General features: G+C 64.7%; 55 protein-coding genes (2 of these 55 only partly in view). 19 read left to right on the top strand and 36 right to left on the bottom strand.

The genetic code is table 11. The features are described 5' to 3' along the window. Nucleotides 1–249: the beginning of a CoA transferase subunit A gene (locus JSO19_RS08635; protein ID WP_270911125.1), read on the bottom strand. 474 nt of this gene lie to the left of the window's left edge; the window shows 249 of its 723 coding nt (coding positions 1–249); its start codon is at nt 247–249; its stop codon lies beyond the left edge, outside the window. Between the two features lie 139 nt (nt 250–388). On the opposite strand from JSO19_RS08635, the gene JSO19_RS08630 reads away from it, so the two are divergent. Genes JSO19_RS08630 through JSO19_RS08620 form a run of 3 tightly spaced genes read left to right on the top strand, consistent with a single transcriptional unit; the run spans nt 389 to nt 3,855 of the window. Further along, nucleotides 389–1,198, top strand: a complete 810-nt coding sequence (locus JSO19_RS08630; RefSeq protein WP_333735186.1) for an IclR family transcriptional regulator — start codon at nt 389–391, stop codon at nt 1,196–1,198. Between the two features lie 9 nt (nt 1,199–1,207). Further along, nucleotides 1,208–2,932 (top strand): phospho-sugar mutase, encoded by a 1,725-nt coding sequence (locus tag JSO19_RS08625; RefSeq protein ID WP_270911123.1) that lies wholly within the window; start codon nt 1,208–1,210, stop codon nt 2,930–2,932. Next, the gene (locus tag JSO19_RS08620; RefSeq protein ID WP_270911122.1) at nt 2,932–3,855 is read left to right on the top strand and encodes an AEC family transporter; all 924 of its coding nucleotides are present in this window, start codon (nt 2,932–2,934) and stop codon (nt 3,853–3,855) included. The genes JSO19_RS08625 and JSO19_RS08620 overlap by 1 nt, the downstream gene beginning before the upstream one ends. 9 nt (nt 3,856–3,864) lie before the next feature. Here the strand turns inward: JSO19_RS08620 and JSO19_RS08615 are convergent, their stop codons facing one another. The 7 genes from JSO19_RS08615 to JSO19_RS08585 all read right to left on the bottom strand — a co-directional run bounded on the left by JSO19_RS08615 (nt 3,865) and on the right by JSO19_RS08585 (nt 12,919). After that, nucleotides 3,865–4,953, bottom strand: coding sequence for an adenosine deaminase (locus JSO19_RS08615; protein WP_270911121.1), 1,089 nt, complete (start codon nt 4,951–4,953; stop codon nt 3,865–3,867). A gap of 107 nt (nt 4,954–5,060) precedes the next feature. After that, nucleotides 5,061–6,374 carry a thymidine phosphorylase gene (locus JSO19_RS08610; RefSeq protein ID WP_270911120.1) on the bottom strand — a complete coding sequence of 438 codons (1,314 nt, stop codon included), beginning with the start codon at nt 6,372–6,374 and terminating at the stop codon, nt 5,061–5,063. 190 nt (nt 6,375–6,564) lie between these two features. Beyond that, nucleotides 6,565–7,362 (bottom strand): putative hydro-lyase, encoded by a 798-nt coding sequence (locus JSO19_RS08605; protein WP_270911119.1) that lies wholly within the window; start codon nt 7,360–7,362, stop codon nt 6,565–6,567. A gap of 7 nt (nt 7,363–7,369) precedes the next feature. Continuing rightward, nucleotides 7,370–9,163 carry an acetyl/propionyl/methylcrotonyl-CoA carboxylase subunit alpha gene (locus tag JSO19_RS08600; protein ID WP_270911117.1) on the bottom strand — a complete coding sequence of 598 codons (1,794 nt, stop codon included), beginning with the start codon at nt 9,161–9,163 and terminating at the stop codon, nt 7,370–7,372. Further along, a complete protein-coding gene (locus JSO19_RS08595; RefSeq protein WP_270911115.1) occupies nt 9,160–10,839 on the bottom strand; it encodes an urea amidolyase family protein in 1,680 nt (559 codons plus the stop codon). Before JSO19_RS08595 ends, JSO19_RS08600 begins: the two co-directional genes overlap by 4 nt. Beyond that, nucleotides 10,836–11,603 carry a LamB/YcsF family protein gene (locus JSO19_RS08590; RefSeq protein WP_270911114.1) on the bottom strand — a complete coding sequence of 256 codons (768 nt, stop codon included), beginning with the start codon at nt 11,601–11,603 and terminating at the stop codon, nt 10,836–10,838. Before JSO19_RS08590 ends, JSO19_RS08595 begins: the two co-directional genes overlap by 4 nt. A 32-nt stretch (nt 11,604–11,635) precedes the next feature. Further along, nucleotides 11,636–12,919, bottom strand: a complete 1,284-nt coding sequence (locus JSO19_RS08585; RefSeq protein WP_442915684.1) for an NRAMP family divalent metal transporter — start codon at nt 12,917–12,919, stop codon at nt 11,636–11,638. A 165-nt stretch (nt 12,920–13,084) separates the two neighbouring features. On the opposite strand from JSO19_RS08585, the gene JSO19_RS08580 reads away from it, so the two are divergent. Next, the gene (locus JSO19_RS08580) at nt 13,085–13,801 is read left to right on the top strand and encodes a GntR family transcriptional regulator (RefSeq protein ID WP_270911112.1); all 717 of its coding nucleotides are present in this window, start codon (nt 13,085–13,087) and stop codon (nt 13,799–13,801) included. Here the strand turns inward: JSO19_RS08580 and JSO19_RS08575 are convergent. Genes JSO19_RS08575 through sdhC form a run of 5 tightly spaced genes read right to left on the bottom strand, consistent with a single transcriptional unit; the run spans nt 13,747 to nt 18,209 of the window. After that, nucleotides 13,747–14,673: a YihY/virulence factor BrkB family protein gene (locus JSO19_RS08575; protein ID WP_270911111.1), complete on the bottom strand. Its 927-nt coding sequence runs from the start codon at nt 14,671–14,673 to the stop codon at nt 13,747–13,749. The genes JSO19_RS08580 and JSO19_RS08575 overlap by 55 nt on opposite strands. A gap of 41 nt (nt 14,674–14,714) precedes the next feature. Then, nucleotides 14,715–15,500, bottom strand: coding sequence for a succinate dehydrogenase iron-sulfur subunit (locus tag JSO19_RS08570; protein WP_217133738.1), 786 nt, complete (start codon nt 15,498–15,500; stop codon nt 14,715–14,717). A gap of 3 nt (nt 15,501–15,503) precedes the next feature. Then, on the bottom strand, nt 15,504–17,315 hold the full coding sequence (gene sdhA / locus JSO19_RS08565) for a succinate dehydrogenase flavoprotein subunit (protein ID WP_217133736.1): 1,812 nt from the start codon (nt 17,313–17,315) through the stop codon (nt 15,504–15,506). A 25-nt stretch (nt 17,316–17,340) separates the two neighbouring features. Continuing rightward, the gene (locus tag JSO19_RS08560) at nt 17,341–17,766 is read right to left on the bottom strand and encodes a succinate dehydrogenase hydrophobic membrane anchor subunit (RefSeq protein ID WP_217133734.1); all 426 of its coding nucleotides are present in this window, start codon (nt 17,764–17,766) and stop codon (nt 17,341–17,343) included. Nucleotides 17,767–17,789: 23 nt separating this feature from the next. Next, nucleotides 17,790–18,209 (bottom strand): succinate dehydrogenase, cytochrome b556 subunit, encoded by a 420-nt coding sequence (gene sdhC, locus JSO19_RS08555; RefSeq protein WP_270911110.1) that lies wholly within the window; start codon nt 18,207–18,209, stop codon nt 17,790–17,792. 175 nt (nt 18,210–18,384) lie between these two features. Between sdhC and JSO19_RS08550 the strand changes: the two genes are divergently transcribed. Then, nucleotides 18,385–19,506, top strand: a complete 1,122-nt coding sequence (locus JSO19_RS08550) for a mannose-1-phosphate guanylyltransferase (RefSeq protein WP_270911108.1) — start codon at nt 18,385–18,387, stop codon at nt 19,504–19,506. A 379-nt stretch (nt 19,507–19,885) separates the two neighbouring features. On the opposite strand, the gene ccsB is transcribed toward JSO19_RS08550, so the two are convergent. The 3 genes from ccsB to JSO19_RS08535 form a co-directional block, all read right to left on the bottom strand. Continuing rightward, nucleotides 19,886–20,743, bottom strand: coding sequence for a c-type cytochrome biogenesis protein CcsB (gene ccsB, locus JSO19_RS08545; RefSeq protein WP_270912123.1), 858 nt, complete (start codon nt 20,741–20,743; stop codon nt 19,886–19,888). A gap of 182 nt (nt 20,744–20,925) precedes the next feature. After that, nucleotides 20,926–21,651 (bottom strand): cache domain-containing protein, encoded by a 726-nt coding sequence (locus tag JSO19_RS08540; protein ID WP_270911106.1) that lies wholly within the window; start codon nt 21,649–21,651, stop codon nt 20,926–20,928. A gap of 17 nt (nt 21,652–21,668) precedes the next feature. After that, a complete protein-coding gene (locus tag JSO19_RS08535; protein WP_270911105.1) occupies nt 21,669–22,472 on the bottom strand; it encodes a FadR/GntR family transcriptional regulator in 804 nt (267 codons plus the stop codon). Between the two features lie 192 nt (nt 22,473–22,664). Here JSO19_RS08535 and JSO19_RS08530 point away from each other — a divergent pair, with 192 nt between their 5' ends. The 4 genes from JSO19_RS08530 to JSO19_RS08515 all read left to right on the top strand — a co-directional run bounded on the left by JSO19_RS08530 (nt 22,665) and on the right by JSO19_RS08515 (nt 26,791). Then, complete coding sequence (locus JSO19_RS08530; protein ID WP_270911102.1) at nt 22,665–23,717, top strand: ABC transporter ATP-binding protein; 1,053 nt, start codon at nt 22,665–22,667, stop codon at nt 23,715–23,717. 62 nt (nt 23,718–23,779) lie between these two features. After that, complete coding sequence (locus tag JSO19_RS08525) at nt 23,780–24,967, top strand: extracellular solute-binding protein (protein ID WP_270911100.1); 1,188 nt, start codon at nt 23,780–23,782, stop codon at nt 24,965–24,967. A gap of 120 nt (nt 24,968–25,087) precedes the next feature. Beyond that, nucleotides 25,088–25,972: an ABC transporter permease gene (locus JSO19_RS08520; protein WP_270911099.1), complete on the top strand. Its 885-nt coding sequence runs from the start codon at nt 25,088–25,090 to the stop codon at nt 25,970–25,972. A 9-nt stretch (nt 25,973–25,981) separates the two neighbouring features. Beyond that, complete coding sequence (locus JSO19_RS08515; protein ID WP_270911097.1) at nt 25,982–26,791, top strand: ABC transporter permease; 810 nt, start codon at nt 25,982–25,984, stop codon at nt 26,789–26,791. A 94-nt stretch (nt 26,792–26,885) separates the two neighbouring features. On the opposite strand, the gene resB is transcribed toward JSO19_RS08515, so the two are convergent. Genes resB through JSO19_RS08495 form a run of 4 tightly spaced genes read right to left on the bottom strand, consistent with a single transcriptional unit; the run spans nt 26,886 to nt 30,532 of the window. Next, complete coding sequence (resB, locus tag JSO19_RS08510; RefSeq protein WP_270911095.1) at nt 26,886–28,544, bottom strand: cytochrome c biogenesis protein ResB; 1,659 nt, start codon at nt 28,542–28,544, stop codon at nt 26,886–26,888. Then, nucleotides 28,522–29,262: a cytochrome c biogenesis CcdA family protein gene (locus JSO19_RS08505; protein ID WP_270911093.1), complete on the bottom strand. Its 741-nt coding sequence runs from the start codon at nt 29,260–29,262 to the stop codon at nt 28,522–28,524. Before JSO19_RS08505 ends, resB begins: the two co-directional genes overlap by 23 nt. Before the next feature lie 8 nt (nt 29,263–29,270). Beyond that, the gene (locus tag JSO19_RS08500) at nt 29,271–29,888 is read right to left on the bottom strand and encodes a TlpA family protein disulfide reductase (protein WP_270911091.1); all 618 of its coding nucleotides are present in this window, start codon (nt 29,886–29,888) and stop codon (nt 29,271–29,273) included. After that, complete coding sequence (locus JSO19_RS08495; RefSeq protein ID WP_270911089.1) at nt 29,888–30,532, bottom strand: histidine phosphatase family protein; 645 nt, start codon at nt 30,530–30,532, stop codon at nt 29,888–29,890. The genes JSO19_RS08500 and JSO19_RS08495 overlap by 1 nt, the downstream gene beginning before the upstream one ends. A gap of 62 nt (nt 30,533–30,594) precedes the next feature. On the opposite strand from JSO19_RS08495, the gene aspS reads away from it, so the two are divergent. Continuing rightward, complete coding sequence (gene aspS / locus JSO19_RS08490) at nt 30,595–31,938, top strand: aspartate--tRNA(Asn) ligase (protein ID WP_270911087.1); 1,344 nt, start codon at nt 30,595–30,597, stop codon at nt 31,936–31,938. Nucleotides 31,939–32,388: 450 nt separating this feature from the next. Here the strand turns inward: aspS and JSO19_RS08485 are convergent, their stop codons facing one another. From JSO19_RS08485 to JSO19_RS08455, 7 genes are all read right to left on the bottom strand, one after another. Further along, on the bottom strand, nt 32,389–33,567 hold the full coding sequence (locus JSO19_RS08485; protein ID WP_270911085.1) for a M20 metallopeptidase family protein: 1,179 nt from the start codon (nt 33,565–33,567) through the stop codon (nt 32,389–32,391). Further along, on the bottom strand, nt 33,564–35,033 hold the full coding sequence (locus JSO19_RS08480) for an MFS transporter (protein ID WP_270911083.1): 1,470 nt from the start codon (nt 35,031–35,033) through the stop codon (nt 33,564–33,566). The genes JSO19_RS08485 and JSO19_RS08480 overlap by 4 nt, the downstream gene beginning before the upstream one ends. Before the next feature lie 44 nt (nt 35,034–35,077). After that, on the bottom strand, nt 35,078–35,647 hold the full coding sequence (locus JSO19_RS08475; RefSeq protein ID WP_270911082.1) for a TetR/AcrR family transcriptional regulator: 570 nt from the start codon (nt 35,645–35,647) through the stop codon (nt 35,078–35,080). Nucleotides 35,648–35,844: 197 nt separating this feature from the next. Further along, nucleotides 35,845–36,144, bottom strand: coding sequence for a Dabb family protein (locus tag JSO19_RS08470; RefSeq protein WP_270911081.1), 300 nt, complete (start codon nt 36,142–36,144; stop codon nt 35,845–35,847). A gap of 24 nt (nt 36,145–36,168) precedes the next feature. Then, nucleotides 36,169–36,468 (bottom strand): glutaredoxin family protein, encoded by a 300-nt coding sequence (locus JSO19_RS08465; protein WP_270911079.1) that lies wholly within the window; start codon nt 36,466–36,468, stop codon nt 36,169–36,171. Nucleotides 36,469–36,561: 93 nt separating this feature from the next. Next, nucleotides 36,562–36,660 (bottom strand): 30S ribosomal protein bS22, encoded by a 99-nt coding sequence (locus tag JSO19_RS08460; RefSeq protein WP_005504750.1) that lies wholly within the window; start codon nt 36,658–36,660, stop codon nt 36,562–36,564. Between the two features lie 86 nt (nt 36,661–36,746). Next, complete coding sequence (locus tag JSO19_RS08455) at nt 36,747–37,199, bottom strand: ArsR/SmtB family transcription factor (protein ID WP_270911011.1); 453 nt, start codon at nt 37,197–37,199, stop codon at nt 36,747–36,749. Between the two features lie 139 nt (nt 37,200–37,338). On the opposite strand from JSO19_RS08455, the gene JSO19_RS08450 reads away from it, so the two are divergent. After that, nucleotides 37,339–38,727, top strand: coding sequence for a TrkH family potassium uptake protein (locus JSO19_RS08450; RefSeq protein WP_442915714.1), 1,389 nt, complete (start codon nt 37,339–37,341; stop codon nt 38,725–38,727). Then, nucleotides 38,720–39,385, top strand: a complete 666-nt coding sequence (locus JSO19_RS08445; protein WP_270911008.1) for a potassium channel family protein — start codon at nt 38,720–38,722, stop codon at nt 39,383–39,385. Before JSO19_RS08450 ends, JSO19_RS08445 begins: the two co-directional genes overlap by 8 nt. On the opposite strand, the gene JSO19_RS08440 is transcribed toward JSO19_RS08445, so the two are convergent. Continuing rightward, nucleotides 39,382–40,539, bottom strand: coding sequence for a 3-isopropylmalate dehydrogenase (locus tag JSO19_RS08440; RefSeq protein ID WP_270911007.1), 1,158 nt, complete (start codon nt 40,537–40,539; stop codon nt 39,382–39,384). The genes JSO19_RS08445 and JSO19_RS08440 overlap by 4 nt on opposite strands. Before the next feature lie 160 nt (nt 40,540–40,699). On the opposite strand from JSO19_RS08440, the gene JSO19_RS08435 reads away from it, so the two are divergent. Both JSO19_RS08435 and JSO19_RS08430 read left to right on the top strand, forming a co-directional pair. Beyond that, entirely contained in the window at nt 40,700–42,175 is a 1,476-nt protein-coding gene (locus tag JSO19_RS08435) for an aldehyde dehydrogenase family protein (protein ID WP_270911005.1), read from the top strand. A gap of 46 nt (nt 42,176–42,221) precedes the next feature. After that, nucleotides 42,222–43,016 carry an SDR family NAD(P)-dependent oxidoreductase gene (locus JSO19_RS08430; protein ID WP_270911003.1) on the top strand — a complete coding sequence of 265 codons (795 nt, stop codon included), beginning with the start codon at nt 42,222–42,224 and terminating at the stop codon, nt 43,014–43,016. Between the two features lie 8 nt (nt 43,017–43,024). Here the strand turns inward: JSO19_RS08430 and JSO19_RS08425 are convergent, their stop codons facing one another. The 5 genes from JSO19_RS08425 to JSO19_RS08405 form a co-directional block, all read right to left on the bottom strand. Next, a complete protein-coding gene (locus tag JSO19_RS08425) occupies nt 43,025–44,431 on the bottom strand; it encodes an amidase (RefSeq protein ID WP_270911001.1) in 1,407 nt (468 codons plus the stop codon). Between the two features lie 39 nt (nt 44,432–44,470). Continuing rightward, nucleotides 44,471–46,234 carry a dipeptide ABC transporter ATP-binding protein gene (locus JSO19_RS08420; protein ID WP_270910999.1) on the bottom strand — a complete coding sequence of 588 codons (1,764 nt, stop codon included), beginning with the start codon at nt 46,232–46,234 and terminating at the stop codon, nt 44,471–44,473. Further along, nucleotides 46,234–47,154, bottom strand: coding sequence for an ABC transporter permease (locus JSO19_RS08415; protein ID WP_270910998.1), 921 nt, complete (start codon nt 47,152–47,154; stop codon nt 46,234–46,236). Before JSO19_RS08415 ends, JSO19_RS08420 begins: the two co-directional genes overlap by 1 nt. After that, nucleotides 47,151–48,104 (bottom strand): ABC transporter permease, encoded by a 954-nt coding sequence (locus JSO19_RS08410; RefSeq protein WP_270910997.1) that lies wholly within the window; start codon nt 48,102–48,104, stop codon nt 47,151–47,153. Before JSO19_RS08410 ends, JSO19_RS08415 begins: the two co-directional genes overlap by 4 nt. Before the next feature lie 81 nt (nt 48,105–48,185). After that, nucleotides 48,186–49,712, bottom strand: coding sequence for an ABC transporter substrate-binding protein (locus tag JSO19_RS08405; protein WP_442915713.1), 1,527 nt, complete (start codon nt 49,710–49,712; stop codon nt 48,186–48,188). A 296-nt stretch (nt 49,713–50,008) separates the two neighbouring features. On the opposite strand from JSO19_RS08405, the gene JSO19_RS08400 reads away from it, so the two are divergent. Beyond that, nucleotides 50,009–50,758, top strand: coding sequence for a FadR/GntR family transcriptional regulator (locus tag JSO19_RS08400; RefSeq protein ID WP_270910993.1), 750 nt, complete (start codon nt 50,009–50,011; stop codon nt 50,756–50,758). Nucleotides 50,759–50,776: 18 nt separating this feature from the next. Here JSO19_RS08400 and JSO19_RS08395 read toward each other — a convergent pair whose 3' ends face one another. Further along, nucleotides 50,777–51,697, bottom strand: coding sequence for a cation diffusion facilitator family transporter (locus tag JSO19_RS08395; RefSeq protein ID WP_442915712.1), 921 nt, complete (start codon nt 51,695–51,697; stop codon nt 50,777–50,779). A gap of 129 nt (nt 51,698–51,826) precedes the next feature. Between JSO19_RS08395 and proC the strand changes: the two genes are divergently transcribed. Next, the gene (gene proC, locus JSO19_RS08390) at nt 51,827–52,681 is read left to right on the top strand and encodes a pyrroline-5-carboxylate reductase (protein WP_270910989.1); all 855 of its coding nucleotides are present in this window, start codon (nt 51,827–51,829) and stop codon (nt 52,679–52,681) included. A 3-nt stretch (nt 52,682–52,684) separates the two neighbouring features. On the opposite strand, the gene JSO19_RS08385 is transcribed toward proC, so the two are convergent. Then, nucleotides 52,685–53,179: a nucleoside deaminase gene (locus JSO19_RS08385; RefSeq protein ID WP_270910988.1), complete on the bottom strand. Its 495-nt coding sequence runs from the start codon at nt 53,177–53,179 to the stop codon at nt 52,685–52,687. A gap of 44 nt (nt 53,180–53,223) precedes the next feature. On the opposite strand from JSO19_RS08385, the gene upp reads away from it, so the two are divergent. The 3 genes from upp (at nt 53,224) to JSO19_RS08370 (ending at nt 55,761) form a co-directional block, all read left to right on the top strand. Continuing rightward, the gene (gene upp / locus JSO19_RS08380) at nt 53,224–53,859 is read left to right on the top strand and encodes a uracil phosphoribosyltransferase (protein WP_270910987.1); all 636 of its coding nucleotides are present in this window, start codon (nt 53,224–53,226) and stop codon (nt 53,857–53,859) included. Between the two features lie 378 nt (nt 53,860–54,237). Next, a complete protein-coding gene (locus tag JSO19_RS08375) occupies nt 54,238–54,888 on the top strand; it encodes a winged helix-turn-helix domain-containing protein (protein ID WP_270910986.1) in 651 nt (216 codons plus the stop codon). 153 nt (nt 54,889–55,041) lie between these two features. Beyond that, nucleotides 55,042–55,761, top strand: a complete 720-nt coding sequence (locus JSO19_RS08370) for a DUF4870 domain-containing protein (RefSeq protein ID WP_270910985.1) — start codon at nt 55,042–55,044, stop codon at nt 55,759–55,761. A gap of 117 nt (nt 55,762–55,878) precedes the next feature. Here the strand turns inward: JSO19_RS08370 and JSO19_RS08365 are convergent, their stop codons facing one another. Next, nucleotides 55,879–55,997: the 3' end of an IS30 family transposase gene (locus tag JSO19_RS08365; protein WP_442915703.1), read on the bottom strand. It continues 1,033 nt past the right edge of the window; 119 of the gene's 1,152 nt are visible here — the last part of the coding sequence; its start codon lies off the right edge, out of view; it ends in the stop codon at nt 55,879–55,881.

Below are 55,997 nucleotides of genomic sequence, written 5' to 3'. Positions count from 1 at the left end.
GTTCTCGCCCACGTACGAGGCGAGCACCCGCGAGACCTGCTGGTTCTCGAGCAGCAGCCCGAGGCCCTTGCCGTCAACACCCATGTTATTTGAGACGATCGTGAGGTCTTTGGCACCGGTGTCGCGCAGCGCCCGAATGAGGTTTAAGGGAATGCCGCTCAGGCCAAACCCGCCAACGGCGACGATCATGCCGTCGTGTACGAGCCCCTCAAGCGCACTGCGAGCTCCGTCATACTGCTTTATCGCCATAGACTCGCCCTCTCGTTCACATTGTGGTCACACGCCACACGTAGCTTCAGGCTAGATATTCAGCCGAAATATCTCAAGCAGATGCGCCGGTGGCGACAAAAGCGATCATTTTATGGCTTCATTGTGTATCTTTGTCCACATGATGAACAGGTCGCAGCAGGTGCCGGGATCACCCGTCGCGGGGGCCCAGGTGGTGGGTCGCGTCGCAGAGGTATTGCGCGTCGTGAGCCAGAGCATGCCGGAGGGGTGCAGCACCTCGCAGGTCGCCGAGCGCACCGAGATCGCGCGAACGACCGTGCACCGCCTGCTTACCTCACTCACGCACGAGGGCTTCATCGACCGCGACCAGCAGACCGGCCGCTGGTTTCTTGGCCCAGAGATCTACCTCATGGGCAACGTTGCCGCCGAGCGCTACGACGTCTCTGACATCGCGAGGCACCACCTCACCGCACTCTCAGAGGCGACGGGCGAGAGCGCATTCCTCTCGATGCGGCGGGGCAACGAAACGGTGTGCATGCTGCGCTCTGACGGCAGTTTTCCGATCCGCTCATTCGTGCTCTTCGAGGGCAAACGATTTCCGCTCGGCGTCGCCTCGGCTGGCCTCGCGATTCTCTCGTTCATGCCCGAAGAGACCGTCGACCGCTACCTCGCGACCACCGACCTCGCGGGCCAGTACGGGCCAGAGCACAGCCAAGCGGCGATTCGGGATCGCATCGCCGAGACGAGGCTCAACGGTTACGCGGTCAACCCCGCGCTCATCGTCGAGGGCAGTTGGGGCATGGGCGCGGCGGTGTTCGGCCCCTCGGGTCAACCGTCGTGGGCGCTCAGCCTCACGGGCATCGAGAGCCGCTTCTCGCAAGACCGCAGGCCCGAGCTCGGAAACCTGCTGCTTGAGCACGCGCACCGCCTCTCTCAACACTTCTCAGAGCGCCACCTCGCAAACCGGTAGAATTCAGCCATGACGTTTTCGAACTCTGAACTCGCCCGCGCGATGAGCATTGCAGAGCGCTGGGCGGCGCAAGACCCCGACCGGGCGACGAAGGCCGAGGTCGAGGCAACCATCAACCTCATTCCCACGGGCGTTGAAGAGGCCGCGCAATCGATTGTCGACCAGTTCGGCACGCGCCTCAGCTTCGGCACCGCGGGGTTGCGCGGCGAGATTGGGCCGGGGCCCGCGCGCATGAACCGCCAGGTCATCATTCAGACGAGCGCCGGCTTCGCCAAGTTTCTCGCTGAGCGTGCCGCACGCGGCGAATCGGCCGAGACCCCGACCGTCGTCGTCGGCTTCGACGCGCGCACCCTCTCTGACGTCTTCGCGCGCGACGCCGCCGAGGTGTTTGCGGGCGCCGGGTTCCGCACCATTCTGCTGCCTGGCCCCTTGCCCACTCCCGTGACGGCGTTCGCCGTGCGCCACCTGGGCGCCTCGGCCGGCGTCATGATCACCGCGAGCCATAACCCGCCGCGCGACAACGGCTACAAGGTGTACCTCGGCGATGCCGACGGCGGATCGCAGCTCACCTCACCCGATGATGCGGCAATCGCAGCCCTCATTGACGAGGTCGCCGCGAAGCCCCTCAGCGATGTCGTGCGCCTACCGCAGTACGAGCGCGCGGGCCAGGAGGTCATCGACGCCTACGTGAGCGCCGCGACCGAGGGCATTGCGGCCCGCGACCGCCTTCCGAGCGACGACGCCTTCACGATCGTCTACACCGCCATGCACGGCGTCGGCTCGGCAACCGCCCGCGCCCTCTTCACCGCGCTCGGCTACCCCGAGGTGAAGGTCGTTGACGCGCAAGACCAGCCCGACGGCGCGTTCCCGACCGTCTCTTTCCCGAACCCCGAAGAGCCCGGCGCCCTCGACCTCGCCTACGAGCGGGCACGCGAGGTCGACGCCGACCTCATCATCGCGCACGACCCCGACGCCGACCGCCTCGCAATCGCACTGCCCTTCGAGGGCTCTGAGACCGGCTACCGCCGCCTCACCGGCAACCAGCTGGGCCTCGTGCTCGGCTGGCAGGCGGCCCAGCGCTTCGCTGCCGCTGGCGGCACCAAAGGCTCGCTCGCCTGCACGATCGTCTCGTCACCGGCCCTCATGAAGGTCGCCGAGCGCTACGGCCTCGACTACGCCGAGACGCTCTCTGGCTTCAAATGGGTGAGCCGCGTTCCCGATCTCGTGTTCGGGTTTGAAGAGGCGCTCGGCTACCTCACCCGCCCCGGCATGGTGCGCGATAAAGACGGCATCACCGCGAGCGCCGACCTCATCGCGCTCGCCCTCGACCTGCACGCCAAGGGCGAGACCGTGTGGCACGAGCTGGAGCGCGCAACCGCCGAGTTCGGCTGCTTCGCCTCAACGCAGGTGACGGTGCGGCTCGAGAGTGCGCAAGCGGTCGGCGCTCTCGCGGCACAGATTCGCAATGATCCGCCTCGGGCCTTCGGCGAAGCCGCGGTCGAGCGACTCACCGATCTGCTCGAGCCTGGCATGGCCGAGGTGCCCGCCGACGTGCTGCGCTTCGACCTCGCGGGCGGCTCGCGCGTCATGATTCGCCCGAGCGGCACCGAGCCCAAGCTCAAGCTCTACCTCGACACCTTTAGCGACGAGGGCGACACCGCCTCACGCACGGCCTCCGCCGAAGCGGCACTGCGGGCGCTCGAGCAGGCCGTCATCACGACCCTCGGCCTGTAATGCAGGGCGTCGCAACCGGCTTCGCGATCATCCTCGTGGTGATCGCGGCCGGGTTCATTGCGGCAAAAACCGGGGTGGTGAGCGGCGAAAACCGGCTCGTGCTCAACCGCGTCGCCTTCTACGTGGCCTCGCCCGCGCTGCTCTTCAGCATCGTTTCACACTCTGATCTCGCGATCATGGTGTCGCCCGTCATTCTCGTCTCGGCGATCACCGCGATCACGATGGCCGTGCTCTTTGTCATCGGGTCACGGCTGTTCTCCCGTGCCGACGTGGGCACGACGACACTCGGCGCGGCAGCGAGCGGCTACAGCAACGTCAACAACATCGGCCTGCCCGTCGGAATGTACGTCATCGGTGAGATCTCGTACGTTCCGCCGCTCATCATCATGCAGGTCGTCTTCTTTGCCCCCGTGATTCTCGCGGTGCTCGAGGCGACCCGCGGATCGAACCGTGGCGCCTGGGTCGCCCTCAGCCGCGCCCTCACGAACCCGATCATCATTGGCACCGGCGCGGGCGTCATCGTCTCGCTCGCCGGGTGGACCGTGCCAGAGGTCATCATGGCGCCCGTCGACATGATTGGCGGCGCCGCGATTCCGCTCGTACTGCTCTCGTTCGGAGCCTCGTTTCACGGCCAAAAGATGCTCGAACGGGGCACGGGGCTGCGCATCGTCGCCCTCGCGACCCTGCTCAAAACGCTCGTCGCCCCGCTGCTCGCCTGGGTGCTCGCTGGCCCCGTGCTCGGTCTCGACGCCCACTCGGTGTTCGCAGCGACCGTCATCTCGGCCCTGCCCACCGCGCAAAACATGTACAACTACGCCGCGACCTACGGCAAGTCTGAACTCATCGTGCGCAACATCGTGTTCATCACGACCTTCGCCTCGCTGCCCGTGATCTTCGCGATCGCGTTCATGCTACAGGCGTGACCCGCGCCGCTAATTCGATGCTTCGAACGCGTCAAAGCCCTCGGCGAGCTGTTCGACGAGTTCGAGGCGCTCCTCGCGGGTGATGAACGCGGCCATCGCGGCGTTCTTCTGAAACTCGTACAGGTCGTCGATCGTGTAGTCGAAGGCGTCGACGAGCAGGGCGAGCTCGGCGCTCAGCGTCGTGTCGCTCATGAGCCGGTTGTCGGTGTTCACCGTAACCTTCATGCCGAGCTGGTAAAACACGTCGAAGGGGTGGTCTTCAATCTCGTCGCCCCACGGTGACGAACTCGTCTGCAGGTTCGAGGTCGGGCAGCACTCGATCGCGATGCCCCGGTCGAGCACCCACTGGGCGGTGCTGCCGAGAATGACCGTGAGCGTGCCCTCGTGCTCTGTCTCAACCTCGATGTCGTTCGCGAGACGCGTGCCGTGCCCGAGGCGCAGAGCGCGATGAAACACCGCGTCCTTCACCGAGTCGAGCTCTCCCTCTTCGCCAGCGTGAATCGTGACCGGGAAGTGGTTCCGCGCGAGCAGCGCGAGTGCCTCGGCGTGACGCTCGGGGCTGAAACCAGCCTCGGGGCCAGCGAGGTCAAAGCCCACGACGCCCGCATCGCGGTACTGCAGCGCGAGCTCGGCAACCTCGAGGCTATGATCTTCGTGCCGCATGGCGCAGAGAATCTGCCCCACTCTGAGGCTTTCGCCCGCCTGGCGCAGCTCGGCCATCGCGTCGTCAAAGCCCGTTTGCACCGACTCGACCGCGGCGCGCAGCGTCAGCCCGCCCCGCGTGTGCTGCTCTGGCGCCCACCGCACCTCGGCGTAAATCACGCCGTCGCTCGCGAGATCGAGCGCGAACTCGTAGGCAACCCGCCGCAGGTCTTCGGGCGTCTGCATGACGCTCACCGTCAGCTCGAACGTCTTCAGATACTCGCTGAGGTCGCCGCCCGTGCAGCTCTCAAGAAACCAGTCGGCGAGCGCGTCGGGATCGCCCGCGGGCAGGGCAATGCCCTCCCTCGTCGCAATGTCAATGATGGTCTCGGGCCGCAGGCCGCCATCGAGATGATCGTGAAGGGAAACTTTCGGGAGGTCTTCAATGAAAGCCATACCCTCACTGTAGCCCTCACGAGCGCGCGGGGCTAGGCGACAGGCGAGAGTTCTCGTTTGCGTCTCAGCCTGGCCCGATCCGCCATGCTTTCTGGCGCGAGCCCGGCCTAGGAAGCGGTGACGCGCTCGAGCACGATCGGCCCCGCCTCGTGCGCCGCGTCGCCGATCTCGCACGCCTCGGCCAGCGAGTCAATGCCGCGCTGCATGCGTGAAGCGTTGTCGCAGGCGAGCGTGAAGAGCACGTCTCCCGCAGCCACGAGGTCGCCCGGCTTCGCGTGCACCGTGACCCCCGCCGCGTGATCGACCGGGTCTCCCGGCCGCGCACGCCCGGCACCCAGCCGCCATGCCGCGACGCCAACGGCTCGGGCGTCGACGCGCTGCACGGTTCCGCCGCGCGTGGCACGCACGACCTCACGTTCGTTCGCCTCGGGCAGTGGAGCGAGCGGATCGCCACCCTGCGAGCGGATCATCCGGTTCCACACGTCCATCGCGCTCCCGTCGGCGAGCGCCCGTCTCGGGTCAGCATCGGGCTTGCCGGCCATCGCGAGCATCTCGCTGGCGAGCGCAACCGTGAGCTCGACAACGTCGCTCGGGCCACCACCAGCGAGCACCTCGAGCGACTCGCGTACCTCGTTGGCATTGCCTACCTCGCGACCAAGCGGCTGATCCATGTCGGTGATGAGCGCGACCGTTTCGAGGCCCGAGTCAGCACCCAGGTTGACCATCGTTTGCGCGAGCTCGCGCGCCTCGTCAAGCTCGGGCAAAAACGCACCCGAGCCGACCTTCACGTCGAGCACGAGGCCACCCGCCCCCTCGGCAATCTTCTTCGACATGATCGACGAAGCGATGAGCGGAACCGCCGCAACCGTACCCGTCACATCGCGCAACGCATACATGCGCTTATCGGCTGGGGCGAGGCTCGTGCCCGCCGCGCAAATCACGCCGCCGATGTCATCGAGCGCCGCGTAAATCTCAGGGTTCGTCATGTCGGCCCGCCACCCAGCGATGCTCTCAAGCTTGTCGAGCGTGCCGCCCGTGTGCCCGAGCCCCCGGCCCGAAAGCTGCGGAACCGCGACGCCAAACGACGCGACGAGCGGAACGAGCGGCAGCGTAATCTTGTCGCCCACGCCGCCGGTCGAGTGCTTATCGATCGCGGGCTTACCGAGCACCCCAAAATCCATGGTCTCGCCCGACGCGATCATCGCCGCGGTCAGCTGCCTGATCTCGTCACGGTTCATGCCCTGAATGACAATCGCCATCATGAGCGCGCTCATCTGCTCGGGTGCCACCACCCCGCGCGTGAAGGCGTCGACCAGCCAGTCGATCTCGCCCTCGCCAAGCGCCCTCGCGTGGCGCTTCGCGGTGATGAGGTCAACGACATCGTAGGGCTCGGCCCGGTGCTGCGCGGCTGTTGCTTGCATGCCTCCATGGTACGGGAGCGGGGGTACTGCCGGTAGGGGTGGTGCGGGCCCGGCCTGTGATGCCCCCTGCCCGCGAAATTGTTTGCACTTTTCGCCCCAAAACGGGCCAAAACCGCCCAAAAGTGCAAACAATTTGCCCGCACAGCGAACCCCGGGCAGCAGTAGAGCCCTGGCAGCAGCAGGCCCCGGGTCAGACCATGTAGGCGAGGTCGGGCACGTCGGTCACGAACATGTAGCCCGGGGCGTGGGTCAGCGCGAAGGGCGGTTTCGACGCCATGATCGCGGCCTGCGGAGTCACGCCACACGCCCAGAACACGGGCACCTCGCCGTCGCGAATCTCGGGGGCGTCGCCAAACTCGGGCGCCATGATGTCGGCGATGCCGAGGCCAGCAGGGTCGCCCACGTGCACGGGCGCACCGTGCACCGCGGGGTAGCGGCCCGAGACCTGCACCGCGTCGGCTACACGGTCGGCCGCGATGGGGCGCATCGAGACGACCATCTCACCGTGCAGTCGGCCGGCGGGGTCGCAGGCCCGGTTCGTGCGGTACATGGGAACGTTGCGCCCAATGTCGGCGTGCCTCACCGGTATCCCTGCGTCGACGAGCCCCGCTTCGAAGGTGAAGCTGCAGCCAATGAGAAACGACACGAGGTCGGGGTGCTCGCGCCACGCAGCAGAGGCGTCGGTGACCTCTTCGGCGAGTTCGCCGTCGCGCCACACGCGGTAGCGGGGAATGTCGACCCGCAGGTCTGATCCCGGCGCGAGCTTCGACTCGGTGGCCCCGGCATCAAGCACCTCGAGCACGGGGCACGGCTTGGGGTTGCGCTGCGAGTACAGCAGCACGTCGTACGCCCAGTCAGCCGGAACCGAGATGAGGTTCGCCTGCACGAGCCCGTGCGCGACTCCGCTCGTGGGTCGCACCTCGCCCGCCCGGTACGCGGCACGCGCCGCCCTCGCCTCACGCAATTGGTGTTCACTCGCCTGCATCATCGCAGCCCTACCCTTCGTGCTCTTCGATCACGCCGATCGCAGCCTTGGCCGCAACCTGCTCGCCCGCGGCTACACCGTGGCTGAGAACACCGGCGCGGGGTGCGGCAACCGGCACCTCCATTTTCATTGCCTCGAGGATCGCGACCGTCTCACCCTCGCTCACCGTCTCACCGTCGGCGACCGACCATGAGCTCAGTGTTCCCGCGAAGGGAGCGACGAGCGCACCAGCGGCAGCGGCAGCGCCAGCACCGTACCCGTCGAGGCCACCAGAAGTAGCCCCGCCGCCGGCACCAGCGACGCCACCAGCCGCACCGGCCGCACGCCCCAGCCCCGCGAGCAGCGTGGTCGGGAGGCCGATCTCACGCATCCACCCGTTGATCTCGACGGGAAAGCGCGTCATGCCTCCGGCGGCGGGCTCGGGAACGGCATCGGCGGGAGTGAAGGTTTGGGTGCACTCGTCTTCGATCCACCGGGTGTGAACGGCGAAGCCGGCCTCGCCGGTCGCCGTGAATGCCGGCTCCGTCACGACGTAACGGCTGAAGGGCACGACCGTCGCGACGCCCGTGATGACGAGTTCGCCGAGGGCGCGGCGCGAGCGGGCCAGGGCCTCGTTGCGGTCCTTGCCCCACACGACGAGCTTCGCGATGAGCGAGTCGAAGGTTCCAGGAATCGTTTGCCCCTCGGTGAAGCCGGTGTCGAAGCGCACCCCGGGGCCGCCAGGAACCGTCATCGTCTCGATCGTGCCGGGGGTGGGCAGGTAGCCGAGACCCGGATCTTCGGCGTTGATGCGAAACTCGATCGCGTGGCCGAAGGTCGTGATCGCCTCGGGAACGTCCATCGGCAGCCCCTGCGCGACACGAAACTGCTGCTGCACGAGGTCGACGCCCGTGATCATCTCGGTCACGGGGTGCTCGACCTGCAGGCGCGTGTTTACCTCGAGAAAGGTGAGCGTGCCGTCGTTGCCGAGCAGAAACTCGACGGTTCCGGCGCCCACGTAGTTCGCGGCGCCGCAAATGTCGGCGGCGGCGGTCTCGATGCGGGCACGCAGTTCGTCGGTGAGGAACGGAGCTGGGGCCTCTTCGACGAGCTTCTGATTGCGGCGCTGCAGCGAGCAGTCGCGGGTTCCGAGCACCGCGATGCCCCCCGTGCGGTCGCCGAGCACCTGAGCCTCGATGTGGCGCGGCGCCTCGAGAAAGCGCTCGACGAGGCAGTCGCCCTGCCCGAAAGCGGTCTCGGCCTCGCGCACCGCCGAAGCGTAGGCCTCAGCGATCTCGTCGCGCGATCGCACGACCCGCATGCCGCGGCCGCCGCCGCCGTGCACCGCCTTGATCGCGACGGGCAGCCCGTGCGCATCGGCGAAGGCGACGATCTCGTCGGCGCCCTTGACGGGCTCGTTCGTGCCGGGAACGAGCGGGGCCCCGACCTCGGCCGCGAGCGCCCTGGCGCGCGCCTTATCGCCGAGCAGTTCGATCGAGGGTGCATCGGGGCCGATCCACGTTAATCCGGCCTCGTGCACCGCGGTCGCAAAGGCCGCACTCTCGGCGAGAAACCCGTACCCGGGGTGCACGGCTCCCGCGCCTGAGCGCTTCGCAATCTCGATGATCTTCGCGGCGTCGAGGTAGGTCTCGGCGGGGGTGCTGCCGCCCAGCGCGTAGGCCTCGTCAGCGAGGCGCACGTGCAGGCTCTCGGCGTCGATGTCGGCGTACACGGCGACCGAGTGCAGCCCGGCCTCCTTGGCCGCGCGGATGATGCGCACGGCGATCTCGCCACGGTTGGCGATGAGAACTTTGGTGAATGTCATTGTGACGACTCCTTCGTGGAGAGGGTTTGGGTGGGCCGCACGGGGCCCGACGTCTCGGCGGGGTCGACGAGGGCAAAACGCACCCTCGCGCCCGGGGGCAGCTGCGCGACGCTATCGAGGTCGCCAGCGCGCACGACGGCGATCACGGGGTACCCGCCCGTGAGCGGACGATCGGCGTGAAAGAGCACCGGCTGCCCGTCTGGCGGCACCTGGATCGCGCCGGTGACGAGCCCCTCGCTCGCAAGCTCGAGCCCCTCATGCTGGGGGCTGCGCTCGAGCGGATCGCCCTCAAGTCGCACGCCGACGCGGTCGCTGCGCGGGGTCACGAGCCATTCCTGCGTCGTGAGCCGCTCAAGCGAATCACGCGAGAACCAGTCGTCGCGCGGGCCAAGCACGATGCCGAGCGTGACGAGGTCGCCAGCGGCAGGCAATCGCGGATCATCGCCGAGCGATTCCCGCACCGCCTGAAGCCCGCGACTCACGCCCACCCTCACGACGTCGCCCGCGGCGAGTGCCTCGGGGCCGAGCCCCGCGAGTGTGTCACGTGAAACACTGCCGAGCACCTCGGGGGCGACGACGCCTCCGCGCAGGGCGAGGGTGGTGACGACTCCCCGTTCGGCGGCTGCGAGTTCGAGCGTTTCACCCTCGGTGAGTCTGAAGGGTGCGCCGAAGGGTAGCTCTCGGGTTCCGAGCGGGCCCCGGGCCGTGGCCTGACGTGGTGCGCCCGTGAGCGCGGCGACGAGCGTGGTCTCGGCGCGGGCCGAGAAGTCGCCGAAGCGAAGTTCGAGGGCGGCGGCACCCGCGGGGTTGCCCACGAGGCGGTTCGCACGGGCGAGCGCACCGCGATCGGCGGCGCCCGAGGCGCTCACGCCGAGGTGCCCCTGCCCCGGCCTTCCCTCGTCTTGCACGAGCGACTGCAGCCCCGGGTTCAGCACCGTGAGCGCGGGCTGGTTCGCTGCAAGCGGCTGTGGGTCGGCTTGCTGAGCGGCGGCCTCAGCCACTGCCTCAGAAGCAGGTGCCGCGGCCGTGCTCAGCTGCTCGCGCACCGCGCGGAATCGCACCTCGGCCCCTGGCACGAGCGCCGCGGGCTGCTCCCGGCTGAGATCCCACATGGGGTGCTCGGTGTGCCCGATGAGCTGCCAGCCGCCGGGGCTCTGCCGCGGGTACACGCCTGAGAACTCTCCCGCAAGGCCAACAGACCCTGCAGGGATGCGCGGCCTAGGCGTCGAACGCCTCGGCACCGTGAGGCGCTGATCGCCGCCCGAGAGGTAGGCGAAGCCCGGCGCGAAGCCCGTGAAGGCGACCGTGAAGCGCGAGGCGGTGTGCAGTTCGACCACGTCATCGATGCTGAGCCCCGTCAGTTCTGCGACGGCGGCGAGGTCTTGTCCCGTGTACACGACGTCGATGGTCGTGACCTCGGGGCTCACCTGCTGGGCGCTTCCCGCCGACCGCTCGGCGAGCAGAGCCGCAACGTACTCGCGAAACGCCCCCGGGTCGGTCTGCTCGAAGTCGCCGCGCACGAGCACCGTGCGGGCTGCCGGAATGAGCTCGGTCACGCTGAGCTGCCCCAGGCGCACGGCGTCACTCAGTGCGCCGAGCACCGCGAGCGCACCATCGAGGCTGCCCGCATCAACGAGCAGGGCGCCATCGCCCGCCCGACGCACCTCGAGGGTCACCGTTCGGCCCCCGCAAACGAGCGCAGCACTACCCCGGCCTCGTCGAGGGCACCACGCACCGCGCGCGCCATCTCGAGGGCTCCGGGACTGTCGCCGTGTACGCAGATCGAGTCGGCCTGCAGCGTCACCGTGCTACCGTCGCGCGCTTCAATGACGCCCTCGGTCACGAGCCGCACCATGCGCGCCGCGACCTCGGCTGCATCGTGCAGCACGGCGCCCTCCTCACGCCGCGAAACGAGCCGGCCGTCGGGCTCATAGCCGCGGTCGGCGAAGGCCTCGGTCACGACCGTGAGCCCAGCCGCCCGCGCCTGCTCGACGATGGGCGTGCCCGCGAGGCACATGAGTGCGATCTCGGGATTGAACGCGCGCATCGCCGCGATCACCGCTGCGGCCTGGCGCTCGTCGTGAGCGATGGTGTTGTACAGCGCACCGTGGGGTTTCACGTAGGCCACCGATGATCCGCACGATCTCGCGAGACCATCGAGCGCGCCAATCTGGTACATCACATCGGCCTCGAGCTCGGGGCTCGTCACGTTCATGGGGCGCCGGCCGAATCCGACGAGGTCTGGGTAGGCGACGTGCGCGCCGATGACGACGCCGCGCTCGGCGGCAGCCGACACCGTCTCGCGAATCGACAGCGGATCGCCCGCGTGAAACCCGCACGCGATATTCGCGCTCGTCACGATATCGAGCATCGCCGCGTCGTCGCCCATGCGCCACGCGCCGAAGTGCTCACCGAGGTCGCTATTCATATCAATACGCATGTGTTGCTCCTGTAACGTCATTGTTCGCTGCTCTACTTGCTGCCGAGGAAGGCGAAGATCGCTTCGATCGACATCACGCCCATGTACCAGGTGAGCACCGTCACCAGTGTTCCAGAAATGAGCAGCCACCTTGGCATCCGGTACCCGTTCAAGAGGTCTTCCCTGAACCAGCCGATGTACATGAACACGGTGAAGCCGAGCGGCAGAATGAGGCCGTTGAAGCCGCCCGCGAAGACGAGCAGGGCCGCGGGTGCCGTGCCGAGCACGAGGTATACCGTGAGCCCGATCGCAATGAACACGACCGTCACCCAGGCGCGCACCCGGCCTTCGACCTTGCGGTTGAACACGCTCATGAACGAGACCGAGGTGAAGGCGGCGCCAATGACGCTCGAGATACCGGCGGCCCAGAGCACGAGGCCGAAGGCGCGCAGACCGATCTCGCCGGCAGCGGCGAAGAAGGCGTCGGCGGCGGGGTTTCCAGCGACGTCGAGCGCCACACCGCTCGCGGTCACGCCGAGGAAGGCGAGAAAGAGCACGTAGCGCATGATGCCCGTGACAACGATGCCGGTAAAGGCCGACTTCGTGACCTGCTCGGCGTGCTCGACACCGGAGACTCCCGAGTCGAGCAGCTTGTGCGCGCCAGCGTAGGTAATGTAGCCGCCGACCGTGCCGCCAACGATCGTCGTGATGCTCGCGAAGTCAATGTGGTCGGGCAGCACCGTCTGCTTGAGCGCCTCACCAACGGGCGGGTGCGCAACGATCGCGACGATCACCGTGAGCACGATCATGAGCAGCCCGAGCACGATCATGACGCGATCCATCGCGACTCCAGCGCGCTTCACGAGGAAGATCGTGATCGCGAGGCAAGCGCTGATCGCGCCGCCGATCTTCGGGTCGAGACCGAGCATCGCGTTCAGACCGAGGCCCGCGCCCGCAATGTTGCCGATGTTGAACACGAGGCCGCCCGAGATGACGAGCACGCCGAGCACGAAGCCGCTGTACGGGATCGCCTCGTTGGCGAGCTCGGCCGCACGCTTGCCGCTCACCGTGATGATGCGCCAGATGTTCGCCTGCACCACGAAGTCGATGATGATCGACACGAGAATGCCAAACGCGAAGGCCGCACCCAGCATCTGCGTGAACATCGCCGTTTGCGTAATGAAGCCGGGGCCAATCGCCGAGGTGGCCATCATGAAGATCGCGCCGAGCAGCGATGCCCTGCGTGCCTTCACAAAGCCGACGGTGTTACTCGCGACGGTTGCCGGTCCTGGAACCTGGGCTTCGCGAGGAGCATTGGGAGCTTGGTTCTCGCTCATGGGTGTTTCCTTTCCGGCGCAACGCTGCGTGGTGGGTCGAAAGTCGTGGTGGTCATTCACCACTGGGATTATTGTAGAACAATACGTAGCAATTGTTCAACAATGCATGGCAGAACGCGCGCTTTCCGACTCCTCACCCACCGATCCCGCCGCTAAGATGGGGGCATGGCGAGCGAGCAACCCCGCGGCGAAAGAGCCGAGCGAACGGTGGCACTCTCGCGCGCAGAGGCCGTGGCCCACGCCCTGCGCTCACACATCAGCGCAGGCACCCTCGCGCCTGGCGACCGGCTCGTCGAGGCCGAGCTCACCCAGGAGCACGGGGTCTCACGCAACACGCTTCGCGAAGCGTTCAGGCTGCTCAGTCAAGAGGGCCTCGTCACGCACATTCCGAACCGCGGTGCGTTGGTCGCAACGCCATCGATCACCTCGATCATCGACCTCTACCGCGTGCGGCGCATGATCGAGTGTCAGGCCATCAGAGGCTCACTGCCCAAGCACCCCGCGATCACGGCCATGCGCCGAGCCGTCACGATGGCGGTGAAGGGACGCGACGAGAACGACTGGACCAGAGTCGGCACGGCCAACATCGCCTTTCACGCCGCCATCATCGAGCTCGCCGACAGCCCACGCCTGCGGCAGCTCTTCGACAATTACACGGCAGAGCTCAGGCTTGCCTTCGGGCTCATCGACGACCCCGAATACCTGCACGCACCGTTCATCGACCAGAACCTCGCGATCGTTGAACTCATCGAGGCGGTCAAAACCGCAGAGGCGGCAGACCTCCTCGACGACTATCTCGTGCGCGCCGAGCGCATCTTGCTCGCCGCCTACGAGCGCTTAGGCGAAACCTCGCCCTCGGGCAATCCCATCTCGGGGTCCTGACCCGTCGCGATCCACGCCGAGGTCATAAGAATCACGCGACAAATCAGGTTAAACCAGAGCAGCAGGGCCACGAAGAAGGCGAATGAGGCAAGCAGCGGGTTCGAGCCGACGCTCACGAAGCCGAGGCTCGCAAGCAGCTTCAGCCCAAAGAGCGCGAGCGAGCCGTAGGCGCTGCCCTCGATGAGACGCCACACCGAGGCGACCTTCACCTCGGCCAGCAGCATGTGAATGCCCATGATGATAAGCACGTCGAGCAGGAACATGAGCGTGTAACTCGCGACCCAGCCAAGGGTGCCCGCGAGCCAGCTATCGCCACTCACATCGAAGAAGTCGAGAACGTGCCGAAACACGCTCGAACTCACGACGGTCAGCGAGGCCGAGATGAGAATCGCGAGGAAGAAGCCGACCGCGCCGAAGAAGTCGCGCAGTTTGAGCAGCAACCAGTTGCGGTACTCCTTGACCTCGAGGCCAAAAATGATGCGCACCGAGCGCCGCGTGCTCGTGAACCAGGCCATCGAGACCCACACGAGCGAGACACCGGCGATCGCGCTACCCCAGGTGAGGGTGCGCTGGTTGAGCAGCTCATCGAGCTTGATCTGCCCCTTTTGCTCAGCCGTCTCAATGAGACCCGGAACGTACGAGTTCACGATCTCAGAGATCGAGTTAATGAGCTCGGTGTTGCCACGCGTCGAGAGGGCGAGAATGCCGAAGCCGACCCACAACGCCGCAAAGACGGCAAAGACCGCCTGGAAGCTCATGCCCGCGCTCAACACCGGACCGCCGACGTCGGTGAAGCGAGAGAACGCTCGGTACGGGTGCGAGAAGCGAATGCGCTTCCACACGTATGCAAAGAACCCTCGCCAGGCGCTCACCTTGGGCGGCGCCTGCCGAGGGCTCTTCGAAGTGCGTACTATTAGTTCACCTTGCCGGTACGAATGGCCTGCTTGACCTCGGCGATTGCCTGGGTCACCTGGATGCCACGGGGGCATGCCTCAGAGCAGTTGAAGGTGGTGCGGCAGCGCCACACGCCCTCTTTGTCGTTCAGGATGTCGAGGCGAACCTGCGCGTTGTCGTCACGCGAGTCGAAGATGAAGCGGTGTGCATTCACGATCGCCGCGGGGCCGAAGTACTGGCCGTCGGTCCAGAACACGGGGCATGACGAGGTGCACGCAGCGCAGAGAATGCACTTGGTGGTGTCGTCGAAACGCGCTCGATCCTCGATCGACTGCACGCGCTCCTTGCCAGGCTCCGGCTTCGAGCCAGCGACGAGGAACGGCTGCACCTCGCGGAATGCCGCGAAGAAAGGCTCCATGTCGACGATGAGGTCCTTCTCGAGGGGCAGGCCCTTGATCGGCTCAACGTAAATCGGCTTCGAGATATCGAGGTCTTTCACGAGCGTCTTGCACGCGAGACGGTTGCGACCATTGATGCGCATCGCGTCTGATCCGCAAATGCCGTGCGCGCACGAGCGGCGGAACGTCAGCGAGCCATCCATGTCCCACTTGATCTTGTGCAGGGCATCGAGAATACGGTCGGTCGGGTACATGGGCACATCGAAGTCTTCCCAGTACGCCTCCTGGCCCGATTCGGGGTCGTAGCGGCGAATGAGCAGCGTGACGTTAAACGGCTGCGGTGCATCTTCGTTCACGGTCGCGGTCGCAGTGTCGTTTGCGGTAGCGGTTGCGGTTGTGGCACTCATGCTCTAGTACTTCCTCTCCATGGGCTGGTACCTCGTCATAACCACGGGCTTCCAATCGAGCGTGATGTGGTCTTCGGGATCTGCCGAGTGCGGGTCACCGGTCAGGTACGCCATCGTGTGCTTCATGTAGTTCTCGTCGTCGCGCTTCGGGTAGTCGTCGCGCATGTGACCGCCACGGCTCTCCTTACGGTTACGAGCCGTGTATGCCAGAACCTCTGCGAGGTCGAGCAGGAAGCCGAGCTCGATTGCCTCGAGCAGGTCGGTGTTGAAGCGCTGGCCGCGGTCGTGAATGGCCACGTTCATGTAGCGCAGGCGCAGGTCGTGGATCACACCGAGTACCTCGGTGAGCGAGTCTTCGGTGCGGAACACCTGAGCGCCGCGATCCATCGCCTCCTGCAGTTCCTGGCGGATCTTGCCGACGCTCTCGGTGCCGGTCGAGCTGCGAATCGTCTCGACCATCTCGAGCACGTGCGATGCCGCGCCCTTTGGCAGCGGAGCGAACTCGGCCTCGTTTGCGTAGTCGGCTGCGTTGTTGCCAGCGCGCTTGCCGAACACGTTGATGTCGAGCAGTGAGTTCGTGCCAAGACGGTTCGAGCCGTGCACCGAAACGCAGGCGCATTCGCCCGCGGCGTAGAGGCCAGGAACAACGGTCGTGTTGTCCATGAGCACCTCGGCGTCGTTGTTCGTCGGGATGCCGCCCATCGCGTAGTGCGCGGTCGGGAACACGGGAACGGGCTCAACGACAGGGTCTACGCCCAGGTAGGTGCGCGCGAACTCGGTAATGTCGGGCAGCTTCGTCTCGAGCACCTCGGCGCCCAAGTGGGTGCAGTCAAGGTAGACGTAGTCTTTGTGCGGGCCAGCGCCGCGACCGTCGAGCACCTCTTGCACCATTGAACGCGCAACAATGTCACGCGGGGCGAGGTCTTTAATGGTCGGCGCGTAGCGCTCCATGAAACGCTCGCCCGAGGCGTTACGCAAGATCGCACCCTCACCACGGGCACCCTCGGTCAAGAGAATGCCGAGGCCGGCGAGGCCGGTCGGGTGGAACTGGAAGAACTCCATGTCTTCGAGCGGCAGGTTCTTGCGCCACACGATGCCAACGCCGTCGCCCGTGAGGGTGTGCGCGTTTGACGTCGTCTTGAAGATCTTGCCGAAACCGCCGGTCGCAAACACGACCGACTTTGCCTGGAAGACGTGGATCTTGCCGGTCGCGAGCTCGAGGGCGACGACGCCCGCGGCCTTGCGATCTTTGCCCTCGCCATCGAGCACGAGGTCGAGCACGTAGTACTCGTTGAAGAAGTTCACACCAAGCTTCACGCAGTTCTGAAACAGCGTCTGCAGAATCATGTGGCCCGTGCGGTCTGCTGCGTAGCAGGCGCGGCGAACCGCGGCCTTACCGTGGTCACGGGTGTGGCCGCCGAAGCGACGCTGGTCGATCTTGCCCTCGGGCGTACGGTTGAAGGGCAGGCCCATGTTCTCGAGGTCGATGACCGCGTCGATCGCCTCTTTCGCGAGAATCTCGGCCGCGTCCTGGTCAACGAGGTAGTCGCCACCCTTGACGGTGTCGAAGGTGTGCCACTCCCAGTTGTCGTCTTCGACGTTGGCGAGGGCAGCGGCCATGCCACCCTGCGCAGCACCCGTGTGCGAACGCGTCGGGTACAGCTTGGTGATCACCGCGGTCTTCGCCTTCGGTGCCGCCTCGATGGCTGCGCGCATGCCTGCGCCGCCAGCGCCAACAATCACCACGTCAAACTGGTGATAGGTAATCCCGTCGATGACCTGAACGTCTTCGCCCGCGTGAGTATCCGTGCTCAAAACTGTGAACTCCTTTGAAATGTGCTTACTGTGCCGAGCAGAACGATGCGAGGAGAGCGGGGTCAGCGCCTTCCGGGCAGGGCTCGAATGTCCAAACAACGAGGGTGCCGAGCAGAATAAGCAATGCTGCCGCGAGGAAGAGCGCGATCTTCAGCGCCTTCGCCGCTCCCTGCTTGGTCACGTAGTCGTTGACGATGGTGCGCATGCCGTTGGCACCGTGAATGAGGGCGAGCCACAGGAGCAGCGTGTCCCACACCTGCCAGAACGGCTGTGCGAGCTTGCCGCCAACAAAGCCGAAGTCAATTGCGTGAATGCCGTCGCCAACCATGAGGTTGGTGAAGAGGTGGCCGAAAATGAGCACGACGAGAAGAATTCCCGAGACGCGCATGTAAATCCAGCCCCACTTTTCCCAGTTGGTGCCGCTCTTACCGCGAGTTGCTACTGCAGTCATTGGTTCTCTAACTCCTTCTCGCCCTACCAGCCGAACACGTTCATGAGGTGACGAGGCGTGAAGCCCGCCATGGTGATGACCCATGCGACCAGCACGATGTTGAACATCGCCTTGTGGTACTTGGGGCCCTTCGACCAGTAGTCGACCAGAATGATGCGAATGCCGTTGTAGGCGTGGTAGACGATCGCACCCACGAGGGCGACCTCGCCAAGACCCATGATCGGGGTCTGGTAGGCGCCGATGACCACGTTGTACGCCTCAGGGCTCACGCGAATGAGCGCGGTGTCGAGAACGTGCACGAGAAGGAAGAAGAAGATGGCCACACCGGTGATGCGGTGCAGAACCCAGGACCACATGCCCTGGTTGCCGCGGTAGAGAGTACCTCCAACGCGTTGCTTTTTCGGCGCTACCGCAGGGGCTTGGCCTGCTGTATTGGTGGACACTAGATGCTCCTCCTGAGTCATACGGGGTGCTTTTTTGGCTCGCAAATGACTGAGCTACGCCTCTCATTATGGCACTTTTCTGAGAGACTCATGACCACCGGCATACCCTATGAGGTTTATGAACGCCACTAGGACGTTCTGAATAGGGCCATTCAGTGTCGCTACAGTGGTGAGTATGACAGCTGAGCGTGACCCTATTGATCGTCTAACGTGCGTGATTCCCGCGGGCGGAGTTGGCTCACGCCTCTGGCCGCTCTCACGGGCCAAAGCCCCAAAATTCTTGCTCGATCTCACGGGCTCAGGCTCATCGCTGCTCAGCTCCACGTGGCAGCGGCTCGAGCCCCTCGTCGACCCCGAGCGCATCATGGTGGTGACGGGCCAGGCGCACGCGCCCCTCGTTCGCGCCCAACTGCCTGACCTGCCCGAGCATAACCTCATCACCGAGCCATCACCCAAAGACTCGTCGGCAGCGATCGGCCTCGCGGCCGCCCTGCTCGAAATTCGCGACCCCGACGCGATCATCGCCTCATTCGCCGCCGACCACGTCATTCGCGGATCGGTGCTCTTCGAACGCGCCGTTCGCACTGCCGTCGCGGCAGCCGACGAGGGCTCGATCGTCACGATTGGCATTCACCCCACCTTTCCCTCGACCGGCTTCGGCTACATCAAGGGCGGCGGTGCTCGCACCGACCTCGCCCCCTTCGACGTGTACGACGTCGACGAGTTCGTCGAGAAGCCCAACCAGGAGACCGCCGAGCGATACATCACCGAGGGCGGCTACCTCTGGAACGCGGGCATGTTCATCGCCCGCGCCACCGTGCTGCTCGAGGCCATGGCCAAGTCAGAGCCCCAGCTCGTCGCCGACCTTCGCGAGATCGCCGCGAGCTGGAACTCAAGCGACGGCGCCCAGAAGCGCGAAGAACTGTGGCCGCATCTGAAGAAGGTCGCGATCGACTACACGGTCGCAGAGCCAGAGGCCGCCGCCGGCAACATGGTCTGCGTCTCGGCCCACTTCGAGTGGGACGACGTCGGCGACTTCGCCTCCGTCGCGAAGCTCCTCACCCGCGGCCGCCAAAGCGACCTCGCCGTGCTCGGCGACAGCGCCCAGGTACTCTCGCACAAGTCGAGCGGCATCGTCGTCTCTGAAAGCGACCGCCTCGTCGCGCTCGTCGGCGTCGACGACATCGTCGTGGTCGACACGAGCGACGTACTGCTCGTCACCACGAAGCAGCACGCTCAGGACGTGAAGCAACTCGTCGACCGCATGAAGCTGTCGGGCGGCGGGCACCTGCTGTAGGGGGCGTGCGCCTGCGCGCTCGACTGGGCAATCGCCCGCCCGCTCCGGGCTCCGGGCTCCGGGCTCCGGGCTCCGGGGCGATCCTGCACACCGTTTTTCCGTTTACTTGACGAAAAGCAGGGTGTTTTCGCGAAATAACCCTGCTTTTCGTCAAGTAGACGCGATAAAAGCCGGGAAACAGCCTCGCGGTGCCGCCAGGTAGCCGAAAGATGGCCGTCGCACCGGCTTCAGGCACAAAAGTGACACTCTAGGACAGTAATCAAGCCGGAAGCGACACAGCCAGCCGCCAGCCAGCCAGCGAACAGCCAGCCAACCAGCGAGCACCCCACCACAACAGCAGCGGGCACCGGGCACCGGGCGCCGACCTACAGCGCGCGGCCTACAGCCCCGAGTACGAGTGCAGACCCGGGAAGAACTGGTTCACGATCGTGAAGTTGAAGATCACTGCAGTGAAGCCCACGATGTTCAACCAGCCCGAAGGGTTGCCACGCCAGCCGCGGGTCGCACGGGCGTGAATGTAGCCGGCGTAGAGCACCCAGATGACGAAGGTCCAGACCTCTTTCGTGTCCCAGCCCCAGTAGCGGCCCCACGAGGCCTCGGCCCAGATCGAGCCGGCGATCAGCGTGAAGGTCCAGAAGACGAAGCCGATGACCGTCATGCGGTACGAGAGGTTCTCGAGGCGCTCTGACGTCGGGAAACCGCGCAGCATCTTCATGACCTCGGCGCCCGACTCCTTCTTGAGGCGTTCGCGGCGTGACTGCATGAGCTGCAGAATCGCGAGGCCGAAGGCGAGCGTGTAGAGGCCGACGGCGAGCACGGCGACAAGAATGTGGATCACAAGCCAGTACGAATTCAGCGCGTCTTGCAGCGGCACGACCGGCACAAAGTAATTGACCTTAGCGACCATGAGGAAGAGCACCGCGATGCCCGTCATGAGGGTGCCGAGGAAGCGCAGGTCGACGAAGAACTGCACGATGATAAAGATGAAGATTCCGGCGAGCGTCGCGGTGAGGGCAAACTCGTACATGTTGGCCCAGGGCACTCGCTCGGCAGCAATACCGCGCAGCACCGTTGCCGTTGCGTGTAGGAGGAAGCCGAGAACCGTGAGCGAGAAACCGATCTTTACGCTGCGTGAGCTCTTCGTGGCGTCGCGTTGGTCGTCGCTCCTGTTAGCGAGGTCGACCGCATAAAAAATGAATGCGAGCGAGTAAACGATAACCGCTGAGTACAGCGCCATGCCTGAATAGTGCTCAAGAGTCTCCACGGTTGCCGAGTTTACCGGTCGGTTACTCGATTACACCTGTGAATTCGGGCCAGCATTGGTGCTACAGCGCGAGGGTCAACGTGCGCCACCGCTTCGAGCAGAGTGTCACCGAAAAAGCCAGTTATCGAGCCGTCGAGAAACAGCGCGAACGCCCGCTACACCGCCACCGCGAGCGCGGGCTCCGAGAGCACCGTGAAGGGGTGCTCGGCCGCCGAGGCGAAGCCTGCCGAGGGGTGCTCGACGCGGTCGAGGGCGAGGCGGTCGCCCGTGAAGACGGCGACGTCGGTCGAGATGACGACGCGGCGGTTGGTGTTCATGACCGTGACCCGGTTGTTCGACTGGAGCTTCGGCAAGAACGAGTCTTCGAGGGTGCTCACGAGTACGTCGACGCACAGCACGCCGGCGAATGCTCCGTCGATCGATACGGGAATCGCCGAGGTGAGGGTCACCTGGTTCGAGCAGAGGTAGTCGACGAAGGGGCCTGCGACCACGGCGCGGCCCGTCATCTCTGGGGTGCGGTACCACTCGAGGCGGCGAAGGTCGACGGCGCCGGGGCCAACACCGAAGGTCGACGATGCGAGCGGCTGCTTGTCGGGGCCTTGCCACCACGCAAGGGGATTACCCTGCGGCAGCACAGTCTCGGCCGCGCAGAAGCCAGCGCCGTAAATCGGCACGTCAGTCTGGCCGAGAATCGCCTTCGAGCGTTCTTCGACGAGCGCGACGAGCTGGCCATCACTCAGCGGCCCTGCGGCAAGTTGCCGTGCAAGGTCAGCCTCGACCTCCCGCGCCCAGTCGCGCAGCATTGCGAACACCTCGTCGAAGAATCCCTCGACCAGCGCGAGCCCCCGTTCGGCTTCCTGCTGAAACACCCGTTGTTCCACGACGCCTTCTCGCTTTCTTACGCTACAGAACCCCCTCGATTCTGTAGTTCATACCGTATGTCCTCATCGTTCGAATGTGCAACTAGACGCTGTCGAAACGCGATAAGCCAGTGCGTTGAACGGCGAATGCCCTCGCGCACGACGGTGCGTGCGCGGCCAATATCTTCGTCGCGGATCGCCTCAATCTGCTGGGCGAGCTGCCGTTCGGTGTATTCGCGCGCCTCGGGGTCGGCGTCTTGCAGCGCGAGGAGCGGCGTGTACTGGCTCTGGATGCGCACGTGCTCATCGGTGAGGCGCACCGACTGGCTGAGGCTCGCAAGTTCGAGTTGCATGTCGGTGACTTTGGCGCGCCAGGCGTCTCGGCTAAGGGCTGGAATGGTTGCGAGAATCTCGCTCATGACGTCGAGTTCGAAGTCGGTTGCGCGCTGGCACGCGAGCTCGGCGCACGAGGCCGAGCTCATTTCGTAGTGCAGCCCAAGGTCGGCGACCGTGACGCGCGGCATCTCGACGAGGGTTCTCGCGCTCATCAGCTCGGCGTCGTCGCGGGTGAGCGAGACGAAGCTGCCCCCTACCCTGCCGCGCCTCGTCTCGATGAGCCCGGCCGAGCGAAGCGTGGTGAGTGCTTCGCGCACCGTGACGACCGAAACGCCGAGTAGCCTGGCGAGTTCTGATTCGCTCGGCAGTCGCTCGCCGAAGGCAAAGGCGCCGGCAACGATCGATCCGGTCAGGCGGTCGACGATCATCTCTGCGCGCCCCGCGTCTCCGATCGGCGTGAGCGCGGCAACCTGAAGCCTGCTCGACCGCGGTTCGGGTTGCGACACGTTGAGACCTCCTAGCCTTTCCCTGGCGAGTGTATCGAGTCGTTCGCCCGATCTTCCTGAATTCCTGCCCGCAATTTCCTCGCGACGCGTAACCAAATCGTGATCGATTTCACGTCCAAGGATTTCTAACATCTAAAACCATATGTTAATGTCTTTTCAACCCATCGACACCGACGTTGAGGAGAACACGTCATGAGCACCGACACCCCCGCCTCAGGCACCGCGGCAGTTTCACTGCGCGGCATCACGAAGCGCTTCGGCGACTTCACCGCGGTCAAAGACCTAGATATCGAGATCGAGCGAGGCGAGTTCTTCTCGATGCTCGGCCCCTCGGGCTCTGGCAAGACCACGGTGCTGCGCATGATTGCCGGCTTTGAGGCTCCCACCGAGGGCACGATCCACCTCGAGGGAACCGATATCACCCACGAGGCGCCCTTCGACCGCGAGGTCAACACCGTCTTTCAGGACTACGCGCTGTTTCCGCACATGAACGTGCTCGACAACGTGGCCTACGGGCTCACGGTGCGCAAGATGAGCAAGGCTGAGAAGTACGAGCGGTCACGCGAGGCGCTGCGCCAGGTGCAGCTCGACCACCTCGCAGACCGGCTACCATCGCAGCTTTCGGGTGGTCAGCGTCAGCGCATCGCGCTCGCCCGCGCCCTCATTCTGCGCCCCAAGGTGCTGCTGCTCGATGAGCCGCTCGGCGCGCTCGACAAGCAACTGCGCGAGCAAATGCAGATCGAGCTCAAGCAGATTCAGCGCGAGGCCGGCATCACCTTCATCTTCGTCACACACGACCAGGAAGAGGCGCTCACGCTCTCTGACCGCATCGCGGTGTACAACGACGGCAAGATCGAGCAGGTCGGCAGCCCGCGTGAGGTCTACGAGTTTCCGCAAACCGAGTTTGTCGCAAAGTTTCTGGGCGTCACGAACCTTATCTCAAGCGACCTCTCACAGCAGCTCTTCGACTCGGCCAGCCAGCACAGCATCAGGCCAGAGCGAGTCGGCGTGCGCGACGCGACCTTCACGGGCGAGGCAGGCACCGTCGCCCTCCAAGGCGTCATCGCCGAGACCGTCTACGCAGGCCCGCAAACAAGGTACCTCATTGACACCGAGGCTGGCGTGCGCCTCATCTCTGAGCACCAGAACGCGCACGCCCCGCGGCTCGACCCGAGTATTCGACGCGGCGACCGCGTGACCGCGGTGTTCGACCGGGCACACGCAACCGCGATTCCCGGCGCCTAACGCAGGCCACAACTCTCAAGCACCACACCACACCGCATCAAACACACAAAGGAGTCACACTGATGTTGAAGAAGAAATTGATGATCCCGGCGGCGATGCTCGCCGCCGCGGGTCTCGCAATCACCGGCTGTTCGTCAGACGACGCGGGCTCGGGCGACGCCTCAGGCGAGCTCAAGATCGACGTACCCGACGTACCCATGATGGAAGAGCTCGGCGAGAACGAGGGCGAGGTCAACATCGTCGCGTGGTCGGGCTTCGTTGAAGACGGGTGGGTCAAGCCCTTCGAGGAGCAGACCGGGTGCACCGTCAACCGCCGCGTCGCCGGAACCTCTGACGAGATGGTGACGCTCATGCGCACCGGAGAATACGATCTCGTGTCGGCCTCGGGCGACGCCTCGCTGCGCCTCATCGTGGGCGGCGACGTGCAGCCCATCAACCAGGAGCTCATTCCCAACTTCGGCGACGACATCGTTGAGGGCATGCAAGGCCAGGTATACGACACCCTGAACGGCAAGTCGTACGGCGTGCCCATCGGTCGCGGCGCAAACATTCTGCAGTACAACACCGACGTTGTCACCGAGACCCCCGACAGCTGGAGCGTTGTGTGGGAAGAGGATTCACCCTACGCGGGCAAGATCATCGGCTACGACGCACCCATCTACATCGCCGACGCCGCGATCTACCTCATGCACACCCAGCCCGACCTCGGCATCACGAACCCGTACGCACTCGACGAGACCCAGCTGAAGGCCGCGGTTGACCTGCTCAAAGACCAGAACAAGCGCGTCTCAGAGCACTGGGCAGACCCCGTCGCCCAGATCACCTCGTTCACGAACGGCAACACCGTCGTCGGCACCTCGTGGGAGGTTCTGCGCAAGCTGAGCGAAGATGACCGCCTCGAGGGCACACTGCCCAAGGAGGGCTCGACCGGCTGGTCAGACGCCTGGATGCTCGGCGCCCAGTCGAAGAACCCGAACTGCGCCTACCAGTGGATGGACTACACGAGTGGCGCCGAGGTCAACGGCGCAATCGCGATGAACTTCGGCATGGCGCCCGCCAACGCGGCGTTCTGCGAGCTGAACGACGAGGCGAAGGCACACTGCGAGACCTTCAAGGCAACCGACGAAGAGTACTACTCGCAGGTCTGGTTCTGGACCACGCCGATCGAGCAGTGCATCGACGGCCGCACCGACGTACAGTGCACGAACTTCCAGCAGTGGACCGAGGCCTGGACCACGGTAAAGGGCTAAACCCCCTCGCCGGGCGCCGCCACCTTGCGGCATCCGGCACCCACGCTCGCGGGGCGGCGCTCGATGCCACCCCGCGGGCCCCGATCCGCACCACTCATCACCACACTTTGAGGATTCGCAGTGTCAACACAAACCGCAACGAAGCGCACCGCACACCCGGTTTCTTCTTCGCTCTACAAGCGCCCGCGCGGCAGGCTCGCGGCGCTCATCACGCCCCCGATGCTGTGGCTCGTGGGGGTCTATATTCTTTCGATCGCGCTCATGCTCGTGACCGCGTTCTGGGTCACTGACCCGTTCACGTCGAAGGTCACGCCCGGCTTCACGTTCGATAACTTCGTGAACCTCGTGAAGATTCCGGCGTTCTTCTGGACCGCGGTGCGCACGCTCGGCATTGCCCTCGCCGTCACCGCTATTTGCATCGTCTTCGCCGTGCCCCTCGCCGTCTTTATGGCGAAGGTCGCTGGCCCGAAGCTGCGCGCCTTTCTCGCGGTCGCCGTCACGCTCCCGCTCTGGGCGGGCTACCTCGTCAAGGTGCTCGCGATGCGCATCACCTTCGCCGAGGAGGGCTTCGTGAACTGGCTACTGAACCCGCTCGGCATCAGCGGCCCAGGCTTCGGCATCACGACCGTCATCATCACGCTCACCTACCTCTGGTTTCCGTACATGATCATCCCGATCTACTCGGCGGTATCGCAGATTCCCACGAACCTGTACGACGCCGCGAGCGACCTCGGCGCGAAGGGCCTGCGCACGATCACCTCAGTCGTGTTTCCCATCCTGAAGCCGGCCGTCATTGCCGGCTCGATCATGACATTCTCGCTCAGCCTCGGCGATTTCATCGCCGCTCGATTCGTTGGCGGATCGACCCAGATGATCGGTTCAATCATCTCGTCGAACATCAACCTGAACCCGCCCGTCGCGGCCGCGTTCTCGGTGGTTCCCATCGTGATCGTGCTCGTGTTTCTGCTTCTCGTTCGCCGCACCGGCGCGCTCGACAACCTCTAGGAGCCTCCCATGTTGAGATTGAACCGCACCGCAAAGATCGTGCTCGGCGCGATCGCCGCCATCGTCATGCTCTTCGTCTACACGCCGCTCGCCATGGTCGTGCTGAACTCGTTCAACGCGAAGCGCGTTGCCGGGTGGCCCGTGGCCGAGTTCTCGCTCACGTGGTGGGAGGCCGCGCTCGGTAACCCGGCCGTGCACGCCGCCGTGTGGAACTCGGTGGTCGTCGCCCTCGCCGCGACCGCGATCGCCCTGCTGCTCGGCACCCTCGCCTCGTTTGCGCTGCAGCGCTACAACTTCTTCGGCCGCGAGGTCGTGAACCTGCTCATCATTCTGCCCATCACCCTGCCCGGCATCGTCACGGGTGTCGCGCTCTCGAACACCTACCACTCGGTGCTCGAACCGATGGGCATTCACATCGGCTTCTTCGGGCTCATCGTCTCGCACGCGACCTTCTGCATCGTCATGGTGTTCAACAACGTGATTGCCCGGCTTCGCCGCATGAGCCCAAACCTCGAAGAGGCGTCGATGGACCTCGGCGGCGGCATCATGCAGACCTTTCGGCTCGTCACCTTCCCGCAGTTTCGCACCGCGTTCATCGCCGGCGGCCTGCTCGCCTTCGCACTGTCGTTTGACGAGATCGTCGTGACGATCTTCACGGCGCCTCCCGGCGTCGACACGATTCCGCTGTGGATGATGAACCAGATGGGCCGCCCAAACGAGGCGAACCAGGTGAACGTCGTCGCGACAATCATGATTCTGCTCTCGCTCATCCCGGTCTACTTCTCACAGAAAGCACAGGAGAACCAGGCCGCGAAGTAGCTGCCCCTACGCGAAAGGCCCCGGCCGGCTCAGGTGAGCCGCCGGGGCCTTCGTGCGTGGTTCACCGCTCGGCGCGATCCGCCCAGGGTTTTGACTAGAGCTCTTCGCGGTGCGAGGTCTTGAAGTCTTCGACCGCGCGCTCAAGCGTCGGGTCATCGCCACGGGCCAAAGCCGCGTACTCGAAGGTGACGCCAGAGGCATTCGGGATCGCCTTGACCCACATGCGCCTGCGCGGCACAAAGATCGAGCCGATCAGGCCGGCCGTTGCGGCGAGGGCCGAGACGAGAATCCAGGTTTGGGCGGGGTTCGTGAGCACGTCGAAGCCGACGTAGCGCGGAACCGAATCCATGCTGATGGTGCCGAGGCCGTTTGGCAGGTCGACGGTTTCGCCGAGAGTGAGCTCAAGCGAGTCTTTGTCGACGGCGCGGCCCGTGAGTTGCTCCATCTCGCTCGTGTCGAGCGCGTATACCGACTGGGGAATGCCCTCGTTGATGCCGAGGTCGCCCTCGAACACATCGAGCGTGAGCACCGGATCGTTAAGGTCGGGGTACGACGAGGTGAGGGCGCCCGTGTCGAGCTCGGCCTTCGTCGGGTAGAAGAAGCCGCGCAGACCGAGCTGCTCTGGCATGCCGTCAGACACCTTGATAATGCCGAGCGACGTCATGTTCGTGTCCTGCGGAATGAAGACGACGGGCTCCTGGTGCACGATCTTGCCCTCGGCATTATGAATCGTGATCACGGGAGCGTAGCCGTTCGCGAGCAGGTAGATGCTTGAGCCGGCGAAGCGCAGCGGGTGGTTGACCCTGACGAGCTCCTCCTTCGACGCTGAGCCGTCAGCGGGGAACATCGTGACGAAGGCGCGGTGCTCAAGCACCTGGCCAACCGCGTTCTGGTTCGCGTCTTCTGGTGTCACGTAATCGATCTCGAGGTTGTCGAGGCGCATGCCCCAGGCGTCGAGCGAGTTATCGTCGAAGTAGGTGCCGCTCGTCGCAGTGTCGTAGTCGATGAGCGCGTTGACCATGGCGGCCTCGCCCTCGATGAGCACCTTCTGCCCGTGAAAGTTGAAGGCGCCGTTGACGCCAATGGCGACGAGCACGCCGAGCAGGCCGATGTGAAACACGAGGTTACCGGTCTCACGTGCGTAGCCGCGCTCGGCCGAAACCGAGACCTCGGTGCGACCGCGAAAGGTGCGCTCTTCGATGACCGTGCGGTAGCCCTGCTTCTTCAGCAGCTGCTCGCCGCGGGCAACCGCAGCCTGGGCAAACTCGAGCTTCTCGGCATCAGAGGCGTTCTCGTTCGTGACCTCGGTCGACGAGAAGCCGGCCATGCGGGTGAGCCGTGCCGGGGTTTTCGGCGGGGCCGAGCGCAGCGCCTTCCAGTGCTGGGCAAGCCTCGGCAGCACGCAGCCAACGAGCGAGATGAACAGCAGCAGATAGATCGACGAGAACCAGACCGAGCCGTACACGTCGAACATTTGCAGCGGGAACGCGTCGAGCACCTTGAAGAGGTCAGGGTTGTCCTGCTGCCAGAGCGCGACACCGTTCGGGTCGGCGCCGCGTTGCGGAAACAACGAGCCGGGGATCGTCGCGATCGCGAGCATGAGCAGCAGCAGGAGCGCCACACGCATGCTCGTGAGCTGTCGCCAGAACCAGCGCAACCAGCCTTTGATCCCGAGTTCGGGACCCTTCACCGGGGCCCTTTCATCGAAGTCGACTGATCCGCCGTCATAGTCAGAGGGGCGGGACGAAACCATCGATCACCACCTGCAAATGAGACATGAAGACTCCCCACAGCCCCGTCACCATGACGAGGCCGATGAGAATCATGAGAACTCCGCCCGCGATGTTAATCGCGCGAATGTGCTTACGCAAAAAGGCGGTAACGCCCGACATCCAGCCGAAACCGAGCGCGAGCAAGATGAAGGGCAGGCCGAGCCCGAGCGAGTAGCCGATCGCGAGCAGCACGGCGCGCGACATCGAGCCCTCGGTGAGGCTGAGCGCCATGATCGTGCCGAGCGTCGGGCCCATGCAGGGCGCCCACCCGAGGCCAAAGACCATGCCCAGCAGCGGGGCACCGGCGAGGCCAACGCGGGGTTTGATCTTGAGCCGCCGCGTGTTTTGCATGCGGCTGAAGAGCCCCAGAAATACGAGGCCCATGAGAATCACGATGACGCCCATGACCTGCAACAGCACGTCCTGATACACGAAGAGCCACGCACCGACGCTGCCGGCAAGGGCGTTCAAGGCGACAAAAACAATGGTGAAGCCGAGCACAAAGAGCAGGGCGCCGAGCGCGACCCGCCACCTTGCCTGCTTCTCTCCCCCGTCACCCGCGACGCCGCCAACGTAGGCGAGGTAGCCGGGCACGAGTGGCAACACGCAGGGTGAGGCAAACGAGATGAGTCCCGCGAGAAGTGCGATGAGCATGGCAACAAAGAGTTGCCCGTCAGCGACGATTGCCTGTAACCCCACGGCGGTGCCTATGAGCCCGACTCGTCGAGCGTTTCAGAGATCAGGGTGCGCAGCTGCGACTCGCCAGCAATCTGGCCGAGCACTCGGTGCGCGACGCGGCCCTCGGTGTCGAGCACAAGGGTCGTCGGGACAGCATTGAGCGGAATCTTGCCCGCGAACGCGCGCTGCACGCCGCGATCGCCGACGGTGTCGAGGATCGAGTCGTACTCAATCCCAAATTCCTCGGTGAACCCACGCGAGACAGCCTCGCCGTCACGGGTGTTCACGCCCAAGAACTTCACGTCTTGGTCATCGAACTCGTCGTAGGCCGCGATGAGGTCGGGTGCCTCGGCCCGGCACGGAGCACAGCCCGCGTACCAAAAGTTCACGACCGTGACGTGGCCCGCGAAGTCAGCGCTGCTGATCGGGTCGCCATTCTCGCCCGTGCCTTCAAACTCGACCGCCTCGGTACGGGCCTCGGGAGCGATGCTCGTGGTTGATCCATCACCGGCGATATAGCCCTTGTCAGACGCGTCTTCCCACTGCTGCGAGAGCGTATCGGGCGACGAGCTGCAGGCGGCGAGGCCGACGGCAAGCGAGACGCCAAGGGTTGCGGCCGCGAAACGGCCAACACGACGAAGCTTCATTACACGGCCCCCACATCAACCGAGCCGCCATAGAGCGGCGCCGCGGGCACACGGTAGCCAACCTCGACCCACGTGTCACCGCGCTTTTCAAACGAGGTAATGCTTGAGAGGTCGCACCGGCGCTTCGCCGGGTTGTGCCAGAGCTTCTCGCCCGCGATGTCGAGGTGCGCCATCCAGATCGGCGACTGGTGGCTCACCATCACGATGTCACCCTCGGGCGTTGACTGCCAGGCATCGTCCATCGCCGCGCGCACGCGGGTCGCGACCGAACGGTAGGGCTCGCCCCAGCTCGGCCTGAATGGGTTCCAAAACTTGTGCCAGTTGCGGGGCTTCTTGAACTCGGCGCCAGGGCCGTGATTCACCTTGCCCTCGAACCAGTTTGACGGCTCGATGATGCGATCTTCAGTCTCGATCGGCAGGCCGAGCGCCGCCGAGACGGGAGCAGCAGACTGCTGCGCGCGTTCGAGCGGCGACGCAAAGAGGCGCGCAACCAAGCGGCCCGAGGCCTTAAGCTCATCGGCTGCCGCGCTCGCCATTTCGTGGCCAAGGTCAGAAAGAACGAAGCCCGGAATACGCCCGTAGAGCACCCGATCAGGGTTATAGACCTCTCCGTGGCGAACGAGGTGAAGTTGCTTGCCAGTCACGCCCCCATTCTACGTTTGAGACCCGCTCGTAACTGAGAGTTCGCTAACGCTAGACTGTTGGGGTGAAGAACCGTGAGTTGATCAAGAATCTTGCCGCCCGTGAAGACGGCACCGTAACCGTTTCAGGCTGGGTCGAAAAGGTACGCGACCAGCGCCACGTGCAGTTCGTGGTGCTTCGTGACGAGACCGGAGCCGTACAGCTGGTGAACGGCGGTGTACTGCGCGAGGCCGACCCCGAGAACCCCCGCTCAGACATTCTGCTCACCCGCACCGAGACCATCACGCACCTCGAGCTCGGCTCGTTCGTGACCGTCACCGGTGAGCTGCAGCACAACGAGCGCGTCAAGCTCGGCGGTGTCGAAATTCAAATCGAAACCATCGAGGTGGTCTCGCACTCGCTCGCCGAGACCCGCACCACCCCCGACTCGCACATCGATGTGCGCCTCGACTGGCGCTTCCTCGACCTGCGTCGCCCCGAGCAAAACCTCATCTTCCGCGTGCAGACGACCTTCGAGCACGCGCTGCGTGAGGTGTGGATGAACCGCGAGTTCATCGAAATTCACACCCCGAAGCTCATGGCCTCAGCGTCAGAGTCACGCGCCGAACTCTTCGAGGTCGACTACTTCGACGGCAAGGCGTACCTCGCGCAGAGCCCCCAGTTCTTTAAGCAGATGGCCCAGGCCGCAGGCTTCGGCGGCATCTTCGAGATCGGCCCCGCTTTCCGCGCCGACCCCTCGTTCACCTCGCGCCACGCGACCGAGTTCACCTCGGTCGATACCGAGCTGAGCTGGATCGAATCGCACGAAGACGTCATGGAGCTGCACGAAGAGCTCATCGTTGCCGGTCTCACCGCCGTCAAAGAGAAGCACGGCGAGGCCATCAAGAAGGCCTTCAACATCGACATCACCGTGCCCGAGCGCCCCTTCCCGCGCATCCCGCTCGCAGAGGCGAAAGAGATCGTCAAGGAGCGCGGCTACGAGGTGCCCCGCGCCGACGCCGACATGGACCCAGAGGGCGAGCGCCAGATCTCGGCTTACGTGCGCGAGAAGTACGGCCACGACTTCGTCTTCTTGACCGAGTACCACGAGTCGATCCGCCCGTTCTACCACATGCGCAGCGAAGAAGACTCGTCGCTCACGAAGAGCTACGACCTCATCTACAACGGCACCGAGATCTCGACCGGCGCGCAGCGTGAGCACCGCATCGAGGTGCTCGAGGCGCAGGCCCTCGAGAAGGGCATGGACCTCAAGGAGCTCGAGTTCTACCTCGACTTCTTCCGCTACGGCATGCCCCCGCACGGCGGCTTCGGCATGGGCCTCAACCGCGTGATCATGCTCATGCTCGGCCAGTCGTCAATTCGCGAGGTCACCTACCTCTTCCGCGGCCCGACGCGCCTGAAGCCGTAGGCTGGCGGCGTCGCGGCTGGCGGCCTGGCGGCTGTCGGCTCGCGGCCTGGCGGTTTCTGTCAACGGGGCGGTGCTCACTTCGGTGGGTGCCGCCCCGTTGGCGTTTTGGGGCGGCTGCGGCCTCGTGCTTGCCGGTTTTGGGGGCTGCGCCGCCTCGTGCCTGCTGATTTCGCGTTTACTTGACGAAAAGCAGGGTGTTTCAGCGATTACACCCTGCTTTTCGTCAAGTGGAGCGAGAAACGGCAGGCAAAGCGCGAAACCGCAGGCCAAACCGCAAGCCAAGCCCCAAACGAGCCAAAAACCGCAGCGGATCGATCCGCCAGTCGCCCCGCGACAGCCCCACAACGCAGCGAGGCGCCCCTCCCGAAGGAAGAGCGCCTCACCGTCACAAGCGAGCGACCGTAGCGGCCGGCAAGCCGCAGCGGCCCGATCCGCCGCCGCCCCGCCCCGCTACTTCGCGAGCCGCGCCAGCGCGAGCTGCGCGAGCGAGGCAGCGCCAACCGACAGCACCGCGTCGTCGAACTGCACGAGCGGCGAGTGGTTTGCGGCAGACATCGGGTCGATGCCGTCGGGGGTTGCTGAGAGCATGTAGAAGGTTCCGGGAATCTCGTGCAGCACATACGAGAAGTCTTCTGAGCCCATGACGCCGTGAGGGGGCACCTGCACGAGGTCTTCGCCGAACTGCTCACGCAGCGTTTCGATGGCGAACTCGGTCTCGGCCGGGTCGTTCACGGTCGGGATGTACTGGGTCTCGAAGTTCACCTCGGCCGTGCAGCCGTGCGCCGAGGCGATGCCCGATGCGAGCTCTTCGATGAAGCCGGGAAGGGCGTCGAGGCTCGTCTGGGTCACGGTGCGCACGGTCGCGCTGAGCGATGCCGAGGGCGGAATCACGTTGACGGCCTCGCCCGCGCTGAGGCGGGTCACGCTAATGACGACGGGCTCGAAGACGTTGAACTTGCGGGTGATCATGACCTGCAGCTGCGTCACGAGTTCGGCGAGGGCTACCACCGGGTCGGCAGCGCCGTAGGGCATCGAGCCGTGGCCGCCGCGGCCGTGAACCGTCACGTGCAGCTCGCTCGAGCCTGCAAGCATGGGGCCAGGCAACGTTGCGAGCAGACCGCGAGGGCCGGGACCAACGTGCAGGCCGTAGGCGGCGACGGGGCGCTCACCGGCGGCGTCGAGTACGCCCTCCTTGATCATGACGCTCGCGCCGTTGAATCCTTCTTCGCCCGGCTGGAACATGAAGATGACCGAGCCGGCAATCTCGTCCTGCTTCGCGGCGAGCAGCTTTGCCGCGCCGACGAGGCCCGCGGTGTGCAGGTCGTGGCCGCAGGCGTGCATGTTGCCATTCTTTGAGGCGTAGTCGAGACCGGTCTGCTCTTCGACCGGCAGGCCGTCCATGTCACCGCGCAGGAGCACGGCGGGGCCAGGCTTCGCGCCGCGCAGTACGGCGACGATCGAGGTGGTCTCGGTTCCGAGGGTGATCTCGAGGGGCAGACCCTCGAGGGCCTCGAGCACTCGCTTCTGCGTGAACGGCAGGTCGAGCCCGACCTCGGGGTTCTGGTGCAGCTCGCGGCGCAGGGCGACGAGTTCGGGAAGCATTGCTTCGGCTTGGGCCATGAGGGTCATTCGGTTACTCCTTCGGTGTTGATTTCGGTTTCAGCGTCTTGCACGGTGAGGGCCATGGTCTGGGTTCCCTGCACGCGTACGAGCAACAAGATGAGGGCGGCGAGGGCAAAGCCCGCGGCGCAGATGATCCACACCGAGACATAGCCGCCGGCCGACGTGTATGCGGCGCCGGGCGCGGTGAATGCCGACAAGACGACGGCGAACACGGCGCCAGCGAGCGCGCCGCCGAGCGTTTTCAGGGTGTTGTAGAGCCCCGTCGCAATGCCGGTCTCAGAGCGGGGTGAGCGTTCGGCGACGAGGGCCGGGAGCGCACCGAGCAGCAGACCGCCCGCGAGACCCGAGGCTACGATGCTCACGATGACGACGGTGAGGCTCGTGTGCCCCACCGCGAGCATGATGTTGCCCACCGCGGCAACCGAGACCGCGAGCAGCAGCACGCCGCGAATCGTGATGACGCGTGCGAGGTTCGCAAAGACGGCCGCGCCGATCACCGCGCACAGTGCCGAGCCGGCGGTGAAGAGGCCAATGACGCTCGTTTTGAACCCAAAGCCGTAGCCCACCTCGGCGCCGGGGGCAGCGAGGAAGGTGGTGGTGATGGTCTGGGTGCCGAAGAGGGCCATACCGAAGAGGAACGAGGTGGCGTAGGCCGGCCAGAGGGCACGCGAGGTGACGACGCGAATGTTGATGGCGGGGTTCGGTATGCGTAGCTCCCACCACACGAACACCGCGACCGCGACGAAGCCGACGATGAGGCAGGCCCACGGGGTGAGACTCGCAAAGCCCTCTGCCTGGGCGAGACGCATGCCAAACAGCAGCGCGAGCATGCTCACGGCGAGCAGGATGAAGCCGAGCCAGTCGATCCTGACTGGGTTGCGTTCGAACGAGTCGGGCACGACGGTGAACACGACGATGACGCACAGGAGCACGATGATGGCCGGAACCGCGAGCGCGATCACGATGGGCAGTCGGCTTCCGAAGAGGCCGCCAACGATCGAGCCGAGCACCGCACCGCCGGTGAGCGCCGAGACGAGGAAGCCGATGGCCTTACGCCCGGTCTCGCCCTGGATGCGGCTGTGAATGATCGCGATTTCGAGCGGCAGCCAGACGGCGAGCGGGCCCACGAGTAAGCGCCCCGCGAGTACCGCCGGGTATGAGGGAACGAACGCGGTAATGAGCACGCCGATAAACACCGAGATGATGCCGATGCGCAGCATGCGCCGGTGCCCGAACATGTCGCCGAGCTTCGCGAGAATGGGCACGCACACGGCGGCCGCAAGCGTCTGGATGGTGTTGAACCAGGTGATGTCGGCGTCGCTCACACCGAGGTGCTGCGCGATGCTGCCGAACAGGGGCAGGTAGTAGCCCTGGATGAAGCCACTCGTGAGCTCCACGAAAATAAGAAAGCCGACGACAGCGCCGACTTTAACCGCGGCACCCTGCTGCGGTGTGGTGTTGTTAGCGTTCATAATGCTCCGTTGCAAATGGTAAAAACCGGTATGAAAAGGGAAGGTTAGAGACCGCAGAGCCTCGCGACGATGCGCCGTTCTTGCTCGAGGTCGATGGGAAGGTTTCGAAAAGCCTGCCGATAGATGGCAAAGCCTGAGATGGCGTCGAGCAGCATGTCGGGGTCGGTATCTTCCAGGATCTGGCCCGTGTCGATGCCGCGGGTGATGATGGCCCGGCCGACCTCGCGACGGCGTGAGAAGTTCAGTTGCCACAGGTGCGAGCGAACGTCGTCTTCAAACATTGCTGACCACACGCCTGAGCGTGCGCCCTTCTCGTCGTTCAGCCGACCGCTCTGCTGGTGTGCAAAGCGCGCGAGGTCTTCGACGACGTCTCCGGTGTTGACGTCTTCAGGAGCACTGAGGTGACTCGCGAGGGCTTCGGCGACGAGCAAGCCCTTGTCGGGCCAGCGGCGATAAATCGTCGATTTACCGCAACCAACAGCGGTTGCGATTCTTTCGATGCGCAGTTTTGCGTAGCCATCACGAGTGAGTTGCTCGAGTGTCTCCGCAAGGATGCGCTCAGTGAGGGCCGCGTCCATGCTGCGCCCTCGTGCTGGCTTCGTCGCCGTCTCCATGCGAGAACAGTAACACAAAATATCACCAATACGAAACGGTTCGTTTCGAATTGATTGATGGGTGCGGATCGCCCCGCCCTGTCACTGGGACAGGCGATCTCCGGGCACGCGATCTCCGGGCACGACAAAGACTTGTCGGGCACGGCAGGCGCCGGCCGCGATCCGCCAGGAGAAGGGTCTCCGGGTACGCGCGATGACTAGATCGTGAAGTCGGTGGCCACGCGGCCAGCGGCGAGCTCCTTGAGCAGCGCGATCGCGGGCTGGTGCTCGGGGTGCACGGCGTAGGCTGCAAGGCCCGCCTCGTCGTCAAAGTCGGCGATGAGGGTGAGGTCGAAGTTTGCGCCGTCGTGCAGCTCATTGCGGTGCAGGCTCAGGGCGCGCACCTCGGCGATCGAGTCTCGAAGCGGCTCGATGACCGCGCGCACGCGCTCTGCCTGCGCGTCGCGTTCGGCCAGAGTCTCGCCGTTCAGCTTCCAGCTCACAATGTGTCGCAGCATTGCACACCCCTCATCTGTGTTTGATTACGAACGAAAGAGCCCGCGCAGGCCCCGTGCGGCGCGCTTCGTGACCGCCGCGATAAAGCGTTCCCTGTCGACCCGCCAGTACGAGTGGCGCTTGCCGTCGATAAGCACCACGGGAATGTCTTCCTGGTACTGCGAGATGAGCGTCTCGTCGTCGAGCATGTTGAGCTCGGTCAGTTGGGCCTCAATGCCCCCCGCCCGCAGCTCGCCGAGAGCCTCTTCGAGCACGGGCCTCGCCTCGTCGCACAGGTGGCAGCCCAGCTTCGTGATGAACGTCACCTCGGTCACACGCTTTGACACGGCGCAAACCCTCTTCTCTTGACAGCTTTTCGATACAACAAAGCGCCGATCCCCTCGCGAGGGCCGACGCTCCGTTCGGTCAGAAAGCTCTGACTACTTCTTGTTACGACGCTGGTGGCGGGTCTTGCGAAGCAGCTTACGGTGCTTCTTCTTTGACATGCGCTTGCGACGCTTCTTAATTACTGAACCCATGGGTTACCTCACAAAGTCATCAGTGACACCGTTGATCGGTGCCCACAAGTCTAAAATCTTACCCCGTTGTGGCTGAGAGTGTGAAATTAACTTGAGGGAAACTTAAAACGAGCAACAAGCTGCTTCACCTGGCTCTGCGCCACAGCGGCCGCGCGCCCTACCGCTTCGGCTGCCTCGTGCAGGCCGCCGGGCAAGACTTCTTCGGTCGGGTCGGGCAGCAGTTCACCGTCAGCGTCGAGGTACTCGACCGAAACCTCGGTCTCGAACCCGGCCGAGAGGAAGGGAATCACGAAGTCTTCAACAAGCTCGAGCGGTTCAGCGTTGAGCGAGTAGAAACGGTGTTGGCCCTCTTCGCGCACGGTCACGAGCTCTGCCTCACGCAGAACCTTGAGGTGCTTTGAGACGGTGGGCTGGCTCGTTTCAAGCTGCGCAACAATCTCAGAGACACTCACGCCGTTCTCACTGTCGTGGTGCTCAAGCAGCACCTGCAGTATGTCGCGCCTCGTCGCGTCTGCAATCACTCCAAAAATGTCTGGCATAACACAAGCGTATCTCTTTTGAGGTATAGAGTGGCAAACAAAGACGCAACGAGCTGTCGCTGGAACCGGAAGGAGCATCGCCGTGCGCTACAAGGGCACTGCGTACACCCCGCCCACACACCGCCCAGCAAAAGCCTGGATGCACCGCCTGCTCGAGGCTTCGCCCTCGCGTGTGGTTATCGGGGTTTTTCTCGTACTCACGGCCACGTTCACGATCTTGCTCATGCAGCCGAACGCATCGACATCGGGCAAGGCGACCCCGCTCGTTGACGCACTCTTCACTGCGGTCTCGGCCGTTTCGGTGACCGGCCTCTCGACCGTCGACATGGGCTCGCACTGGTCGCCCCTCGGCGAGGTCATTGTCGTCTTGGCCTTTCAAATCGGCGGTATCGGCGCCCTCACGCTCGCGAGCATTCTCGCCCTCGTGGTGACCCGCAAGCTCGGCCTCAGGCAGCGTATTCTCGCGGCGAGCGACACGAACCTCTACGGCCCGAACCCGCGCAACATCTCCGGCGACAAGCAGGCGATCGGCTTTGGCGACGTGGGCAGCCTGCTCAAGTCAGTCGCGCTCAGCCTCATCGTGATCGAGGCGACGCTCACGGTGCTCATCTCTGCACGCCTGCTCGCCGAGGGCATGAGCTTTTCGCACGCCCTCTGGAACGGCTACTACCTCGCGGCTTCGTCGTTCACAAACACCGGCTTCGTGCCCTTCTCTGACGGGCTCGACACCTTTGCGACCGACCCGTACATGCTCGCGGTCTTAAGCGTGGGCGTGTTTCTTGGCAGCATCGGCTTTCCCGTCATCTTTGCCCTGTACCGCTACGTCGTGAAGGGCGGGTGGAAGGCGCACCGCAGGCTCGGCCTGCACGCGAAGCTCACCCTCATCACCTCGCTCGCGCTCGTCATTTTCGGCTGGGTGCTCATTGGCGGTCTTGAGTGGAACAACGACGCAACCCTCGCCTCTCTCTCAGCGGGAGACGCAATCATGTCGAGCGGCTACACCTCGATCATGACGCGCTCTGGCGGGCTCGGCATTCTCGACACCGCCAATATGAACGGGTCGACATTGCTCATCATCGACATGCTCATGTTTGTTGGCGGCGGATCGGCGTCGACCGCTGGCGGCATCAAGGTCACCACCCTCGCCGTGTTGTTTCTCGCGGCCTACGCTGAGGCCCGCGGTAACGAAGACATGCAGGCCTTCGGCCGCCGCATCCCGGTGCAGGTGCTTCGCCTCGCCGTCTCGATCGTGATCTGGGGCACGACCCTCGTGCTCACCGCCTCGGTCATTATTCTGCACATCACGAACGCCCCGCTTGAACACGTGCTGCTCGAGGTCATTAGCGCCTTCGGCACCTGCGGGCTCTCGGTCGGGCTCTCTGAGACACTGCCGCCAGCCGGCAAGGTTGTGCTCGCAATCACCATGTGGGCGGGCCGCGTTGGCACCGTCACCCTTGCGGCTGCCGTCGCCTCGACGAGCCGCAAGACCTTCTACCGTTTTCCCGAAGAAAGGCCCATCGTTGGTTAACACACGCACTGACTACCCGGTTCTCGTCATCGGGCTCGGCCGCTTTGGTGCTGCCACCGCCGGCGAGCTCGACCGCCTCGACCACGAGGTGCTCGCGATCGAGCAGCACCCGCAGCTCGTCCAGAAGTGGGCCGACCGCATCACCCACGTCGTCGAGGCCAACGCAACCTCGATGGAGGCCCTCAAGCAGCTCGGCGCCGACCAGTTCGGTGCCGCCGTGCTCGCGGTGGGCGACTCGATCGAGTCGAGCGTGCTCATCGCAGCGAACCTCGTCGACCTTGGCATTCCTCAGATCTGGGCGAAGGCGATGTCGCACTCGCACGGCAAGATTCTCGAGCGCATCGGCGTGCACCACGTGATCTACCCGGAGCGCGAGGCCGGCGAGCGCGTCGCCCACCTCATCAGCGGTGCGATGCTCGACTTCATCGAGTTCGACGAGAACTTTGTCATCGCGAAGCTGCGCCCGCCGCGCGTCATTCAGAGCCTGCCGCTCAGCCAGTCGCAGGTGCGCACGCGCCACAAGGTCACGATCACGGGCGTCAAGAAGGTCGGTTCACCGTTCGACTACGCGACCCCCGACACCGTGATCGACCCGAGCGACCTCATCATCGTCGCGGGTTCGTCGCAGGCGGTCGAGCACTTCTCTTCGCTCGACTAACGCGCGGGCCGCGCACCCGAGGTCTCAGCCCGTGAAGGCTCAAGTGCCGCGAGCGTTCCGAGGAGCGAGTCTGGCACGAGCCCGGCTTCGGCGTTGCCGCTTCGCACGAGCTCAGCGATGCGCTCGCCAACCTCGCCCGTGGTAGCCCCCATCTCGGCCCCAGAGAGCGCTGGGAGCTCGCCGAGCACCTGAACGGCAGCGGCCTCGACCGCCATAGCGGCCTCACCCTCGCCGAGGTGGCCCAGCATGAGCGCAAGCGAGAGGATCGCACCAGAGGGGTTTGCCCACCCCTTGCCCGCAATATCTGGAGCCGAGCCGTGGATCGCTTCGAACATGCTCGGGGCGCTCTCATCGAGGTTGATGTTTGCGCTCGTTGCGACGCCGAGACCGCCCTGCACGACGGCGCCGAGGTCGGTAATGATGTCGCCAAAGAGGTTGTCGGTGACGACAACGTCAAAGCGTTCGGGGCTCAGCGGCAGGTGAAAGCACATCGCGTCGACGTGCACATAGTCGGTCTCGACCTCTGGGTACCGCGCGGCGTATTCGCTTACGACCTCCTGCCAGAGCTTGCCCGCCTCGACGAGGATGTTCGTTTTGTGGCACAGCGTGAGCCGCTTACGCCTGCTCACCGCGAGCCGGAACGAGAAGTCAACAACCCGTTCGATGCCGGCGCGCGTGTTCAGCGACTCCTGCATCGCGACGGTGTGCGGCGTGCCCGCGTGCACGGTCGACCCCTGCCCCACGTAGGCTCCCTCGGTGTTCTCGCGCACGATGACCATGTCGCACCGCTCGGGCGCCAAGCCCGTGATCGGGCTTGCAACACCCGGGTAGAGGCGCACGGGCCGCACGTTCGCGGCCTGGGCGAAGCGCTGCCGCATCTCGAGAATGAAGCCACGCTCGAGAATTCCAGGTGCCACCGAAGGGTCACCCATGGCGCCAAAGAGAATGGCCTGCGCGCCACGCAGCTCCTCTTCAAGCACGTCAAAGAGCTCTCCGGTTTCGCGATAGTGAGCGGCTCCCGCGCGGTACTCGGCCCGCGCCGTGGTGAAGCCGTACCGGGCCTCGGCCGCGTCGAGCACCGTGAGCGCTGCGCCCACGACCTCGGGGCCGATGCCGTCGCCGGGCAAAACCGCCACCGAATAATTGCGAGTCATGTGAGAGTCCTTTCGACGGTGAAATTCGCACACAACGTTGCGAAGCCAGACATATCATCTAATATAAATGGTAAGGCCACTCAAAGCGAGAGCTTTGTTGCCTGGCCCTCGGTTACGGCGTTCGCCCTCGCGGCGGGTGCCCGACAGCAAGGAAGCACTCATGACCGAACACCCCCTGAACCTGCTCGCCCCAACCGGCGCACTTCCCATCGCAGACGGTTGGCGCGAGGTCACCGGCAGCCTCGACATCGTCTTTCCGTATGACGAGAGCGTTATTGGCACTGGCCCGCTTGCGAGCATCGCCGACGCCGAGGCCGCGCTCGATGCCGCTGAGCGTTCGCTGCCGGAAGCGGCAGCCCTCACGACCGAGCAGCGCAAGAGCATTCTGCTCGCGCTCACCGAACGTGTGCGCGAGGCCACCGAGCGCCTCGAGCACTTGCTCGTACTCGAAACAGGCAAGCCCCTCGTCGACTGCCGCACCGAGGTGAACCGCACCATCGTCACGCTGCAGGCAACGGCCGAAGAGGCCTCACGCATTCACGGCGAAACGGTGCCCCTCGACGTGCAAGAGCTCGGCCGCGGCATGATCGGCTACTACACCCGAAAACCAGCAGGCATTGTGGTCGGCATCGCAGGCTTCAACTACCCCCTCCTGCTCGCCACCCACAAGCTCGCACCGGCCATCGCCGCCGGCTGCCCCGTGATCGTGAAGCCGGCGCCGCACACCCCGCTCGCCACGCTCGAGCTCATGGCGATGGCCCGAGAGGTGCTCAGCGACCACGGCGTTTCGGGCTCGCTCGTGCAACTCATTAGCGGCGATGCCCAGGTGGGCGAACGGCTCGTCACCGACCCCCGCGCTCAGGTTGTCTCGTTTACCGGCTCAGCCGCCATCGGCCACCTCATCGCCAAGCAAGCTGCACCGCGCAAGACGCTGCTTGAGCTCGGCTCAAACACGGGCTTCATCGTCGCACAAGACGCCGACCTCGAGGCCGCGGCACGAACGGTCGCGGTCGGCGGCTTCTACGCCAACGGCCAGGCCTGCATTGCGGTACAGCGCATCGTCGTTGAGCGCGAAGTCGCCGCCGAGTTCACGCGCCTCGTCGCAGAACACGTGCGCGAGATCGTCGTCGGCGATCCGCGTGATGAGCGAACACGGGTCGCCCCCGTCATCAACGCCGCATCGGGCAATCGCATCAGGGCCGCGGTCGCCGCTGCGGTCGCCGCTGGCGCAACCCTCGTCGTCGATGGCACCGCGAGCGACAACCCCGCGCTCATTGGCCCGACGGTCGTTTCAGGAGTCGCACGTAACGCAGAGCTGTGGGCCGAAGAGATCTTTGGCCCGGTCGTTGCGATCACGGTCGTCGATTCGATCGCAGAGGCCATCGAGGTGGTCAACGATTCGCGGTACGGGCTGCAGGCAGCGATCTTTACCGCGTCGCTCGAGAGCGCCTTCACCGCCATCGAGCAACTCGACGTCGGTGGCGTCGTGGTCAACGAGATGCCCGGTTTCCGCTCCGACATCATGCCCTACGGCGGAGTCAAAGACTCGGGCATCGGCCGCGAGGGGCCCAGGTACGCCGTCGAAGAGTACACCGTGACCCGCATGGCCATGATTCGCCCAACCGCCAGGCGTTAGGCCACGCCAACACCGCACCACGCAAGACTGACGCACGAAGGAACCCATGACTCAGCCCATCGACTACTCACAACTGTTTCGACTCGATCACCGCCAGATCCTGGTGATTGGCGCCGGCAGCGGCATCGGGCGCGAATCGGCGCAGGCACTCGCCGCGCAAGGCGCGCACGTCATCGCGGCCGACCGCTTGCTCGCTACCGCGCAAGAAACCGCCGCCATCATCACCGATCAGGGCGGCTCAGCCGAGGCCTTCGAACTCGACGTACTCGATGACGAGGCCGTCGAGGCGGCGGCTGAACGCTTCGGCCAAAGCGCGGCGCTCGTATTCACGGCCGCAACAAACGTTCGCAAGCGCATGGCCGACTACACGCTCGACGAGTTCGACCGGGTCGTCAACTTGAACCTGCGCTCCTCGTTTCAGCTCATTCGCCTCTTCGGGCAGAAATTTGCCGAGAACGGGGGCGGTTCGATCATCAGCTTCGCCTCGATTCGGGCGCAGGTCGTCGAACCAGGCCAGGGTGTCTATGCGGCGACGAAGGCCGGTCTCGTGCAGCTCACGAAAACCGCGGCTGCCGAGTACGGCGACCGCAACGTGCGCGTCAACGTGATCTCGCCCGGCGTCGTCGAGACCCCGCTCACTGACCAGATCAAGGCGACCCCAGAGTGGTACAACGCCTACGCGAACAAAGCGGCGCTCGGTCGGTGGTCGCGCCCCGACGAGCTCGCCGGTGCCGTGGTCTTTCTCGCGTCAGACGCCTCAACGTTTGTGACCGGTTCGACGCTCATGGTCGATGGCGGCTGGACAGCGATTGACGGGCGCTACACCCCGCCAACCGCCTAGCGCAGCGTTTAACGCACCGCCGCCCAGTCAACCTCGGCGGCGGTGCCGCGAACCTGTTCAAACCAGAGCGCAACCCGCATGAGCCGATCATCGGTGCCGATGCGCGAGGCGATCTGCAGCCCGATCGTGCGGCCGTCGGCCTGCACACCCATGCCCACTGAAACAGCAGGCTGACCCGACATGTTGTAGGGCACCGTGAACGAAATGTGACCCATCGTCGCGAGTGGATCAAGCACGGGCATCGGTTCTTCGGCAGCAAACGCAGCAACCGGCGTTACCGGCGAGATCACGAGGTCGAAGGGGGCTGTCGCCTGGCGCGTGACCCGGGCCATCTCGTCGGCCATGTTTCGGCCACGCACGGTTTCGGCCGCGCTTCGCCCGGCGCCCGCGATGCACCACTCGGCAATGAATGGCAGCACCGCCGCCTGACCCGCTTCGTCAAGCGCCTCGTAGTCGGCGTACGAGCGGCTCCGCCAGAAGTCGACAAGCCCATCGAGCACCTCGGGCGCCATGAAGGGGTCAAGGTCGACCACCTCAGCACCCGCCGCTTCAAAACGTTCTGCCGCACGTTCGAGCGCGGCGGCGGTCTCTGGCTCAACGGCGAGACCCGAGCCCGCATCCCGCTGAATCGCGACTCGCATGCCCCTCGGCGAGAGGGGCTGCGCGATCCACTGCATGGGTTCGTACGGCCGTGTCAGGTAATCGCGGGCGTCTGGCTTCGCGATGAGCGACATCAGCCGTATCGCGTCGCCAGCGGTGCGCGTGAGCGGGCCCGCGGCGCGGCCGGTGTACGGCACGTCGAGCGGAATGAGTCCCTCGCTCGGTTTGAGGGCGGTGAGGCCCTGCCAGGAACCAGGAAGGCGGATCGAGCCCCCGATATCGGTTCCCACGTGCAGCGGGCCGTAGCCTGCCGCGGCCGCGGTGCCTGCCCCCGCGCTTGACCCGCCCGAGGTATGGGCCGGATTCAATCCGTTGCGGGTGATGCCGTGCAGGCTTGACACTCCCGACGACAGCATGCCCCAGTCGGGCATGGTCGTCGATCCGAGGATCACGACTCCCGCCTCGAGCAGCCGGTCGGTGGTCGGGGCGTTGCGTTCGGCGACGGGAGGGTTTGGGATCGCGGTGCCCGACGGCTTCGGCTTCCCCTCGCGGGCAATGTTTTCTTTCACGGTGGCGGGAACACCATCGAAATCGCTGAGCGGCGAACCCGCCTGCCACCGCTTCGTTGATGCGGCCGCATCGGCACGAACTTGTTCTTCGTCGAAGAGGTAGAAGGCATTGAGTTCTGGCTCGCGCTCGGCCACCCTCGCAATGACGCTCTCGGCGACCTCGCTCGGCGTCAATTCGCCGCTCCGATACTTCTCGACGAGTGTCGCAGCATCAAGCGACCAGGATGAACTCTGTGCGTGTGTCATTGAGGAATGGCCTTTCGTATCGACGCGGGTGTGGTCTCGTTATGAAACGTGTGCGAGCTCTTGCCGCAGCGAAAGCGACGAGGCAATGAGCCGTTGCGTGTAGGGGTGCTGGGCATCGCGGTATACCCGCTCGGTCTCGCCGGCCTCGACGATCTCGCCCGACTGCATGACGATCACCTGGTCACAAATGTGGCGCACGACGTTCAGGTCGTGCGACACAAACACGAGCGTGAGCCCGTACTCGTCAACGAGGTCGGTCAGCAGGTTCAGCACCTGGGCACGCACCGAAACGTCAAGCGCGCTCACCGGCTCGTCTGCAACAACGACTTGAGGGCGGCAAATGAGCGCCCGCGCGATCGAAATGCGTTGCCGCTGGCCGCCAGAGAACTGGTGCGGGTAACGCTTTGCGGCGTCAGCCGGCAACCCCACGGCCTCGAGCATCTCGGCGACCATGCGCTCACGCTCTTCGGGAGTCTCGTTGCGCCCGCGAACGAGCAGGGGCTCAGCGATGATCTGCCCAACCCTCATGCGCGGGTCAAGCGAGCCCATGGGGTCTTGGAACACAATTTGCAGGTTTTGACGCAGCTCACGCAGTTGCGACTCACGGGCCCCCGCGACCTCGTTGCCCGCGACGATCGCGCTTCCCGACGTTGGCTGATCAAGACCCGCGAGGATACGCAACAGGGTTGACTTGCCAGAGCCTGACTCGCCGACGACACCGAGTCGCCCGCCGGGCTTCAGCTCAAACGAAATGCTCTTGAGCGCTTTCACCTCGGCTGCCGGCGCAAAGAGGCTCGTCTTCGAGCGCGTGTAGGTGCGCACGAGGTCGGTGACCTTCATAATGGGTTCTTCATGGCTGGGCTCAGCGGGGCTGACCGCTGGCGCTTGGCTGTCTGCCACGCCGGGTGCCGCACCAAGCTCAGGCTCGGTGCCAAGCGGCTCGTCAGGAGCCCCGGGGGCGGGAGGAACGTAGTCACGAGCCGTCGCCACGGTAAACAGGCGCCCATCTTGATCGACCGCGTCGAGGTCAGAGGCCGCGAGCAGGCCACGCGTGTACTCGTGCTGCGGGTTCATGAAGACCTGAGCCGTGCTGCCCTCTTCAACGATCACGCCCTCGTTCATGACGAGCACCCGGGTGCACATGTTGGCGACCACGGCGAGGTCGTGCGTAATAAAGAGCAGCCCGGTGCCGCGCTCACGCACGAGCTCAAGAATCAGGTCGAGCACTTGGCGCTGCACCGTCACGTCGAGCGCCGTGGTGGGCTCATCACACAGCAACAGGCTCGGGTCGTTCACGAGCGCCATGGCGAGCATGACGCGCTGGCGCTGACCCCCGGAAAGCTGGTGCGGGTAGGCTTTGGCCGCCTGCTCAGGATCGGGCAGGTGCACCGCGTCGAGCATCTCGACGGCCTTGCGGTGTGCGTCAGCGCGCGAAACACCCGGCTGGTGCAGCCGCACCGCCTCGGCCACCTGCGCGCCCGCACGCATGAGCGGGTTGAGCGCGGTGAGCGGCTCCTGAAACACCATCGCCATGTCTTGCCCGCGCAGCTTCATGAGCTCTGCCTCGGGAGCTTCAAGCAGGTTGCCCCCGTGACCGTCGAGCCGCACCGAACCCTCGGCGCTCACGCCCTCGGGCAAAAGCCCGAGCAGGGCGGTCGTGGTGAGCGACTTGCCCGAGCCAGACTCGCCGATGAGCCCAATACGCTCGCCGTGAGCCATCTGCAGAGAAAAGTTGTGCACGAGCGTGCGCTCTGCCGTGCGAACGTTGAGCCCTCGCACATCGAGAAGTGGTGACGATGCCATTAGCCTCTGCCTCCTGAAAGTTTCGGATCAAAGCGGTCGCGCAGGCCATCACCCAGGAGGTTGAAGCCCATGACCGCGACGGCGATAGCGACACCGGGCCACACCGCCAGCAAGGGGTGAGTGCCAAGAAACTGCTGCGACTCTTGCAGCATGCGACCCCACGACGGTGTCGGCGGCGGGGTGCCGAGGCCCAAGAAACTCAGTGCCGCCTCGGCGAGCACCGCGAGGGCAAACGACACCGAGCACTGCACAAAGATGATGCCGATGATGTTTGGCAACACGTGGCGCACCGCGATGCGCAACCGCGACTGGCTCGCAGCCTTCGCCGCGAGCACGTACTCGGTACTCATCACCTGCAGGGTGCCCGAGCGGGCCACCCTCGCAAAGCCGGGCACACTCGCGATGCCAATCGCGACCATCGCGGTCAACGTCGAGGCCCCAAACACCGCGCTCAGCATGATGGCGAGCAGCAGAGCGGGAAAAGCGAGCATGATATCTGAGCCGCGCATGATGATCTCTTCGATCCACCCGCCTCGAATACCGGCGAGAATGCCGATCGGGGTGCCGATCACGAGCGCGATGCCAACCGAGACGAGCCCGACAAACAGTGTGATGCGCGAGCCGTAGAGCATGGCCGAGAAAAGGTCGCGGCCGTACCGGTCGGTGCCGAGCAGGTGCGCAGCACTCGGGCCGGCGAGCCTCGCTTCGGGGTCTGCCTGCACCGGGTCGTACGGGGTCCAGACAAACGAGACGAGGGCCGCAAGCACCACGAGCCCCACGAGCACGAGGCCGATGATGAGCGTTGGCGAGAGCGCGCGCCGCTCAGTCGCGGTTCGCTTGCGCGAGGGGCCACCCGGGACCTGCAGCGCGCGGGTGCGGGGAGCCTGAGCGGGAAATGGTGAGGTCGAGGGGTTGCTCATCGTGCCGAGCTCCTTCGCATGCGCGGGTCGACGACCGTGTACACGATGTCGACCACCAGGTTGAGAATGAGAGTGAAGGCGACGAGCACCATCACGACCGACTGCACCGTGAGCAGGTCACGGTTGCCCACCGCGTCGAGCAGCATCGAGCCGAGGCCTGGAATCACAAACACCCGCTCGATCACCACGGCACCGATGATGAGCGCCGCGAGCTGCACGCCCGTCACCGTGATCACCGGGATTGCGGCGTTGCGCAGCCCGTGCTTCATGAGCGCGCCCGCCTTGCCGAGGCCCTTCGCCCTCGCGGTGCGCAAATAGTCTTCGCTCTGCACCTCAAGCACGGCCGACCTCACATACCGCGTGAGAATCGCGCCCTGCACCGCGGCGAGCGAGACGACCGGCAGTACGAGACGCCGCAAGAAATCACCGAAGTCTTGTCCCGGTGGGGTCCAGCCGTTGGCCGGAAACCAGCCGAGGCCTACCGCGAAGAACATGACGAGCAAGATTGCGGCAAGAAAACCAGGAATCGCGACGCCGAGCTGTGAGCCGACGCTAATCATGACGCCCGAGAGGTTTCGGTGCTTCACCGCCGACCAGGTGCCGAGCGGAATCGCGATGAGCAGCGCCAGCACCATCGCGCTCAGCACCAGGATGAGACTCACCTGCAGGCGGTCAATCACCATCGGGCTGATGTCCTGGCGCGTCAGGTATGAGGTGCCGAAGTCGCCGACGAAAAGGCCACCCACCCAGTCAAAGTACTGCACGATCAGCGGTCGGTCGGTGCCGAACTCACGTCTCGTCTGTTCGAGCAGCTCGGGGGTCGCGTTAATCCCGAGCGCGACCTGAGCCGGATCGCCCGGAATAAGCCGCATAAAAAAGAACACGATGATCGTGGCGACGCCAAAGGTCACCAAAAACCGTGCAAGATTGATGAGAATTCGAATGGCCATACGTCTTCCTCACAGCCGATGTCGGTCAGGGCAAGCTGAACGCCCGCGGGGCACCACCTGGGGTGATGCCCCGCTGAAGCGTTACTTCCAGCTGAGATTGGTGAGGTCGAGCGCCTCGATAATGGCGTTTTCAGGCATTCCCTGCAGGTCGCTCTTCGTCACGACGATGTTGGGAAAGAGGAAGAGCACCCCGCTCGCGGCGTCGTCAACGATCTGACGAGCGACCTCGCGCATGCCCTCGACGTACCCATCTTCGTCGGCGCCATCGGCCTCTGCGGCGAGCGCCTCGATCTTCGAGTTGTCGTACCCGATGTAATAGTCAGGGTTGTTGAAGACGGTCAGCATGTCACGCGCTTCGACGGCGAGAATCGTCGTCATCTGGAAGTCGTGGTTCGTGAACACCTGGTCGAGCCACACTGCAGGAAACTCTGATGAGCGGATCGTCGCGTTGATGCCCACGTCTTTCAACTGCGAAACCACAATTTCAGAGACCGCCTGAGCGTAGGGCCTCGTGGGCACGTCGAAGGTCACCTCGACGTTTTCTTGCCCAGCCTCGGCGAGAAGCTCGCGGGCCTTCTCGGGATCGTGCGGGTACACGTCGTTGAGGTCTTCGTAGTAGGGGTCGGTGGGTACCGCGTAGGTTGCCACGGTCGTTCCGTACCCGCTCCAGGCGGTGTCAATAATGGCCTGCTCGTCAATCGCGTAGAGCACGGCCTGGCGCACACGCACGTCGTCGAACGGCTCGACGCGGTTGTTCAGTGAGAGCGACACCTCGCCGCTCGAGGTGCCCTCGGTGACGGTGAACGCGTCGTTGTTCTCAAAGGCGTCGAGGAGTTCGGGTGCCTGGAGGTTCGCGACGGCATCGACGTCGCCCGTTTGCAGCGCGTTGGTCGTTGCCGTGGCATCGGCAAAGTACCGAAGCGTCACCTGCTCAACCTTCGGGGCGTCGCCCCAGTAGTCGTCGCGGGTGTCGAGCACGATCTTTTCGTTCGGAGCCCACGAGGCGACCTCGTACGGCCCCGTGCCCACGGGAGCGTTCGCGAGATCATCAACGCCGTCGGGCGTAAAGATCGCGCCGACCGGGGTCGCGAGATCAAAAAGCCACTGGTTCGAGGGTCGGCTCAGGTGCACGGCAACCTCGGTGTCAGAGAGCACCTCGACGCTCTCAACGACATCCATCTTGCCCTTGAGCGTCGTGACCCAGTCACTCTGCACCCGCTCAAAGCTGAACTTGACGTCTTCGGCGGTGAAGGGCGCGCCGTTCGAGAAGGTCACGCCATCATTCAGCGTGAAGGTGTAGGTGGCCCGGTCATCACTCACCTCCCACCCTGAGGCGAGCAGCGGAACGATCTCGCCTTCCTGGTTCAGTTCGACGAGGCCTTCGTAGACGTTGGCCATGAGCGCCTGAGGAATCGCGGCGCCGGCGGTCGTCGTGAAGTCGAGGTTGGTGGGAGTGCCCGTGAGCGCGACCGTCACCGTCGTTGGTGCGGCACCGCCCTCACCGCCTGACCCACCGCTTCCCCCTGCCCCGGCCGAGCAGCCCGTCAGTAGTAACGCACCCGCGGTCACCAACGCCGCGGCATAGACAAATGGTTTCTGAGTTTGCATCATTGCTCCCTGAGGTTTTAATCCGTAAGGCGGTGAGCCTTAAGCGTACGCTCGCGCATAACCGGATGTTGCACCAGGATACATGGTAAGGCCACTCATGCACAGCCCCAGCGTTGCGAGTCTTCGCGCCACAACACCGTGCCGCCGCACGGCTCTGCCATTCCCCTGGCTGAACATGCCCCAAGACCCGACTGCGACTCGTGTGGTTTATTCTTAAGGTGCCATGAAGTGGCCACACTGCAGTGAGTCACCGAAAGACCCGACTGCACGGCGATCAACGAGGAGCAACAACGGCGATGACACACAGTTTCGAACCCGCGGTTCCGGTGCACACCTACCAACGAATCGTCGACCAGATCGAGCAGGCCATTGTCAGCGGCGAGATACCGGTCGGCTCACAACTCGCGAGCGAACGAGAGCTCATGGTGCAGTTTGACGTGAGCCGCCCAACGATCCGCGAGGCACTTCGCGTGCTGCAGAGCATCGGGCTCATCGCTTCAAGGCCGGGCACCCGCGGCGGCCCGCTCGTGCTCGCCCCCTCACCCGAGACACTCACGCGATCGTTTCGCGCAATGGTCGGCACTGACGCCTTGAACGTCTCAGAGCTCGTCGAATACCGCATCGTACTCGAGGGGTCAGCGAGCCGCCTCGCCGCCCTGCGCCACACCAACGAAGAACTCGAGCGCATGCGTCGCGGCATCGAACGCATGGAACAGTGCGCCCGTGACAACGCGGAAGATTTCGCCGACGCTGACCTCGAATTTCACGAGGCGGTCTGGGCGGCATCGGGCAACGCCATCGTTGAGATGAGCGGCCAGGCCGTCTCGGGCGTGCTGCGACAGATCATGCAACAGCACGCCGAAGGAACCCACCACGACAACCGAGAGAAGCTCGAAAACGCGCGCATTGACCGGGGGCTCTTCGAAGCTATCGCGGCGAGAGACTCTGCACGGGCTGGCTTCATCGCACAGCAGGCCATCGCCGATCGCTTCGCACCAAGCTTCGGCTCAGACGAGCAGGCCATCCTGCGCATGCTCGCAGACTAGGCCCGAAGGCCGCGGCACTTAGTCGTAGCTCAGCGTCACGATGTCTTCGGTCAGCGGCGTCGCCGAGGGGTCGCGCCACACGTCGGGCTCAATGTAGATGACCTTGGCGTGGGGCACCTGGGCGCGCACGTGGCGCTCGGCCTGGTTAATAAGGAACGAGAGCTCGCGCACCTTGCGCTCTGGGCCGACACTAATCTTGACGCCGATCATGAGCTCTTCGGGGCCGAGGTAGAGCGTCTTCATGTGAATGATGCGCTCGACGCCCTTGACGCTCACGATCGCCGCCTCGATCTTGGCCAGGTCTTCGGGGTTTGCTCCCTCTCCCACGAGCAGGCTCGAAACCTCGATCACGAGCACCACCGCGACCGCGATGAGCAGCACGCCAATGGCGATGGTGGCGAGGGCGTCGTAGATGCAGTTTCCGGTGAGGGCGGTGAGACCAACGCCGAAGAAGGCAAGCACGAGGCCCACGAGCGCGGCGAAGTCTTCAAGCAAGATCACGGGCAGCTCGGGCGACTTCTCGTGACGAATGAACTGCCACCAGCTGCGCTCGCCCTTGAGCGGCTTGCTCTCGCGCACGGCGACGCGGAGCGACATTGACTCGAGCACGATCGCGATGACCAGCACGAGAAGCGGCAGCCACCACATCGTGAGCGCCTCGGGGTGCTTGAACTTTTCAATGCCCTCGTAGACCGAGAACATGCCACCGACCGTGAAGAGCACGACGGCGACGACGAACGCGTACAGGTAGCGCTCCCGCCCGTACCCAAAGGGGTGCTTCGCATCGGCGCGGCGCTTCGAGCGCTTGCCCCCGATGAGCAGGAGCAACTGGTTGCCGGTATCAGCGAGAGAGTGCACACCCTCTGCGAGCATGGCCGACGAACCCGAGAAAAATGCGGCAATAAACTTTGTGATCGCGATGCCAAGGTTGGCGCTCATCGCGGCAATAATCGCCTTCGTTCCACCGTGTGAGGTGCTGGACTGGTCTTCACTCACGTGTGTGCCTCCTCGAGATGTTGCTCACCATTATGGCCTACCACCCCGAACGTGATCCGTATGATGTTGCACATGAGCACTCTCGATAACCCAGACCTGCCCACCATCGCCATGCTCGGAGTCGGATCGATGGGTGGTGCCATTCTCGAGGGCCTCCTCGCGCCCTCGGTCAACCGCTCTGCGCCCGTGCGCGTCACCACGAACAGCGAGGCGAGCGCCGCGAAACTCAACGAGCACGCCGACGTCGTCGCACACGCGGTCGAGAAGAACCCCGACGCGAACCGGGTCGCGGCAAGGGGCGCCAAAGCCATCATCGTCGGGGTGAAGCCCTGGCTCGTTCACGACGTACTCAAAGAAATTGCCGATGAGCTTGACGAAGATGCGGTGGTGATCTCGGTCGCGGCAGGCGTCACGATCGACAGCATGCGCGCGCTCCTTCCCTCATACGTTTCGGTCTTACGCGTCATGCCCAACACCCCGTCGCTCGTTGGCCGCGGGGTTTCGGGCGTCGTCGGGGTCGAAGACACTCCCCCAGAGGCGCTCGATCTCGCGAGCCGCCTCTTCAGCACCGTGGGCGACGTGATCGTTGTGAACGACGAAGCGCAGCTCGACGCTCTCTCGGCGATCTCAGGCTCGGGCCCCGCATACGTCTTCTACTTCATCGAGAAACTCACCGCGGCCGCTGAACGCCTCGGCTTCACGAACGACCAGGCGAGGCGCATGGTCGAGGGAACCTTTCTCGGCGCAAGCATGCTGCTCGATCACCAGGGCGGCACGCCAGAGGCGCTTCGCCGCAAGGTGACGAGCCCGAACGGCACCACCGAAAAGGCCATCGAAAGCTTCTCGCAGGCAGGCCTCGACGCCATCATGGACGACGCGGTTGGCGCGGCGATCACCCGCGCCCAGCAGCTCGCACGGGGCGAGTAGCCCCTATTCGCCCGGGGCTTCTCGACGGCCGCGAAAAAAGGCCTCGAGAAGCGTTCGGGCACGATCCGCCTCGATGCCAGCGATGACCTCGACCGGGGGCTGCGCCAGCCGCTCATCGCGCACGATGTCGTAGAGACTGCCGGCGGCGCCAGCCCGTTCCTCCCATGCGCCAAAAATGACGCGCGCGAGCCTCGCCTCGCGAATCACGCCAGCGCACATGATGCACGGCTCGAGCGTGACGGCGAGCGTGCAGCCCGTCAAGAAGCGGTCACCGAGCACACCACAGGCCTCGCGGATCGCGCGAATTTCTGCGTGGCCAGTCGGGTCGGTCGAGTGCAGCCTCTCATTGTGGGCACGCGCGAGCACCTCGCCGTCGGGGCCGAACACGACCGCACCGATCGGGATCTCGCCCGCCTCGCCGCCCCGCTTCGCCTCGTCGAGGGCCATACGCATCGCGCGCACCTCGGCGCCGCTCGCGGGAATCCCGGCTGCGTGCATGGTTCTCCTTAGGAGTTTCTCGGTTCGGGCTTTACACTTAACGCATGCGCGTTTTTGTTGCCGATCACCCTCTCATTACCCACAAGCTTACGGTCTTGCGTGACGCAAGGACCCCTCAGCCGACCTTCAAGCAGCTCATTGAAGAACTCATGACGCTGCTCGCCTACGAGGCGACGCGTGAGGTGCGGGTCGAAGACATCGAGATCGAGACCCCCGTGACGACGACGGTGGGCAAGCGCCTGAGCGAGCCGCTGCCGCTCATCGTGCCGATTATTCGCGCCGGTCTCGGCATGCTCGACGGCATGACGAAGCTCGTTCCCACCGCCGAGGTCGGCTTTCTCGGCATGCTGCGCGATGAAGAGACGCACGAGCCCATGACCTACGCCGAGCGCCTGCCAGAGAACCTCGAGGGGCGCCAGTGCTTCGTACTCGACCCGATGCTCGCAACCGGCGGATCGCTCGCGGCCGCCATTGAATACCTGTTTGATCGCGGCGCCGACGACGTGACCGCAATCTGCGTGCTTGGCACACCCGAGGGCATTGCCAAGATCGAGCAGACGATCGGCGATCGCAACGTCACCCTCGTGCTCGGCGCGCTCGACGAGGGCCTCGACGAAAACGCGTTCATCGTTCCCGGCCTCGGCGACGCGGGCGACCGCCTCTACGGCACGACCGCCTAGCGCTTCAAGCCGCTATTCTTCTCCCAAAGGGTCGCTTTCCAGCGGCCCTTTGGCGTTTCCCGGGCTGTCACATTACGGCCCGGGGTTGACGGATTCGACGAGCTGCCCTATTCTGACCATTATGAATACCTACACGACGCATCTGCCCGCCCTCGAGGTGACCCTCGGGCAGGCCGGCATGATGTGCCGTCGTGATGGTATGCGCAACCGAATGTGTATGTAACCTGCGCCTCTGAGCTCGCCTCTTGCTGAGCTCCGCACTCTGAACGAGCACGACACCGTTCTCGTTCTGGCCCCGGCCTCTCGCCGCTGGCCACACATTCTCTTCTCCCCCTCGGGCCGCCTCTCGGAGCCCACACTCAAGGATTGACGCATACCATGACCACCACACTCGCACCCCGTACCCTTTCGGCCGACCAGGCCTCAGCCCCCACTCAGCGCGACATTCGCGGCTTCGCCCTCTACGTGGGCCTCAGCGAAGACAAGATCGCCGGCAACCAGCAGGTCAGCGACATCGTTCGCCAGATCAAAGACCTCGTCGCACAGCTCGCCCCCGAAGCCGCGACCCACGCAACCGTTGCCCTCGCTCCCGAGAGCACCGGCGGTAAAGACCTCGACGTGGTGCGCCGCGCTCTCGGCGACCCGAGCGCGAAGGCGCGCGAGATCCGCCCGGAATCGGTCGAAGACCGTGCCGAGCTCGTGACCATCGATATCACGCGCAAGCAGGTGCTGCTCGACGGCATTCCCGCCGCCCTCACCTACCGCGAGTTCGAACTCTTGCAGTTCTTCGTTCTGCGCGAGGGCTTCACCGTCTCTCGCGAGCAGGTCGTCGAGGGACTCTGGGCGTCGAGCCCCGAAGAGGAGCAGCCCTCGGCTCGCACGATCGACGTGCACGTTCGCCGCCTGCGCGTGAAGCTCGGCAAGTACCAGGACATCATTCGCACCGTGCGCGGCGCCGGCTACCGTTTTGACCGCCACGCCGACGTGCGCATCGTGCAGATCGGCACCCCGAGCCCCGACATCATCTAGCGGCAGCGGCGTCCTTCCCGGCCGAGGCGACACTGCGCACAGGGCGCAAACTTCTCGTGAATTTTGCCTGAAAAGCCCAGCTTTCTCGGTAATATACGCAGTGAAGTGCCTCTGCCCGCGCACGAGCCGCAGGCCCAACCGAAGGAACCCGTCATGTCATCGCAGACTCCCAACCCGCTTGACCCCAAGCCGATCGACGAGGCCCTCGCTGGCGCTCAGCCACCCGAGCCACAGCCGTCTGAGCTTCAGCCGTCTGAGCTGCAGCCGTCTGAGCCACCCCAGACGACCCAGCCCGAGCACCCGGTCGAGCCAGGGCAGCAGCCTGCGGTGCCACCGGCTTCGACGCTGCCACCGACTCCTGCTCCGGCGCAGTACCAGCCTCCGCAGTATCAGGTGCCGCAGTATGAAGCGCCGCAGTATCAGGCGCCGCGCGATCCGCACGCTCCTCAGTTCCAGGCACCGCAGCCGGGCCAGCAAGGAGGCGGGCAGCCACCCTACGGAGCGCAGCCCAACCCCGCCGCACCTGAGTCAGGCTCGAGCACGACGACCAATCTGCAGCTGAACTACTGGCTATCGGTGTTTCTCTTCTGGATTCCGGCCCTCATTTTCTACCTCACCGAGCGCGGCAAGTCACCCACGATCGATAAGTTCAACCGCGACAACCTGAACTTCACGCTCGTGCGCACCATTGTTGGCGTTGCCGTCTGGCTCTTTTCGGGTATTCCCATCTTGGGAACGCTCGTTGCACTCGCCGGCTCAATCGCGGGCCTCGTACTCTTCGTGTTCCACCTCATCGCCGCGATCAAGGTGAAAGAGAACTACGAACGCGGGCAAGGTTCGGGCTTCGTGTTCAACATTGACATCGTGAAGTAGCATTTCGCCGGTTGGGTGCTGCTGTGCCCAGGGCTACCACCCCTGGACTCATCGTGTGGTCAACTGGGCTCATCGTGTGGTCAAAAAGTGTCGATTTTCGTCGGCGGTTTCTAGCGGTCAGCGCAACAGTATCTCTTCGATGACCTCGGCCGGCTTCGCGAACGCTAACCGTTTCCGGGGCCGGTCGTTCATCTCCCACTCAACATAATCGAGATCTGCCTGACTGAACACACTCA

The organism is Leucobacter sp. UCMA 4100 (genome assembly GCF_027853335.1).
GTDB lineage: Bacteria > Actinomycetota > Actinomycetes > Actinomycetales > Microbacteriaceae > Leucobacter_A.
The sequence above is the reverse complement of the archived record's forward strand: the minus strand, read 5'-3'. Positions and strand labels throughout refer to the sequence as shown.

What these genes read in the sequence shown, in the direction of transcription:
- JSO19_RS08630 (WP_333735186.1), top strand. Translation starts at nt 389, where the DNA reads ATGATGAACAGGTCGCAGCAGGTGCCGGGATCACCCGTCGCGGGGGCC.
- JSO19_RS08625 (WP_270911123.1), top strand. Translation starts at nt 1,208, where the DNA reads ATGACGTTTTCGAACTCTGAACTCGCCCGCGCGATGAGCATTGCAGAG.
- JSO19_RS08620 (WP_270911122.1), top strand. Translation starts at nt 2,932, where the DNA reads ATGCAGGGCGTCGCAACCGGCTTCGCGATCATCCTCGTGGTGATCGCG.
- JSO19_RS08615 (WP_270911121.1), bottom strand. Translation starts at nt 4,953, where the DNA reads ATGGCTTTCATTGAAGACCTCCCGAAAGTTTCCCTTCACGATCATCTC.
- JSO19_RS08610 (WP_270911120.1), bottom strand. Translation starts at nt 6,374, where the DNA reads ATGCAAGCAACAGCCGCGCAGCACCGGGCCGAGCCCTACGATGTCGTT.
- JSO19_RS08605 (WP_270911119.1), bottom strand. Translation starts at nt 7,362, where the DNA reads ATGATGCAGGCGAGTGAACACCAATTGCGTGAGGCGAGGGCGGCGCGT.
- JSO19_RS08600 (WP_270911117.1), bottom strand. Translation starts at nt 9,163, where the DNA reads ATGACATTCACCAAAGTTCTCATCGCCAACCGTGGCGAGATCGCCGTG.
- JSO19_RS08590 (WP_270911114.1), bottom strand. Translation starts at nt 11,603, where the DNA reads ATGCGTATTGATATGAATAGCGACCTCGGTGAGCACTTCGGCGCGTGG.
- JSO19_RS08585 (WP_442915684.1), bottom strand. Translation starts at nt 12,919, where the DNA reads ATGAGCGAGAACCAAGCTCCCAATGCTCCTCGCGAAGCCCAGGTTCCA.
- JSO19_RS08580 (WP_270911112.1), top strand. Translation starts at nt 13,085, where the DNA reads ATGGCGAGCGAGCAACCCCGCGGCGAAAGAGCCGAGCGAACGGTGGCA.
- JSO19_RS08570 (WP_217133738.1), bottom strand. Translation starts at nt 15,500, where the DNA reads ATGAGTGCCACAACCGCAACCGCTACCGCAAACGACACTGCGACCGCG.
- JSO19_RS08560 (WP_217133734.1), bottom strand. Translation starts at nt 17,766, where the DNA reads ATGACTGCAGTAGCAACTCGCGGTAAGAGCGGCACCAACTGGGAAAAG.
- JSO19_RS08550 (WP_270911108.1), top strand. Translation starts at nt 18,385, where the DNA reads ATGACAGCTGAGCGTGACCCTATTGATCGTCTAACGTGCGTGATTCCC.
- ccsB (WP_270912123.1), bottom strand. Translation starts at nt 20,743, where the DNA reads ATGGCGCTGTACTCAGCGGTTATCGTTTACTCGCTCGCATTCATTTTT.
- JSO19_RS08530 (WP_270911102.1), top strand. Translation starts at nt 22,665, where the DNA reads ATGAGCACCGACACCCCCGCCTCAGGCACCGCGGCAGTTTCACTGCGC.
- JSO19_RS08525 (WP_270911100.1), top strand. Translation starts at nt 23,780, where the DNA reads ATGTTGAAGAAGAAATTGATGATCCCGGCGGCGATGCTCGCCGCCGCG.
- JSO19_RS08515 (WP_270911097.1), top strand. Translation starts at nt 25,982, where the DNA reads ATGTTGAGATTGAACCGCACCGCAAAGATCGTGCTCGGCGCGATCGCC.
- resB (WP_270911095.1), bottom strand. Translation starts at nt 28,544, where the DNA reads ATGGTTTCGTCCCGCCCCTCTGACTATGACGGCGGATCAGTCGACTTC.
- JSO19_RS08500 (WP_270911091.1), bottom strand. Translation starts at nt 29,888, where the DNA reads ATGAAGCTTCGTCGTGTTGGCCGTTTCGCGGCCGCAACCCTTGGCGTC.
- JSO19_RS08485 (WP_270911085.1), bottom strand. Translation starts at nt 33,567, where the DNA reads ATGACCCTCATGGCCCAAGCCGAAGCAATGCTTCCCGAACTCGTCGCC.
- JSO19_RS08480 (WP_270911083.1), bottom strand. Translation starts at nt 35,033, where the DNA reads ATGAACGCTAACAACACCACACCGCAGCAGGGTGCCGCGGTTAAAGTC.
- JSO19_RS08475 (WP_270911082.1), bottom strand. Translation starts at nt 35,647, where the DNA reads ATGGAGACGGCGACGAAGCCAGCACGAGGGCGCAGCATGGACGCGGCC.
- JSO19_RS08470 (WP_270911081.1), bottom strand. Translation starts at nt 36,144, where the DNA reads ATGCTGCGACACATTGTGAGCTGGAAGCTGAACGGCGAGACTCTGGCC.
- JSO19_RS08460 (WP_005504750.1), bottom strand. Translation starts at nt 36,660, where the DNA reads ATGGGTTCAGTAATTAAGAAGCGTCGCAAGCGCATGTCAAAGAAGAAG.
- JSO19_RS08455 (WP_270911011.1), bottom strand. Translation starts at nt 37,199, where the DNA reads ATGCCAGACATTTTTGGAGTGATTGCAGACGCGACGAGGCGCGACATA.
- JSO19_RS08450 (WP_442915714.1), top strand. Translation starts at nt 37,339, where the DNA reads ATGCACCGCCTGCTCGAGGCTTCGCCCTCGCGTGTGGTTATCGGGGTT.
- JSO19_RS08440 (WP_270911007.1), bottom strand. Translation starts at nt 40,539, where the DNA reads ATGACTCGCAATTATTCGGTGGCGGTTTTGCCCGGCGACGGCATCGGC.
- JSO19_RS08435 (WP_270911005.1), top strand. Translation starts at nt 40,700, where the DNA reads ATGACCGAACACCCCCTGAACCTGCTCGCCCCAACCGGCGCACTTCCC.
- JSO19_RS08430 (WP_270911003.1), top strand. Translation starts at nt 42,222, where the DNA reads ATGACTCAGCCCATCGACTACTCACAACTGTTTCGACTCGATCACCGC.
- JSO19_RS08425 (WP_270911001.1), bottom strand. Translation starts at nt 44,431, where the DNA reads ATGACACACGCACAGAGTTCATCCTGGTCGCTTGATGCTGCGACACTC.
- JSO19_RS08420 (WP_270910999.1), bottom strand. Translation starts at nt 46,234, where the DNA reads ATGGCATCGTCACCACTTCTCGATGTGCGAGGGCTCAACGTTCGCACG.
- JSO19_RS08415 (WP_270910998.1), bottom strand. Translation starts at nt 47,154, where the DNA reads ATGAGCAACCCCTCGACCTCACCATTTCCCGCTCAGGCTCCCCGCACC.
- JSO19_RS08410 (WP_270910997.1), bottom strand. Translation starts at nt 48,104, where the DNA reads ATGGCCATTCGAATTCTCATCAATCTTGCACGGTTTTTGGTGACCTTT.
- JSO19_RS08405 (WP_442915713.1), bottom strand. Translation starts at nt 49,712, where the DNA reads ATGCAAACTCAGAAACCATTTGTCTATGCCGCGGCGTTGGTGACCGCG.
- JSO19_RS08400 (WP_270910993.1), top strand. Translation starts at nt 50,009, where the DNA reads ATGACACACAGTTTCGAACCCGCGGTTCCGGTGCACACCTACCAACGA.
- JSO19_RS08395 (WP_442915712.1), bottom strand. Translation starts at nt 51,697, where the DNA reads ATGAGCGCCAACCTTGGCATCGCGATCACAAAGTTTATTGCCGCATTT.
- proC (WP_270910989.1), top strand. Translation starts at nt 51,827, where the DNA reads ATGAGCACTCTCGATAACCCAGACCTGCCCACCATCGCCATGCTCGGA.
- JSO19_RS08385 (WP_270910988.1), bottom strand. Translation starts at nt 53,179, where the DNA reads ATGCACGCAGCCGGGATTCCCGCGAGCGGCGCCGAGGTGCGCGCGATG.
- upp (WP_270910987.1), top strand. Translation starts at nt 53,224, where the DNA reads ATGCGCGTTTTTGTTGCCGATCACCCTCTCATTACCCACAAGCTTACG.
- JSO19_RS08375 (WP_270910986.1), top strand. Translation starts at nt 54,238, where the DNA reads ATGACCACCACACTCGCACCCCGTACCCTTTCGGCCGACCAGGCCTCA.
- JSO19_RS08370 (WP_270910985.1), top strand. Translation starts at nt 55,042, where the DNA reads ATGTCATCGCAGACTCCCAACCCGCTTGACCCCAAGCCGATCGACGAG.